Annotated in this window: 48 protein-coding genes and 1 pseudogene (1 of these 49 running past the window's edge); 30 read left to right on the plus strand and 19 right to left on the minus strand. The window is 72.7% G+C overall.

Features of this window, described 5'->3' with window-relative positions:
* Window positions 1-274: ATP-binding protein (locus IG94_RS43570; protein WP_031038336.1), on the plus strand; the 274-nt coding region annotated here is incomplete at its 5' end.
* Here the strand turns inward: IG94_RS43570 and IG94_RS0119775 are convergent.
* Window positions 171-2,804: a GmrSD restriction endonuclease domain-containing protein gene (locus IG94_RS0119775; RefSeq protein ID WP_078892359.1), complete on the minus strand. Its 2,634-nt coding sequence runs from the start codon at window positions 2,802-2,804 to the stop codon at window positions 171-173. The genes IG94_RS43570 and IG94_RS0119775 overlap by 104 nt on opposite strands.
* Window positions 2,805-3,063: 259 nt before the next feature.
* On the opposite strand from IG94_RS0119775, the gene panD reads away from it, so the two are divergent.
* Both panD and IG94_RS0119785 read left to right on the plus strand, forming a co-directional pair.
* Window positions 3,064-3,483 carry an aspartate 1-decarboxylase gene (gene panD / locus IG94_RS0119780; RefSeq protein ID WP_031038342.1) on the plus strand — a complete coding sequence of 140 codons (420 nt, stop codon included), beginning with the start codon at window positions 3,064-3,066 and terminating at the stop codon, window positions 3,481-3,483.
* Between the two features lie 32 nt (window positions 3,484-3,515).
* Window positions 3,516-3,860 (plus strand): GNAT family N-acetyltransferase, encoded by a 345-nt coding sequence (locus IG94_RS0119785; protein WP_031038345.1) that lies wholly within the window; start codon window positions 3,516-3,518, stop codon window positions 3,858-3,860.
* 531 nt (window positions 3,861-4,391) lie between these two features.
* On the opposite strand, the gene gndA is transcribed toward IG94_RS0119785, so the two are convergent.
* Window positions 4,392-5,831 carry an NADP-dependent phosphogluconate dehydrogenase gene (gndA, locus tag IG94_RS0119790; protein WP_031038348.1) on the minus strand — a complete coding sequence of 480 codons (1,440 nt, stop codon included), beginning with the start codon at window positions 5,829-5,831 and terminating at the stop codon, window positions 4,392-4,394.
* A gap of 284 nt (window positions 5,832-6,115) precedes the next feature.
* Window positions 6,116-6,754 carry a TetR/AcrR family transcriptional regulator gene (locus IG94_RS0119795; RefSeq protein ID WP_031038353.1) on the minus strand — a complete coding sequence of 213 codons (639 nt, stop codon included), beginning with the start codon at window positions 6,752-6,754 and terminating at the stop codon, window positions 6,116-6,118.
* A 151-nt stretch (window positions 6,755-6,905) separates the two neighbouring features.
* Between IG94_RS0119795 and IG94_RS0119800 the strand changes: the two genes are divergently transcribed.
* Together IG94_RS0119800 and IG94_RS0119805 are read left to right on the plus strand one after the other, a co-directional pair.
* Entirely contained in the window at window positions 6,906-7,664 is a 759-nt protein-coding gene (locus IG94_RS0119800) for an SDR family NAD(P)-dependent oxidoreductase (RefSeq protein WP_031038354.1), read from the plus strand.
* 105 nt (window positions 7,665-7,769) lie between these two features.
* Window positions 7,770-9,014 carry a transglycosylase family protein gene (locus IG94_RS0119805; protein ID WP_031038358.1) on the plus strand — a complete coding sequence of 415 codons (1,245 nt, stop codon included), beginning with the start codon at window positions 7,770-7,772 and terminating at the stop codon, window positions 9,012-9,014.
* On the opposite strand, the gene IG94_RS0119810 is transcribed toward IG94_RS0119805, so the two are convergent.
* A complete protein-coding gene (locus tag IG94_RS0119810; protein ID WP_031038361.1) occupies window positions 9,004-10,350 on the minus strand; it encodes a DMT family transporter in 1,347 nt (448 codons plus the stop codon). The genes IG94_RS0119805 and IG94_RS0119810 overlap by 11 nt on opposite strands.
* Window positions 10,351-10,642: 292 nt before the next feature.
* Here IG94_RS0119810 and IG94_RS0119815 point away from each other — a divergent pair, with 292 nt between their 5' ends.
* From IG94_RS0119815 to IG94_RS0119840, 6 genes are all read left to right on the plus strand, one after another.
* On the plus strand, window positions 10,643-11,380 hold the full coding sequence (locus tag IG94_RS0119815) for a (2Fe-2S)-binding protein (RefSeq protein ID WP_031038363.1): 738 nt from the start codon (window positions 10,643-10,645) through the stop codon (window positions 11,378-11,380).
* Between the two features lie 245 nt (window positions 11,381-11,625).
* Complete coding sequence (gene glgA / locus IG94_RS0119820) at window positions 11,626-12,819, plus strand: glycogen synthase (protein WP_031038366.1); 1,194 nt, start codon at window positions 11,626-11,628, stop codon at window positions 12,817-12,819.
* Between the two features lie 50 nt (window positions 12,820-12,869).
* Entirely contained in the window at window positions 12,870-14,090 is a 1,221-nt protein-coding gene (gene glgC, locus IG94_RS0119825) for a glucose-1-phosphate adenylyltransferase (RefSeq protein ID WP_031038370.1), read from the plus strand.
* Window positions 14,091-14,320: 230 nt separating this feature from the next.
* Window positions 14,321-16,639 carry a GH92 family glycosyl hydrolase gene (locus IG94_RS0119830; protein ID WP_031038373.1) on the plus strand — a complete coding sequence of 773 codons (2,319 nt, stop codon included), beginning with the start codon at window positions 14,321-14,323 and terminating at the stop codon, window positions 16,637-16,639.
* A gap of 165 nt (window positions 16,640-16,804) precedes the next feature.
* The gene (locus tag IG94_RS0119835; RefSeq protein WP_031038378.1) at window positions 16,805-18,148 is read left to right on the plus strand and encodes a wax ester/triacylglycerol synthase family O-acyltransferase; all 1,344 of its coding nucleotides are present in this window, start codon (window positions 16,805-16,807) and stop codon (window positions 18,146-18,148) included.
* A gap of 100 nt (window positions 18,149-18,248) precedes the next feature.
* Window positions 18,249-19,796, plus strand: coding sequence for an SDR family NAD(P)-dependent oxidoreductase (locus IG94_RS0119840; RefSeq protein WP_031038380.1), 1,548 nt, complete (start codon window positions 18,249-18,251; stop codon window positions 19,794-19,796).
* 24 nt (window positions 19,797-19,820) lie between these two features.
* Here the strand turns inward: IG94_RS0119840 and IG94_RS0119845 are convergent, their stop codons facing one another.
* Window positions 19,821-20,267, minus strand: coding sequence for a hypothetical protein (locus tag IG94_RS0119845; RefSeq protein WP_031038384.1), 447 nt, complete (start codon window positions 20,265-20,267; stop codon window positions 19,821-19,823).
* A gap of 472 nt (window positions 20,268-20,739) precedes the next feature.
* Here IG94_RS0119845 and IG94_RS41790 point away from each other — a divergent pair, with 472 nt between their 5' ends.
* Both IG94_RS41790 and IG94_RS38740 read left to right on the plus strand, forming a co-directional pair.
* Complete coding sequence (locus IG94_RS41790; protein WP_107060616.1) at window positions 20,740-20,916, plus strand: hypothetical protein; 177 nt, start codon at window positions 20,740-20,742, stop codon at window positions 20,914-20,916.
* Window positions 20,917-20,968: 52 nt separating this feature from the next.
* Window positions 20,969-21,450, plus strand: a pseudogene (locus IG94_RS38740) (GNAT family N-acetyltransferase).
* A gap of 7 nt (window positions 21,451-21,457) precedes the next feature.
* Here the strand turns inward: IG94_RS38740 and IG94_RS0119860 are convergent.
* Together IG94_RS0119860 and IG94_RS0119865 are read right to left on the minus strand one after the other, a co-directional pair.
* A complete protein-coding gene (locus IG94_RS0119860; protein WP_031038387.1) occupies window positions 21,458-22,801 on the minus strand; it encodes an amidase in 1,344 nt (447 codons plus the stop codon).
* A 198-nt stretch (window positions 22,802-22,999) separates the two neighbouring features.
* On the minus strand, window positions 23,000-24,046 hold the full coding sequence (locus tag IG94_RS0119865) for a LacI family DNA-binding transcriptional regulator (protein ID WP_031038389.1): 1,047 nt from the start codon (window positions 24,044-24,046) through the stop codon (window positions 23,000-23,002).
* A gap of 269 nt (window positions 24,047-24,315) precedes the next feature.
* Between IG94_RS0119865 and IG94_RS0119870 the strand changes: the two genes are divergently transcribed.
* From IG94_RS0119870 to IG94_RS0119890, 5 genes are all read left to right on the plus strand, one after another.
* Window positions 24,316-25,608, plus strand: a complete 1,293-nt coding sequence (locus IG94_RS0119870; RefSeq protein ID WP_031038391.1) for an ABC transporter substrate-binding protein — start codon at window positions 24,316-24,318, stop codon at window positions 25,606-25,608.
* A gap of 6 nt (window positions 25,609-25,614) precedes the next feature.
* Window positions 25,615-26,541: a carbohydrate ABC transporter permease gene (locus IG94_RS0119875; RefSeq protein WP_031038394.1), complete on the plus strand. Its 927-nt coding sequence runs from the start codon at window positions 25,615-25,617 to the stop codon at window positions 26,539-26,541.
* Window positions 26,538-27,449 (plus strand): carbohydrate ABC transporter permease, encoded by a 912-nt coding sequence (locus IG94_RS0119880; RefSeq protein WP_031038397.1) that lies wholly within the window; start codon window positions 26,538-26,540, stop codon window positions 27,447-27,449. Before IG94_RS0119875 ends, IG94_RS0119880 begins: the two co-directional genes overlap by 4 nt.
* A 31-nt stretch (window positions 27,450-27,480) precedes the next feature.
* Window positions 27,481-28,728, plus strand: a complete 1,248-nt coding sequence (locus tag IG94_RS0119885) for a glycoside hydrolase 5 family protein (protein ID WP_031038400.1) — start codon at window positions 27,481-27,483, stop codon at window positions 28,726-28,728.
* A 137-nt stretch (window positions 28,729-28,865) separates the two neighbouring features.
* Window positions 28,866-31,889, plus strand: coding sequence for an alpha-mannosidase (locus tag IG94_RS0119890; protein ID WP_031038403.1), 3,024 nt, complete (start codon window positions 28,866-28,868; stop codon window positions 31,887-31,889).
* A gap of 63 nt (window positions 31,890-31,952) precedes the next feature.
* Here the strand turns inward: IG94_RS0119890 and IG94_RS0119895 are convergent, their stop codons facing one another.
* Window positions 31,953-33,374 (minus strand): lipase maturation factor family protein, encoded by a 1,422-nt coding sequence (locus IG94_RS0119895; RefSeq protein WP_031038407.1) that lies wholly within the window; start codon window positions 33,372-33,374, stop codon window positions 31,953-31,955.
* Between the two features lie 151 nt (window positions 33,375-33,525).
* Between IG94_RS0119895 and IG94_RS0119905 the strand changes: the two genes are divergently transcribed.
* Together IG94_RS0119905 and IG94_RS0119910 are read left to right on the plus strand one after the other, a co-directional pair.
* The gene (locus IG94_RS0119905) at window positions 33,526-35,616 is read left to right on the plus strand and encodes a SpoIIE family protein phosphatase (protein WP_031038409.1); all 2,091 of its coding nucleotides are present in this window, start codon (window positions 33,526-33,528) and stop codon (window positions 35,614-35,616) included.
* Window positions 35,617-35,816: 200 nt separating this feature from the next.
* Window positions 35,817-36,680, plus strand: coding sequence for an Fpg/Nei family DNA glycosylase (locus IG94_RS0119910; protein WP_031038411.1), 864 nt, complete (start codon window positions 35,817-35,819; stop codon window positions 36,678-36,680).
* A gap of 36 nt (window positions 36,681-36,716) precedes the next feature.
* On the opposite strand, the gene IG94_RS0119915 is transcribed toward IG94_RS0119910, so the two are convergent.
* The 3 genes from IG94_RS0119915 to IG94_RS0119925 all read right to left on the minus strand — a co-directional run bounded on the left by IG94_RS0119915 (window position 36,717) and on the right by IG94_RS0119925 (window position 38,821).
* A complete protein-coding gene (locus IG94_RS0119915) occupies window positions 36,717-37,379 on the minus strand; it encodes a zf-HC2 domain-containing protein (protein ID WP_031038413.1) in 663 nt (220 codons plus the stop codon).
* Between the two features lie 218 nt (window positions 37,380-37,597).
* Window positions 37,598-38,113, minus strand: a complete 516-nt coding sequence (locus IG94_RS0119920) for a hypothetical protein (RefSeq protein WP_031038414.1) — start codon at window positions 38,111-38,113, stop codon at window positions 37,598-37,600.
* Window positions 38,114-38,254: 141 nt separating this feature from the next.
* Window positions 38,255-38,821, minus strand: coding sequence for a sigma-70 family RNA polymerase sigma factor (locus IG94_RS0119925; protein ID WP_031038416.1), 567 nt, complete (start codon window positions 38,819-38,821; stop codon window positions 38,255-38,257).
* A 267-nt stretch (window positions 38,822-39,088) separates the two neighbouring features.
* Between IG94_RS0119925 and IG94_RS0119930 the strand changes: the two genes are divergently transcribed.
* On the plus strand, window positions 39,089-40,246 hold the full coding sequence (locus tag IG94_RS0119930; protein WP_031038419.1) for a CapA family protein: 1,158 nt from the start codon (window positions 39,089-39,091) through the stop codon (window positions 40,244-40,246).
* A 24-nt stretch (window positions 40,247-40,270) separates the two neighbouring features.
* Here IG94_RS0119930 and IG94_RS0119935 read toward each other — a convergent pair whose 3' ends face one another.
* Complete coding sequence (locus IG94_RS0119935; RefSeq protein ID WP_031038423.1) at window positions 40,271-40,744, minus strand: MarR family winged helix-turn-helix transcriptional regulator; 474 nt, start codon at window positions 40,742-40,744, stop codon at window positions 40,271-40,273.
* A gap of 57 nt (window positions 40,745-40,801) precedes the next feature.
* Here IG94_RS0119935 and IG94_RS0119940 point away from each other — a divergent pair, with 57 nt between their 5' ends.
* On the plus strand, window positions 40,802-41,641 hold the full coding sequence (locus IG94_RS0119940) for an alpha/beta fold hydrolase (protein ID WP_031038424.1): 840 nt from the start codon (window positions 40,802-40,804) through the stop codon (window positions 41,639-41,641).
* A 40-nt stretch (window positions 41,642-41,681) separates the two neighbouring features.
* On the opposite strand, the gene IG94_RS0119945 is transcribed toward IG94_RS0119940, so the two are convergent.
* Window positions 41,682-43,088: an amino acid permease gene (locus IG94_RS0119945; protein WP_031038427.1), complete on the minus strand. Its 1,407-nt coding sequence runs from the start codon at window positions 43,086-43,088 to the stop codon at window positions 41,682-41,684.
* A gap of 214 nt (window positions 43,089-43,302) precedes the next feature.
* On the minus strand, window positions 43,303-43,764 hold the full coding sequence (locus IG94_RS0119950) for a universal stress protein (protein ID WP_031038430.1): 462 nt from the start codon (window positions 43,762-43,764) through the stop codon (window positions 43,303-43,305).
* A 111-nt stretch (window positions 43,765-43,875) separates the two neighbouring features.
* On the opposite strand from IG94_RS0119950, the gene IG94_RS0119955 reads away from it, so the two are divergent.
* Complete coding sequence (locus IG94_RS0119955) at window positions 43,876-44,709, plus strand: polysaccharide deacetylase family protein (RefSeq protein ID WP_031038433.1); 834 nt, start codon at window positions 43,876-43,878, stop codon at window positions 44,707-44,709.
* 31 nt (window positions 44,710-44,740) lie between these two features.
* Here IG94_RS0119955 and IG94_RS0119960 read toward each other — a convergent pair whose 3' ends face one another.
* Window positions 44,741-45,406 carry a class F sortase gene (locus tag IG94_RS0119960; RefSeq protein WP_031038436.1) on the minus strand — a complete coding sequence of 222 codons (666 nt, stop codon included), beginning with the start codon at window positions 45,404-45,406 and terminating at the stop codon, window positions 44,741-44,743.
* A gap of 330 nt (window positions 45,407-45,736) precedes the next feature.
* On the opposite strand from IG94_RS0119960, the gene IG94_RS0119965 reads away from it, so the two are divergent.
* A complete protein-coding gene (locus IG94_RS0119965; RefSeq protein ID WP_031038439.1) occupies window positions 45,737-46,231 on the plus strand; it encodes a membrane protein in 495 nt (164 codons plus the stop codon).
* A 161-nt stretch (window positions 46,232-46,392) separates the two neighbouring features.
* On the opposite strand, the gene IG94_RS0119970 is transcribed toward IG94_RS0119965, so the two are convergent.
* Both IG94_RS0119970 and IG94_RS0119975 read right to left on the minus strand, forming a co-directional pair.
* Window positions 46,393-46,911, minus strand: a complete 519-nt coding sequence (locus IG94_RS0119970) for a hypothetical protein (RefSeq protein ID WP_031038442.1) — start codon at window positions 46,909-46,911, stop codon at window positions 46,393-46,395.
* Window positions 46,912-47,124: 213 nt separating this feature from the next.
* Window positions 47,125-47,889: a bestrophin-like domain gene (locus IG94_RS0119975; RefSeq protein ID WP_107060617.1), complete on the minus strand. Its 765-nt coding sequence runs from the start codon at window positions 47,887-47,889 to the stop codon at window positions 47,125-47,127.
* 1,000 nt (window positions 47,890-48,889) lie between these two features.
* Between IG94_RS0119975 and IG94_RS0119985 the strand changes: the two genes are divergently transcribed.
* From IG94_RS0119985 to rmdA, 3 genes are all read left to right on the plus strand, one after another.
* Window positions 48,890-49,834: an SCO0930 family lipoprotein gene (locus IG94_RS0119985; RefSeq protein WP_031038448.1), complete on the plus strand. Its 945-nt coding sequence runs from the start codon at window positions 48,890-48,892 to the stop codon at window positions 49,832-49,834.
* A gap of 249 nt (window positions 49,835-50,083) precedes the next feature.
* Window positions 50,084-50,896: an SAM-dependent methyltransferase gene (locus IG94_RS0119990; protein ID WP_031038453.1), complete on the plus strand. Its 813-nt coding sequence runs from the start codon at window positions 50,084-50,086 to the stop codon at window positions 50,894-50,896.
* Complete coding sequence (gene rmdA, locus IG94_RS0119995; RefSeq protein ID WP_031038470.1) at window positions 50,893-53,037, plus strand: cyclic Di-GMP phosphodiesterase RmdA; 2,145 nt, start codon at window positions 50,893-50,895, stop codon at window positions 53,035-53,037. The genes IG94_RS0119990 and rmdA overlap by 4 nt, the downstream gene beginning before the upstream one ends.
* Window positions 53,038-53,168: 131 nt before the next feature.
* Here rmdA and IG94_RS0120000 read toward each other — a convergent pair whose 3' ends face one another.
* Window positions 53,169-54,005: a LysR family transcriptional regulator gene (locus IG94_RS0120000; RefSeq protein WP_031038474.1), complete on the minus strand. Its 837-nt coding sequence runs from the start codon at window positions 54,003-54,005 to the stop codon at window positions 53,169-53,171.
* A gap of 184 nt (window positions 54,006-54,189) precedes the next feature.
* Between IG94_RS0120000 and IG94_RS0120005 the strand changes: the two genes are divergently transcribed.
* A complete protein-coding gene (locus IG94_RS0120005; protein ID WP_031038476.1) occupies window positions 54,190-55,089 on the plus strand; it encodes an NAD(P)H-binding protein in 900 nt (299 codons plus the stop codon).
* Window positions 55,090-55,102: 13 nt separating this feature from the next.
* Here IG94_RS0120005 and IG94_RS0120010 read toward each other — a convergent pair whose 3' ends face one another.
* The gene (locus IG94_RS0120010; protein ID WP_031038478.1) at window positions 55,103-55,987 is read right to left on the minus strand and encodes a LysR family transcriptional regulator; all 885 of its coding nucleotides are present in this window, start codon (window positions 55,985-55,987) and stop codon (window positions 55,103-55,105) included.
* A gap of 131 nt (window positions 55,988-56,118) precedes the next feature.
* Here IG94_RS0120010 and IG94_RS0120015 point away from each other — a divergent pair, with 131 nt between their 5' ends.
* On the plus strand, window positions 56,119-56,790 hold the full coding sequence (locus tag IG94_RS0120015; RefSeq protein ID WP_031038480.1) for a succinate dehydrogenase: 672 nt from the start codon (window positions 56,119-56,121) through the stop codon (window positions 56,788-56,790).
* 1 nt (window position 56,791) lies between these two features.
* Window positions 56,792-57,671: the beginning of a fumarate reductase/succinate dehydrogenase flavoprotein subunit gene (locus tag IG94_RS0120020; RefSeq protein ID WP_031038483.1), read on the plus strand. The gene runs 1,070 nt beyond the window's last position; 880 of the gene's 1,950 nt are visible here — the first part of the coding sequence; its start codon is at window positions 56,792-56,794; the stop codon falls past the right edge of the window.

Below are 57,671 nucleotides of genomic sequence, written 5' to 3' on the forward strand. Positions count from 1 at the left end.
CGCCGCCCTGCACGGCCGTGTCCGGGGCAGGAACGCACGGCTGGTCCTGACCCTGACCTCGGCGACCCTGCGGATCGAGGTCACCGACGCCCGGGGCGAACGCCTCCCCGCGCCGCCCCAGGACGCCGAGGCTTCCGACGACGGCGAATCCGGCCGCGGCCTGCTCCTCGTCACCTCGCTCGCGGACGCCTGGGGCTGCGAGCCGTACCCGCCGGGAGGCAAGACGGTGTGGGCGGAGTGCAGCGGTCCCGGAACCACGTCAGTGTCTCGGTGAGCAGCTCCCGGTTGCGGTCCTTCTCCAGCAGGGACAGCCGGATGTTGGGTCGCAACTCCAGCTTGCCCTCCGGGATGTCGACGTCGTCCAGAGCGTTGAGACGCGCGAGGAACTCGGCGCGCAGCGCGCGGTCGGTGAACGGCTCCCGCGCCGCGAGGTATTGGAACACCACCTCCGCCACGCCGCCGCGCCCGGTCCCGGGGTAGAGCGTCATCGGCCAGATGCCGCGGCCGGGGCCGCCCGTCTCGCCGAGCATGAGGTAGGCGCTGGTGATGACGTGCCCCGCGCCGTGGCCGGTCCAGCCGCCGAGTCCTTCCCAGTGGGCGAAGAGCGCGCGCACCGCTTCGACCGTATCGGGGGAGTCGTCCGCGGTGAGCTGGCGGAAGAACCGTTCGGCGCGGGTCTCCTCGCCCGGTGTTTCCGCGGTCGCCTCCTGAGCGGTGTCCTCACCTTCGGCCCGATCGTCGTCGGTACCGGCGAGCAGCGCGGCGAGGTCGTCGGCGGTGAGCCGCTGGGCCGGGTCGGCGGACCCGGTGGCCGTGAAGCGGACGCCGTCGGCGGTCAGCAGGGCGCGGGCGTCGTCGCTTCCGGTGTCCTGGGGCGCCGCCCAGCGGAAGCCGTCGGAGACCTTGCCCTCGGAGGTGAGAACCCGGTAGGCGTGGGCCACACCCGGGGTGTTGGCCAGATGGTTTCCCACGGCCTGGGCACCGGAACCGAGGAAGGCGGCCAGGTCGCCGTACGCGGTCCAGGTGCCGTGGGGGAGGGCGGCGAGGACCTGGTGGGCAAGCTGCCAGTCACGGCCGCGTTCCGCACGGCCCACCCCGCGCAGCGGGGCCGGCCACAGGGCGATCGCGTGGTCGGCGAGTTCGTCGGCGCGGGCCAGGATCTCGCGTGTGCCCCAGCGCTCGGTGGCGGCGATGCGACGGTTCATTTCCAGATGGCTGCCGTGCAGCAGATCCTGTTTGCGCTCGAAGGGGTGATTGGACAGCTCCGAGTTGACCGCGGTGAGTGTCAGGTTGCCCAGGGTGTGCTGGAACCGGGCGTGCAGTTCCTCCGCGGTCTCGTCGTCGCCCACCTCCTCTCCCAGCGCGCGCAGCCACGCGTCGCCGGGTGACTGCGGCATCACGTGCTCGACGGTGAGCTGAGCGGCGGCGAAGTCGACCGGTTCGGGATGCCCATAACTCTCCTCCAGCCGTTGCAGTACCAGCTTGCGCTGCTGCGGCCGACCGTACTGGTAGAACGGGGCCTTCCTGATCTTGTCGCGCAGTTCGGCGTCGTCGGGCCAGAAGCGGTTCTCGGAGGAGAGGAGCCGGTGCAGGCCCTCGGTGACGGGTACGTCGAGCGGAAGCTGACCGGGCACGGCCTGGAAGATGCGGTTGAGGTTGTTGGTCGGGACCCGGCAGATCATCCGGCGAACGAGGAAGCTCTCGATGTACGCCATGGCCCGGGCGGTCTCGGAGGAGTCCAGCTCCCCGCGCTCGCGCCGGTCGAGCAGCAGCATCAGGGCGGGGTACGTGACGGCCGCCTGCCATGCGTCAAGGCGGCGGAGCGCGGCCCGGACCTCGGAATCGGGTTCCTCATCGGGGTGCAGCAGCCGGCGGAAGAGGGCGCTGTGGCGGTGCAGTTCCCTGATGTACGCCTCGATCTCCGCCTCGCCCGTCTTCGGGCCTTCGAAGCGCTTCTGCTGGGCGGCGTACAGGTCCTGGCGGCGGACCCGGTCGTCCCCGTCGAGTACGAGGTGCAGCCACATGAGCTGTTCCAGCTCGTCGTTGCTCAGACTGTCCTGCAGGGGGAGCCAGTAGGTCTCGTAGACGTGCTCCCCGCGCGTGTTCAGCCGCATGAAAAGGTAGTTGCGCAGCAGGTCGGCCTGGCTCAGCTTGAGGCCGGTGTTGTTGAGCGACTCGAAGATGCGGTGCACGTTGTCGCCGCGCTCGGCGGTCACCGCCACCAGCGTGAGCCGTGAGGTGATCGCCTGCTCGATGCGGAACACGTCCTGCGGGGCCGCCGGGTCGTCCGCTTCGACGAGCTTCTTGCGGAAGAAGGTGTAGGCGGTGGCGACACCGCTCCCGGCGGCCTGCTCGGCGAGGGGGCCGCGGACGTGGGCGGCGAACTGCGGCCGGTCCGCCTGGGTCGGCAGCAGGCGGAGGCGATCGTGTCCGCTCTTCCGCTTGTTGATCAGGTATTCCTCGTCGATGCGCTCTGCCTCGTCCGGCTCGGCGTCCGCGACGTGATCGCGGATGGCAGCCAGTGCCAGGGAGAGCGTGGTCAGCCGTTGCTGGCCGTCGACGACGAGCCAGCGGGGGAAGGTCGCCTCGTTCTGTGGCGAGGGTGCGAGCACGACGGAACCGAGGAAGTGCGTGCTGGCTTTCTCCTCCTCGGAGTCAAGCAGATCGGCTTGCTCAAGGATATCGACCCACAGCTGCTTGAGGTGTTTCTCGGTCCAGGAATACGTCCGTTGGTAGAGAGGCACTTGGAACTGCTGGGCCCGGCCCTGCACGAGATCGGCGAACAACGTCTCCTTGGCCTGCATACGGCCCCCCTCGGTCCTCGGTCGTCGGTCGCCGATTACATCAGGCCGGACCGGCTCGTGTACGGGAAAGCCGCATGGCGTGCGGAATCACCGGTAATCCGGTCAGTGAGGTGCTGACGTGCCTTGCTCCGCCGCGCGGCCGGGCGGGCAGCACGGACACCTGGCGGCAGATGACCGCGCATGTGAATGGTTGTACGCTGCGACGGACGCCCTTGACCTGCAAGAGCAGGCAGGGAGCAGACAAATCGGGAGTCTCGCCATGCTGCGCACCATGTTCAAGTCCAAGATCCACCGCGCCACCGTCACCCAGGCCGACCTCCACTACGTCGGCTCGGTGACCATCGACGCCGATCTGCTGGACGCCGCCGATCTGCTGCCCGGTGAGCTGGTGCACATCGTGGACATCACCAACGGGGCCCGGCTGGAGACGTATGTCATCGAGGGGGAGCGGGGGTCCGGCGTCATCGGGATCAACGGGGCCGCGGCTCACCTCGTGCACCCCGGCGATCTCGTGATCCTCATCAGCTACGCGCAGGTCACCGACGCCGAGGCGCGGTCGCTGGTGCCGCGGGTCGTGCACGTGGACGGCGACAACCGTATCGTCGCCCTGGGCGCCGACGCGTCCGAGCCGGTACCCGGGTCGGACCAGGAGCGGAGCCCTCGGGCCGTGGCTGTCTGACGTACTGATGATCCGGGGCGAGGAGTGTGGCCGTGAGTGACATCGAGATCCGTGACGACCGGGCGGCGGGCCTGCTCCAGGCCGTGGCCGGCGGCGAGGGCGTCGGGCGCATCGAGTACTTCGTACTGGACGCCCCCGAGCGCGCCCTCGTCCCCGTGCACACCGTCGTCGAGCCCGCCCACGAGGGCAAGGGCATCGCCGGTTCGCTGGCGCGTGAGCTGTACGGCACGGCCCGGCGCGAGGGCGTCTCCGTCGCCCCGCTGTGCTCGTACGTCGTCAAGTGGGCCGAGCGGCACCCGGACGAGGCGCCCGCGGCCGACCCCGAGCTGCTGCGCGCCGCCAGGGAGTGGCTCGTGGCGCACCCCGGGCGGTTCTGAGCAGCCGGGGAGCCGGGGGAGGAAAGGGGCCTCGTTCCTGCCCGCGCCCCGAGGTCATCCGGGGGCGACTGGGGAGGCGGGTGCCGGGTAGGCGGGGGGCAAGTCCAGACCCGACGTCGACCGACTGGCCGGAGGGCAGCGCCATGACGAACCCGAACCCGGACCCCGTTCCGCCAGGACCCACGCCGGGGCCGGCTCCCGGACCGGACCCGGAGCCCCCGCAGCCGCGTCCGGACCCGGCGACACCCCCGGTGCCCGGGCCGGAACCGACTCCGCCACCGCCGGGACCCGGCCCGCAGCCGACGCCCCAGCCCCCGGGGCCCGGCCCGCAGCCCACGCCGCCGCCTCCCGGCCCGCCCGAGCCCTCGCCGATTCCGCCGGGGCCCGAGCCGGTACCCAGCCCGGAACCGGGGCCGCCGCTCACCTGAGCAAGGGCAAGAAGCGCGCCATGGCGCAGACGGGGTCGGCGGGCGGGCCGCACACGTGCCGCCCGTCCGCCGACCCGCCGTCTCCGTTTACGCCGTTACGCCGTTACGCCGTGACCTCGGACCTGTCCCCGCCCCACAGCGTGTGGAACGTGCCGTCGCGGTCCGTCCTGCGGTACGTGTGCGCGCCGAAGTAGTCCCGCTGCCCCTGCGTCAGCGCGGCCGGGAGCCGCTCGGCGCGCAGGGCGTCGTAGTAGGCCAGGGCGGCGGCGAAGCCCGGCGTCGGTACGCCCTGCCTGGTCGCGGCGATCAGGACCTCGCGCCAGTCGTCCTGCGCGGCGGCGATCTCCTGCGCGAACGTCTCGTCCGACAGCAGGCTCGGCAGGTCCGGCCGCGCGTCGTACGCGGCGCGGATGCGGTCCAGGAAGGCCGCCCGGATGATGCAGCCGCCGCGCCAGATGGCCGAGACCGCGCCGAGGTCGATGTCCCAGCCGTACTCCTCGCTGCCGGCCGCGACCTCGTGGAAGCCCTGCGTGTACGACACGATCTTCGACGCGTACAGCGCCTGCTCGACGCGGTCGGCGAAGGCGGCCGCCTCCGACTCGCCGAGCGGCGACGCCGTCGGGCCCACCAGGCCGCGCGAGGCGTCACGCAGCGCCGCGTGACCGGACAGGGAGCGCGCGAAGACCGCCTCCGCGATGCCCGACACCGGTACGCCGAGGTCCAGCGCGATCTGCACCGTCCAGCGACCGGTGCCCTTCTGCTCCGCCTGGTCGACCACCACGTCGACGAACGGCTTGCCCGTCTCCGCGTCGACGTGGGACAGCACCTCCGCCGTGATCTCGATCAGGTACGAGTCCAGGCGGCCGGTGTTCCACGTGCGGAAGATGTCCGCGATCTGCGCGGGCGTGTACCCGGCGACGTCGCGCAGCAGCTGGTACGCCTCGCCGATCAGCTGCATGTCGGCGTACTCGATGCCGTTGTGCACCATCTTCACGAAGTGCCCCGCGCCGTCGGCGCCCACGTGCGTCACGCAGGGCGCCCCGTCCGCCGCCTTCGCCGAGATCTTCTCCAGCATCGGGCCGAGCGACGCGTACGACTCCTTCGAGCCGCCCGGCATGATGCTCGGGCCGTTCAGCGCGCCCTCCTCGCCGCCCGAGATGCCGGTGCCCACGAAATGGATGCCCTGCTCGCGCAGTTCGCGCTCCCGGCGCCGGGTGTCCGCGAAGTGCGCGTTGCCACCGTCGATGATCATGTCGCCCGGCTCCAGGAGCGGGGCGAACTCCCGGATCACCGCGTCGGTCGGGTCGCCGGCCTTCACCATGATCACCAGGCGCCGCGGCCGCTCCAGCGCCGCCACGAACTCCTTGGCGGTCTCGGTCGCGACGAAGTCGCCCTCGCCGCCGAACTCCTCCACCAGCGCGTGGGTACGCGACGCCGTCCTGTTGTGCACCGCGACCGTGTAGCCGTTGCGGGCGAAGTTCCGGGCGAGGTTGCGGCCCATGACCGCGAGACCCGTGACGCCGATCTGCGCTGTAGTGCTCATTGCGTTGGCTCCCAGTGAACTTGTGATGTCGTTGCGTTGTGATGCCGTGACGTTGCGATCTTGGTGGCTTGGTGTCTTGGTGCGGTCGTTCCTGCCCAGTATCGCCGGTTCCGCCCCGTGACCATCCTGACGTGTCGGTACGCCGGTCGCACTTCGCCGCGGCACGTACGGAAGTACGCGGGGGAGGGGGCCGGTGCCTCAGTGTTCCGGCGCCGTGTTCGGCCAACGGTCAACCCGCCCGGGTCACTTGGCGCGCTCGGAGGGCCGCGTGCTCCTTGGTGTGCCTACGGCTCCCGGTGGCCGGTGCCGTACCGGGCGAGCATCGTCTCCACGGCCTCGTCGACGGCGTAACCCGTCTGCTGTGCGGCGGGGTTCCAGTCGGTGAGCAGCATCCGGGGCCACAGGACGAAGTTGGCGATCATGCCGAGGAACTGGTTGGCGGCACTCTCCGCATCGGGTACGCGGGCGGTGCCGGCCTCGTGCTCGGCCTCCAGATAGAGCCGCACGGAGTCGAAGTAAGGCAGCTTGCCCAGCCGGAACTGCACCCTGCCCAGCTCGGGCAGGCGCGGCAGCTCGGCGATCACGATCCTGAACAGGGCCGTCATGCCGGGCCGGCCCATCAGCTCGGCATACTGGCGGCCGATGGCCACCAGCCCCGCACGCAGGTCGCCCGCCGGGGGCCGGGCCGGCGCCTGGCCGGACCTCTGCTGCCAGGACTCGGTCACGATCGCCTCGAAGAGAGCCGCCTTGGTCGGGAACTGCTTGAACAGCGTCGACTTCGACACCCCGGCCGCCTCTGCGATCCGGGCCAGTGACGTCCCGCTGTACCCGCGCTCCAGGAACAGCGCGGTGGCGGACGAGGTGATCGCTTCCCGCTTCTGCTGAGCCAGCCGCCGGTGGTGGTCGGAGAGTCCTTCTGCCATGGGGCCAGTATGCCTCCACGGCGAGGCGAGTCACTTGACTCGCCTCTAGGGCGGCCCTACGGTGAAGGAGGCGAGTCGGTCGACTCGCATCCTGCGTCGTGGCAATGGGCCCGGCGGTCTCTTCCCCTTTTCTCGCCCGAGGAGCAGTTCCATGGACAGCAAGAAGATCGCGCTGGTGACCGGTGCCAACCGGGGGCTGGGCCGCAGTACGGCGGTGGCGCTGGCGCAGCGCGGGGCCAGAGTGATCGTCACCCACCGGAGCGACGAGGCGGGGGCGCAGGAGACGGTTGAGGCGGTGCGGGCGGCCGGGTCCGCCGCTCTCGCGCTGCGTCTGGACATCAGCGACGTCGGTTCGTTCCTCCCCTTCGCGGCAGAGCTGGGCGAGCATCTGCGGCTCTGGGACGCCACGCGGCTCGACGTCCTGGTCAACAACGCCGGGGTGGGGATCTTCAGCCCCCTGGAGCAGGTCGGCGTCGCGGACTTCGACGCGATGATGGATACCAACGTGCGCGGGACGTTCTTCCTCATCCAGGCCCTGCTGCCACTGCTCGCCGACCCCGCCGGCGTCATCAACGTCTCCAGTTCCCTGACCCGCCACACCAGCCCCGCCACCGCCGTCTACTCGGCGTCCAAGGCCGCCGTCGAGGCACTCAGCCGCACCCTTGCCCTGGAGCTGGGTCCGCGCGGCATCCGGGTCAACTCCGTCGCCCCGGGGCCGACCGCCACCGACTTCAACGGCGGCGCCATGCGCGACGACGCCGGCATGCGGGCGGGGCTGGCGGCGCAGACCGCGCTGGGCCGCGTCGGCGAACCCGCCGAGATAGGCGACGCCATCGCCACCCTCGCCTCCGACAGCCTGCGGTGGGTCACCGCCCAGCGCCTCGAAGTCTCCGGCGGCGCCCTGCTCTAGTGGGGCAGGGGCAATTCCCCGGCCTTCGGCCGGATGCCCTCTTGTCGGGGCCTGTTCGCGGCCCTTATTTTTGCTCCTCCTGACGCAATGTCGAGGGGGACCTCCATGGCCGTACGCGGCCGGCACCGCCGGTACCAGCCGAACAGGATCAACCGCGCCTCACTGACCGTCACCGCCGGCGGCGCGGGACTGGCCCTCCCACTCGTCGGCACCGGCACGGCCCACGCGGCCGACGTGGAGACCTGGGACAAGGTCGCTGCCTGCGAGTCGACCAACGACTGGGACATCAACACCGGCAACGGCTACTACGGCGGGTTGCAGTTCACCCAGTCCACCTGGGAGGCGTTCGGCGGCACCCGGTACGCGCCGCGCGCCGACCTCGCCACCAAGGACCAGCAGATCGCCGTCGCCGAGAAGGTGCTCGACGGACAGGGCCCGGGCGCCTGGCCCGCCTGCTCGCAGCGGGCCGGACTGACCCGGGGCGGCGACACGCCGGACCTCCGGCCGGCCGGGGGAGCGGAGTCCCCGACGTCGGCGAAGTCCGAGGGCAAGACCGTGAAGAAGCCCGCCGCCAAGACGGAGTCCGTCAAGGACGTCCAGCCCCAGACCACGCCGCAGTCCCGGGCCGGCAAGGCGCGGATGTACACGGTGGTCACCGGCGACACCCTCTCCGGCATCGCCGACACCCACCAGGTCGGCGGCGGCTGGCAGCGCCTGTACGAGGCCAACCGCGGCGCGATCGGCGCCGACCCCGACCTGATACTGCCGGGACAGCGACTGGCACTGCGGGGCGAGGGCAGGACCACGACGTCCGGCGCCAAGCCGCAGCCCGAGCAGAAGAAGCAGCAGGAGAAGAAGCCGGAGAAGAAACAGCAGAAGAAACAGCAGAAGCAGCAGGAGACCAAGGAGAAGGCGCCGAAGAAGTCCTCGGAGGAGAAGGCCACCATCGGGGTCGTCGCCCCCGTCAGCGGCTCCATCGGCACGCCGTACCACCAGTCGGGGTCGTCCTGGTCGAAGGGCTACCACACCGGCGTCGACTTCCCCGTGCCCACCGGCACCTCGGTGAAGTCGGTCGCGGCCGGGCGGGTCGTCAGCGCGGGCTGGGGCGGTTCGTACGGGTACCAGGTGGTCGTCCGGCACGGCGACGGCCGGTACTCGCAGTACGCGCACCTCTCGGCGATCTCCGTCAAGGACGGCCAGTCCGTGGGCGTCGGCCAGCGCATCGGCCGCTCCGGCTCCACCGGCAACGTCACGGGCCCGCATCTGCACTTCGAGGTGCGGACGGGGCCCGGCTTCGGCTCGGACGTCGACCCGCTGGCGTACCTGCGGGCGGGCGGCGTCAAGATCTGATGCGGACCCCGCGTCGGCCGAACGCCGGCGGCGGTACGAACGGGCCGCTGTAGAAGGGACCGAAGGAGGGCGGCGGGTAATCTCCCTCCGCCGGTCCCGGTCCCGGTGCCGGTACCAGGGCGTCGAACGTCTCCTCCGCCGCGGGGGCGTCCGCGGCGGAGGCGGGCACGAGGACCTTCCCGGTCAGCCGCGCCGACTGCTCGTCGCGCCGCTCACGCTCCTCGTCCGCGGCCCGCTTCCGGGACCGGGCCTGTGCGGCGGGCGCCGGGACCGTGCCGCTGCCCGCCACCGCGGGGACTGTGCCGCTGCCCGCCACAGCCGGGACCGTCCCGCTCCCCGCCGCCGCCGAAACCAGCGCCGCCCTCTCGACCTCGACACGGGCCGCGGCGGCAGCCACGGCGACCGGTGCTCCACCCGCCGGTACTTCCTTCACCGGAGCCGGGTCCGCCGGGTCCGCCGGGGCGCCGTCGGCGGGCGTGGCGTCGGACGCCGCCTCGCCCGCCGACTCCCGCGCGATCCGCTCCGTCGTCAGCAGGATCAGGCCGCCCGCCGCCACCACACCGCAGCTGAGCGCGAGCGCCGTGCCGGTCGTGCCGTAGCGGAAGGTCTCGCCGAACATCGTGATGCCGACCACCGCGGCCACCACCGGGTTCACGACCGTCAGTGTGGCCAGCGGGGCCGCGAGACCGGCGCCGCGGTAGGAGGCCTGCGACAGCACCATGCCGGCCGTGGCCAGCACGCCGATCACCGCCAGGGACGGCAGATCGGTGGCGGACACCCCGCCCGTCCAGTCGACCGCGACCGTCTTGGTGAAGACGGAGGACATGCCGAAGGCGATGCCGGACGCGGTCGCCAGCAGGATGCTGCGGACCGCGGGGTGCCGGTGCGCCGCCCGGCCCGCGATCATCAGCGCGACGACCACTCCGCCGGTGACGAGCGCGGCCCCGACCCGCTGCGCCGTGTTCAGGGACTGCGCGTCGGACGCGCCGACCAGGGACAGCAGGCCGGCGAGACCGACCGTCGCCATCAACGCGCCCCGCCAGGCCGTCGCACCGGCCCGGCGGCCGACGAACAGCGCCGCCATGGGCAGCGCGAAGACGATGGTGAGCGCTCCCAGCGGCTGCACCAGGCTCAGCGGTCCGAGAGCGAGGGCGACGACGTGCAGCAGGCCGCCGAGGCCGTTGAGCGCGACCGCCGCCCACCAGGCGGGGCGGCGCAGCGGAGCGTACTGGGCGACCGGGGACGAGACCGCGACCTGCTCCTGCACGATCGCTCCGCCCGCGTACGCCACGGCGGAGACCAGCGACAGCAGCACGGACAACGCGAGGGCGCTCATCGGCTGCTCCTCTGCGTGAGGCGGGGGCACTGGGCCCGGCGCGGCGAACGGTCGTCATCCATGGACAACACGATGCCGCCTCAGGGTCTTCCCGTCGTCGTCCCTGAGCATTCATTGGGTCCTACTACCGATGGAGTACGAAGGTGCCGCAGTCCTCCCCAGGGTGGGCGACTTGCGGCCACACTCCCCGGCCAACCTTCGGACCCGGCCCCCTACGGGCCCTGACCATCCCGGTCCTCTACGCGCCCTGATCACCCCGGTCCCCCTACCGGCCCTGATAGTACTGCTGCCCGTGGACCTCGACCCCGCCCTCGCCGCCCTCCGCCCGCTCGGCGCCTTCTCCGTCCTGCACGTCTCGCGGCCCGCACCTGCACGGCCGACCGCCGCCCCTCTCGCGCACGCCTACACGCCGGTGTACGAGGACCCGGCCCCCGACGTTCACCCCGACCCGCTCGGCTTCCGCGTCCGCAAGGTCGCCACGGCGCTCGGGACCACCGAGCACCGGGTCGCCGCCTCCGTGGCCCACCAGGGACTCGCGGCCCGCCTCTGGTCGGTGGCCCTGGCCTGCGCCGTCCTCTACGGGCACATCCCCGACCTGGATCCGGGTCGGCTGCACTGGGACCCCGACGCGACCGCCCCGGACGACCTGTGGCTCACCGGGGTCCACGCCCGGCCGTCGGACGCCGGCACGCTCGCGGACGCCGTGCTCACCACCCACCTCGCCCCCCTCACCGACGCCGTGCACGCCCGATGGGGTGTGGCGGACGGGTTGCTGCGGGGCAACGCGGCCTCCGCCCTGGCCGGTGCCGGCCGGGAACTGGGCCGCTGGGCCCGCCGCCACGGCCGTACCGGGACCGCCGACCGCGCCCGGTCGCTCACCGCGGCCCTGCTCGCCCACCCCCTGCTCGCCGGGACCGGAACGCTCACCGGCACGTCCTTCCGGCGCCGCAGCTGCTGCCTGTACTACCGGGTGCCGGGCGGCGGTGTCTGCGGCGACTGCTGCTTCCGACGCCCACCGGGACAGAACTGACCCGGCGGATCTCCGTCCTAGCCCGGATCGGACCGGTCTCGTGCTCGCCGGATCGAACCGGTCTCCGTGCTCGCCTGCATCGGACCGGTTTCGTGCTCCGGATCGAACCGGCCGGGAGCGTCCCAGCCCGCCACAATTGGACCGAACTCCCCGCCCCTCCCGCCCTCCACGCCCCCCGCGCTCTTCCCCAGGCGCCCCGTGTGGGTGACCATGAGGGGACCGGCCGCGAAGACGGGAGGTTCCGGGTGCGTGTGGGACTGCTGACCCGGGAGTACCCGCCCGACGTCTACGGCGGCGCCGGGGTCCACGTCGAGTTCCTCGCCCGCGAACTCGCCCGCCTCGTCCACCTGGACGTGCACTCCTGGGGCGAGGGACGCAGCGGGGGCGTGCTGCGCCACCGGCCCTGGTCCGCGCTGGACGGCGCCAACGACGCGCTGCGCACCCTCTCCGTGGACCTCGCCATGACCGCCGCCCTCGAAGGCCGCGAGCTGGTCCACTCCCACACCTGGTACGCCAACCTCGGCGGCCACCTCGCCAAGCTCCTGTACGGCGTCCCGCACGTGATGACCGCCCACTCCCTGGAGCCCCTGCGCCCCTGGAAGGCCGAGCAACTCGGCGGCGGCTACGCGCTGTCGAGCTGGGCCGAGCGCACCGCCGCGGAGTCCGCCGACGCGGTGATCGCCGTGTCCGGCGCCATGCGCGAGGACATCCTCGGCTGCTACCCGGCCCTCGACCCCGCCAGGGTGCACGTCGTGCACAACGGCATCGACACGGCCCTGTACCGGCCCGACCCGGGCACCGACGCGCTGGACCGGATCGGCCTGGACCGCTCCCGCCCCTACGTCCTGTTCGTCGGGCGCATCACCCGGCAGAAGGGCGTGCCCCACCTGCTGCGCGCGGCGCGGGGCATCGACCCGGCCGCGCAGGTCGTCCTCTGCGCGGGCGCCCCGGACACCCCCGCCGTCGACGGGGAGTTCCGCGAGCTCTACGCGGAGCTGAGCCGGGCCCGGGAGGGCGTGCACTGGATACCCCGCATGCTCCCGCGCTCCGAGGTGATCCAACTGCTGACCCATGCCGCCGTGTTCGTCTGCCCCTCCGTGTACGAGCCCCTCGGCATCGTCAACCTGGAGGCGATGGCCTGCGGTACCCCGGTCGTGGCCTCCCGGGTGGGCGGCATCCCCGAGGTCGTGACGGACGGCGAGACGGGGCTGCTCGTCACCAGGACCGGCGGTGCGGACGGGGAAGCCGGGACCGACGGCACCCGGGACGAGGACTTCGAGGCCGGGCTGGCGCGCGCTCTGGACGCCGTACTCGGCGACCCGCCGGCCGCCCGGCGGATGGGCGAGGCGGGGCGCGTGCGCGCGGTGGAGGAGTTCGGCTGGGACGCCGTCGCCCGCCGCACGGTCCGGCTCTACGAGGAGATCCTCAAGCAGGCGTAGGCCGCCCGCTCCGGGGCAGTCGAGAGTGAACCAGGGTGAGGGGAGCGGCCATGCGTCGTGGAGGTCCTTCGGTACTCGGCATCGTGCTGGCGGGTGGAGAGGGCAAGCGCCTGATGCCCCTGACCGCGGACCGCGCCAAACCCGCGGTCACCTTCGGCGGTACCTACCGCCTGGTCGACTTCGTCCTGTCCAACCTGGTCAACGGCGACATCCTGCGGATCTGCGTGCTGACCCAGTACAAGTCGCACTCCCTGGACCGGCACATCACCACCACGTGGCGGATGTCGAGCCTGCTCGGCAACTACGTCACCCCGGTCCCCGCCCAACAGCGCCTCGGCCCGCGCTGGTTCCTGGGCAGCGCCGACGCGATCCTGCAGTCCCTCAACCTCGTCCACGACGAACAGCCCGAGTACGTCGCGGTCTTCGGCGCCGACCACGTGTACCGGATGGACCCGCGGCAGATGCTCACCCAGCACATCGAGTCCGGCGCGGGCGTGACCGTGGCCGGGATACGCGTCCCGCGCGCCGAGTCCCCGTCGTTCGGCGTGATCACGCCGGGTTCCGACGGGCAGAGCGTCAGCCGCTTCCTGGAGAAGCCCGCCGACCCACCCGGCCTCGCCGACGACCCCGCATGCGTCTTCGCCTCGATGGGCAACTACGTCTTCACCACCAAGGCCCTGATCGAGGCCCTGCAGCGGGACGCCGAGGACGAGAACTCCGTGCACGACATGGGCGGTTCGATCCTGCCCCAGCTCACCGAGCGGGGCGAGGCCGCGCTGTACGACTTCAGCGACAACCACGTGCCGGGGGAGACGACGCGGGACCAGGGCTACTGGCGGGACGTGGGCACGCTCGACGCCTACTACGACGCCCACATGGACCTGATCGCCGAGCGGCCCGCCTTCAACCTCTACAACCGCGACTGGCCGGTCTACACCCACTCGACCCAGCTCTCGCCGGCCCGGTTCAACGCGGGCGGCATCGCCAGCGAGTCCATCGTCAGCGCGGGCTGCCTGATCCGGGGCCAGGTCACGCGGTCGGTACTCTCGCCGGGCGTGCGGGTGGACCCGGGCGCGGTGGTGCAGGGCTCGGTGCTGCACGACAACGTGCGCGTCGGCCGGGGCGCCGTGGTGCGCGGGGCGGTGCTGGACAAGAACGTGGAGGTGCCGCCCGGCGCGACGATCGGCGTCAACCCGGAGCGGGACGCCGAGTTGTGCACCGTCTCCAAGGGCGGCGTGATCGCGCTGGGCAAGGGACAGCGGGTTCCGTAGGGCGCAGCGTGCCGTAGCGGACATCGGGTGCCGTAGGGGACAGCGGGTGCCGCAGGCGCGGAGCGGGGGCCGCCGCCGGCGTGCGACGTCCGCGGTCCCCTCATGTCGCCTTGTCATGTCCCTGGACGCCGTGCCGGGTTCCGTGCTGTCATTCCTCTGCGCGTCCGCCGGCATGTCGGAATTCGGTGGAGACAACGTTGTCAGCGTCCAGCTTCCGGAGGTCACCGCACATGAGAGCCCCCCGGCGTCTGCGGCTGTGCGTGGCCGGGGTGGTGGCAGCGTCCGCGCTGCTCACCGCCCCGGCGGCGCAGGCCGTCCCGACGACCGACCAGCACCTGACCGACCTCGTGAACCCCTTCATCGGGACGGAGAACGAGGGCAACACCTACCCCGGCGCCGCCGTGCCCTTCGGCATGGTGCAGTTCTCGCCGGACACCGGGCACAGCACCGGCTACGACCACTCCGACACCCACATCCGCGGCTTCTCCCTGGTCCACCTCTCCGGCGTCGGCTGCGGACTCGGCGGCGACCTGCCGGTCCTGCCCACCACCGGCGACGTCACCGAGACCGACTACACCAAGTACGCCGCCCCCTTCAGCCACGACGACGAGGAGGCGAGCCCCGGCTACTACCGGGTGGGCCTCGGCTCGGGCGTCGACGCGGAACTGACCGCCACCGAACGCACCGGGGTGCAGCGCTACACGTTCCCGTCCACCGACAAGGCCAACGTCCTGCTCAACGCCGGCCAGTCGCTGCACAAGAACGTCTCGACGAAGGTGGAGGTGCTGGACAGCCGCACCGTGCGCACCGCGATCACCGGCAGCGGCTTCTGCCAGGACACGAAGCCGTACACCGTCTACACGGTCACCCGCTTCGACCGCCCCTTCGCCTCCTACGGCACCTGGGACGACGGCACGGTCACCGCCGGCGCGAAGAGCGGCGGCGACGGCGCCTACGTCCGCTTCGACACCACCGAGGACCGCACCGTCGAGGCCACCACCGCCCTGTCTTACGTGGACGCGCACGGCGCCGCGCGCAACCTCCGCGCGGAGGGCGGGCACTCCTTCGACTCCGTACGGCGCGGTGCCGAGCGCACCTGGGAGAAGCGGCTGGACGACGTCAAGGTCCGGGGCGGCGACGACACCCTGCGCCGCACCTTCTACTCGTCCCTGTACCGGTCCTTCCTCGCGCCCAACGTCGGCAGCGACGTCGACGGCCGCTACACCGGCTGGGACCAGAAGGTGCACCGGGCCAAGGGCTTCACGTACTACCAGAACTGGTCCCTGTGGGACACCTACCGCACCCAGTCCCAGCTCCTCGCCCTGCTCGCGCCCCGCGAGGCCCGGGACATGGCCGTCTCCGTCATCAAGATCGACGAGGAGAGCGGCTGGCTGCCCAAGTGGGGCTACGGCACCGTCGAGACCAACATCATGACGGGCGACCCGGTGACCCCCTTCCTCACCAACGCCTACCAGCAGGGCCTGCTGCACGGCTGGGAGGAGCGGGCCTACCGGGCCCTGAAGAAGAACGCCGACGGCGTCCCGCCCACCGACTCGCCGGCCGTCGGCCGGGAGGCCAACCGGGAGTACCTCGCCGACGGCTTCGCGCCGTACGTCAAGGGCCGCCCGCACGCCAAGCCCGGCGACTCCGACTACGACCACGGCGCCTCCGCCACCCTGGAGTACGCCCTGTCCGACGCCATGCTCTCCCGCATGGCCCGCGACCTCGGCCACGACCGGGACGCGAAGCGCTACGCCGAGCGCGCCCAGAGCTACCGCAACGTCTTCGACGCCTCGACCGGCTTCTTCCGCGCCCGCGACGCCGAGGGCGCCTTCACCGGGCCGGCCGACCCGGCGCAGAGCGAGGGCTTCCACGAGGGCACGTCCTGGCAGTACCAGTGGATGGTGCCGCAGGACCTGCCCGGCATGATCGACCTCATCGGCGGTACCGACGCGGCGAACGAGCGGCTCGACTCCTTCTTCGCCTACGACCAACTCCTCGCGGACCCGGCGAAGACCGCCCGCGAGGTGTGGGTGAACGGGCCGTACGACTACTACAACGCCGACAAGTACAACCCGCAGAACGAGCCCGACCTCATCGCGCCGTACACCTACCTGTCGACCGGGCAGCCCTGGAAGACGACCGACGTGGTGCACGCGGCGCTCACCCTGTTCACGGACACGCCGACCGGCATGACCGGCAACGACGACCTCGGGACCATGTCCGCCTGGAACGTGCTGTCCTCGATCGGGATCTTCCCGATCCAGCCCGGCTACGACACCTGGGGCCTGTCCACCCCGGTCTTCGACCGCGTCGACCTCGCCCTCGACCGCCGCTACTACCCGCGCGGCGCCCTGACGATCACCGCGCCCGGCACCTCGGACACCGACCGGTACGTCCAGTCGGCCCGCACCGACGGTGCGGAGTACGCCAGGACCTGGCTGACGACGGACGCCCTGCGCTCCGTGCGGTCGCTCGCGTTCACGGTCGGCCCGCAGCCGTCCGGGTGGGGAACCTCGGCGGAGGCGGTGCCGCCGCCGCTGACATGAGCTGATGTGAACACAGACGGCCCATGAGGCACGGCAGTCCCGCCCCTGTCCGCAGGGACGGGACTTTTACCTTATGTTAACTGTGCGTAGCGAGATCGTCCTTGACCGTAATTGTCGGAGGGCGTTTGACTGCTGGTCCATCCGTCGTCCAAGCGAGGCAGCACCTTGACTCCTCCCGATCCGCTCGCTCCCCTCGATCTGGCGTTCTGGAACATCGAGTCCCCCGACCACCCCATGCACCTCGGCGCCCTCGGCGTCTTCGAGGCCGCCTCGGCCACCGCGGGCGCCCACGCCGCGGACCTGCTCGCGGCCCGCGCCCCCGCGGTGCCGGGGCTGCGGATGCGGATCCGGGACACCTGGCAGCCGGGGCCGGGGCTGTGGGGCCCTCTGTCGTTCGGCGGCGCGACCCGCGAGCCCGCCCCCCGCTTCGATCCGCTGGACCATGTGCGGCTGCACGCCCCGGCCGCGGACTTCCACGCCCGCGCCGGGCGCCTCATGGAACGTCCGCTGGAGCGCGACCGGCCGCCGTGGGAGGCGCATGTGCTGCCGGGCGCGGACGACGGCCGTTTCGCGGTGCTGTTCAAGTTCCACCACGCCCTGGCCGACGGACTGCGCGCCCTGACCCTCGCCGCCGGAATCCTCGACCCGCTGGACCTCCCCGCACCCCGGCCCCGCCCCGCCGAGCCCGCGCGCCGGCTCCTGCCCGATGTGCGCACGCTGCCCGGCAGGCTGCGCGACACGCTGTCGGACGTGGGCCGGGCCCTGGACATCGGCGCCGCCGCGGCCCTGTCCACCCTCGACGTGCGCTCCTCGCCCGCGCTGACCGCCGAGTCCTCCGGCACCCGCCGGATCGCGGGCGTCGCCGTCGACCTCGACGACGTGCACCACGTCCGCAAGACCACCGGCGGCACCGTCAACGACGTACTGATCGCGGTCGTCGCGGGCGCCCTGCGCCGCTGGCTGGACGAGCGCGGCGACGGCAGCGAGGGCGTCGCGCCCCGCGCGCTGATTCCCGTGTCCACACGCCGCCCGCGCACCGCCACCCCCCGGGGCAACCGGCTCTCCGGGTACCTGACGCAGTTGCCGGTCGGCGATCCCGACCCGCTGTCCCGCCTCGGCACGGTCCGCGCCGCCATGGACCGCAACAAGGACGCCGGTCCCGGCCGCGGCGCCGGAGCCGTCGCCCTGCTCGCCGACCACGTCCCGGCGCTCGGCCACCGGCTCGGCGGCCCGCTGGTCTCGGGAGCCGCCCGGCTCTGGTTCGACCTCCTCGTCACCAGCGTGCCCCTGCCCAGCCTCGGACTGCGGCTCGGCGGGCATCCGCTCACCGAGGTCTACCCGCTCGCGCCGCTGGCCCGCGGCCACTCGCTGGCGGTCGCCGTCTCGACGTACCGCGGACAGGTCCACTACGGCCTGGTCGCCGACGCGCAGGCGGTGCCGGACCTCGATCTCCTCGCCCGGGCGCTGGCCGCGGAGGTGGAGACCTTGCTCACGGCCTGCCGTCCCTGACCCCGGCGGGTTTGGATCCGCGCGCCGCGCTGAATAAAATCCGCTGTTCGACAGCGGTCGCCCCCGGAGCGCCGCACGGCGACCAGGGAACGGCAGCGCGATGACGGTGACACAGGACGACGCGGCGACCACGGACGAGGCGTCCGGGCGCGGCGCGCCCGCGGGCGAGGTGCCGACGGACGAGGCGTCCGCCTCCGCGGACGGGCCCGGCATCGACCCGGAACGGCTCGCCGTCTGCCTGAGCGTCCTGGAGGAACTCGACGGACTCGACGTCGACCACCCCGACGCCGTCCGCGTCCGCCGGGCCACCTCGCACATCTACCGCATGGTCAAGCAGCGCCGCCGCCAGGAGCGCCGGGCCGCCAAGACCGCCCACGACAAGGCCGTCACCGAGGCCACCGCCACCGGGTCGGCCGAGCGCATCGACGACGAGACCGAGGGCCTGCTGCCGTCCTCCCGCACCGAGGAGGGCACGATCGCGGGGATACTCCAGCGCCCCCGCTCCTGCTACATCTGCAAGCAGCGCTACGTCGACGTCGACTACTTCTACCACCAGCTCTGCCAGGACTGCGCCGCCGAGAACCGGGCCCGCCGCGAGGCCCGCGCGGACCTCGGCGGCAAGCGCGCGCTGCTCACCGGCGGCCGCGCCAAGATCGGCATGTACATCGCGCTCCGGCTGCTGCGCGACGGCGCCCACACCACGGTCACCACCCGTTTCCCCAAGGACGCCATCCGCCGCTTCAAGGCGATGGACGACTCCGCGGACTGGCTCCACCGGCTGGAGGTGGTCGGCATCGACCTGCGCGACCCGGCCCAGGCCGTGGCGCTGGCCGACCGCGTCACCGAGCAGGGACCGCTCGACATCCTGATCAACAACGCCACCCAGACCGTGCGCCGCCTGCCCTCCGCGTACGCCGCGCTCGTCGACGGCGAGGGCGCCCCGCTGCCCGCCGGGGAACTGCCCGCCCACGACGTCATCGGCGCCTTCAACTCCGGCGCGGTGGACGGTCTGGCCGCGCTGCCGCTCGGTGCCTCGGGGCTCGACGCGCAGCAGGTGGCCGACCTGGCGCTGGTCGCCGGGAACGCCAGCGTGGTCCGGCACCGGGAGGGCACCGCCATCGACGCCGGCGGGCTGGTCCCCGACGTCGTCGACTCCAACACCTGGGTCCAGACCATCGAGCAGATCTCGCCGGTGGAGCTGCTGGAGACCCAGCTGTGCAACTACACGTCGCCGTTCATCCTCATCAGCAAGCTCCGGCCCGCGATGGCCGAGGCGGCGCGGCGGGCGTCCGCCGGGCGCGCCTACGTCGTCAACGTCTCCGCGATGGAGGGCGTGTTCGCCCGCGGCTACAAGGGCGCGGGCCACCCGAACACCAATGCCGCCAAGGCCGCCATGAACATGGTGACCCGGACCAGCGGCCAGGAGATGTTCGACACCGACCGCATCCTGATGACCTCCGTCGACACCGGCTGGATCACCGACGAGCGCCCCCACTACGACAAGCTCCGCCTGGCCGACGCCGGTTTCCACGCCCCGCTCGACCTGATCGACGGCGCCGCTCGCGTCTACGACCCGATCGTGCGCGGCGAGGCGGGCGAGGACCTGTACGGCGTCTTCCTGAAGGACTACGCACCCGGCAGGTGGTGACACCGCGGGGCGGCCGGCGCCACCTCAGTCGACCGCGCCCAGGCGCGCGTTCCGCGCCGCCGTCAGCTCCAGCACCGAGCGCCAGTCCTCCAGTATCCCGGCGTCGAAGACGGCGGTGCGGGCCTCGTCGTCCGCCTGGCGCAGGCTGACCACGTCGTCGTCGTGGGCCCAGGCCTCGGCGCGGGCGTGCCGGCGCAGCAGGCGGGCGACGCGCGCGCCGAGCAGCGGCCGTACCGCGTCGGCCGTCCGGCCGGCCGGGTTGCCCGGCCAGAGCAGCCGGCCCACGGGCGACACCAGCCCCGCCACCTGGAGCTCCTTGTCGGCGGGGCGGCGCCGGCGCAGCAGCGCAGCCGTCCGCAGCGCGTGTCCGTGCAGGTCCACGGGGCCCCCGCCGCCGTGGTCCGGGCCGGACCGCTCGCCCCGGCAGGCGTACAGCAGGTCCATCAGCTCCTCGACGCTGCGCAGTTCCATGTCCCGGTCCTCCCGCGAGACAGCCGTTGCCGACCGGCAGCAGACCATGCCCAGCTTGCGCCACGACCAACGGCGACTTAACTGCGCGGCCCGTCGCCGCCGCCGTTCGAAGACACGAGCGACCGCGTGGGCCGAACGGGTGACCCGTATGCCGTGCGAAAGGGGCGGAATCGGAGCACGCTGGGGTCAACTGCGCACGGTTCGGAGGGTAATGGTTGTCCCATGTTTCGAGCCCCATAGAGCGCACCCCCGCTCATTTGGTTAGTCTGGAGCGGATGGACGGCAACACGGGGCACCACCCTCAGCCAAGGTCCGTCAGGGGACGGGCCGGTTCACCACGGTCCGCCCGCAACGAGTTGCCGGCGCCACCGCGTCCGAACTGCATTCGACTCAGACCCGAGCGGGCGCCGGGTGCCGGCCGGGACACCGGCCGACGGGCCCCGAGGGTGATCCGACATAGAAGGAGTGCGCGGTGACACCGGAGACGACGACGAACCCAGAGCATCGGACCGAGGAGCGCGCCGGGCGTGCGCGCCGCAGGCCCGGAGAGATCGGCAGCCTCGACGTGTGGGCGCGCTCCGCCCCCATCCGCCTCGCGGGCTACGAGGAGGACCTCGCCGAGCCGCACATCCTGCCCAGCGTGGACTGACCCGTACCCCCGCGAAGGTCGCCGGGCGCATGGGCGTGCCAGACTCACGCCCATGCTGATCAGGGAAGCCACGGCCGGTGACTGGCCGCGCATCTGGCCCTTCTGGCACCGCATCGTCGCGGCCGGCGAGACCTACGCCTGGGACCCGGACACCTCCGAGGCGGACGCCCGGTCCCTGTGGATGAACCCGCCAAACGCGTCTACGTCGCCGAGGACGGAGACGGCACCGTCGTCGCCTCCGCCTACCTCACCCCCAACTACGGCGGCCCCGCCGCCCGCATCGCGAACGCCGGCTTCATGGTCGACCCCGGCCGGGCCGGACGCGGGACCGGCCGGGCCCTCGCCGAGTACGTCCTCGGGGCCGCGAGGGCCGACGGGTACCGGGGCATGGTGTTCAACGCCGTCGTCGAGACCAACCCGGCCGTCGGGCTGTGGACCTCCCTCGGCTTCACGGTCCTGGGCACGGTGCCGGACGCCTTCGACCACCCGCGCCACGGACGGGTCGGCCTGCACATCATGCACCGGACGCTCTGACGCCCCCTCAGACCGCGGACGCGGTACGCCGCCAGGGCCGCAGCTCCTCGATCCGCCCCGCCAGTTCGAGGAGCGTCGCCTCCGCACCCGGCAGTCCCACCAGCTGCACGGCGCAGGGGGCGCCCGAGGGGAGCGTGCCGAAGGGCACCACCAGCGCCGGCCAGCCCGTCATGTTCCACGGCGGAGTGAACGGGGTGTACGACGAGTTGACGACGACGTTGCGCAGCCAGCCCCGCTCGTGCCAGGGGCCCGCCTCGGGGGAGCGGCGGGCCAGCGCCGGAGTGAGCAGGACGTCGTACGCGTCGAAGAACGGCTCCAGGCGAGCGCGCACCCGCTCCCGCGCCGCACCGGTCCGCACGCGCGACACGAAGGGCCGCCCGAGTGCCGCGTGCACGCGGGTGCGCCGGGCGAGCAACCGCCGGTCCAGGCCCCGCGCGTCCACCGACGTACCGGCCGCCCAGTGGACCAGGGCGCTCGTGCTCAGCGACGCGGGGTAGGGCGGGTCGGCCCTGCGCACCTGGTGGCCGGCCCGCATCAGCACCCCGGCCGCCTCGCGCACGGCGCCCGCGTACGGGCGGGAGGCGCCGACCCCGGCCAGCGGGCTGCGCAGCGAGGCGGCTATCCGCAGGGAGCCGGGGGCCTCGCGGGTCGGCAGTGCGGCGTCCGCGAGGACCGTCAGCATCAGGCGGGCGTCCTCGACCGTCGTGGCCAGCGGCCCGTTCTCCGCCAGGCCGAACCAGTCGCCCTCGCCGATCCCGGCCGGTACCACCCCGTGGCCCGGCTTGACGGTGACGAGGCCGCAGTTGGCGGCCGGTATGCGCAGCGAGCCCATCCCGTCGTTGCCGAGCGCGAGCGGCACCATCCCGGCGGCGACCGCGGCCGCGCTGCCGCCCGAGGAACCGCCCGCCGAACGGGCCGGGTCCCACGGGTTGCGGGCGGTTCCGTGCACGCCCTCCGTGGTGCCGAACACACACAGCTCGGGGACGTTCGTCAGCCCCACCACCACGGCGCCGGCCGCCCGCAGCCGGGCCACGGTGACGTGGTCCGCCCCGGCGGGCGTGTCCGGCGTCGCCGCCGACCCGACCCGCACGGACTCGCCGCGCACCGCGAGGTTGTCCTTGACCGCGACCGGTACGCCGGCCAGCGGCAGCCCGGTCAGGTCGCTCCGCGCGCCCACCTCGTCGGCCTCCGCGAGCGCCGCCTCGGCCCGCACCCGGCGGAAGGCGCCGATCCGGCCGTCGAGCCGGGCGATCCGGTCCAGGTGCGCCTGCGCCACCTCGCGCGGCGTGGCCCGCCTCTCGCGTACGGCGGCGGCGATCTCGGCGGCGGTCCGGCCGGCCCAGTCGGTCACGGAGGGCTCCTCGGGGTTGCGGTGACGGGGTACGTGTCCCTGGTGGGACGCGGGCCTACTGGTGAGTACGCCGGACAGCACTCTGCCGGTCCGCAGCCCGCACGTCGAGACCCGGGGCCGCACCCGCGGCCCCCCCCGCCCCGCTCGGCCGCTCCCGGGGATGCGGCTCGGGCACGTCGGGCCGCCGCCCCGCGCCGTTCAGCCCGTCCGGACCGCCCCCGTGCTGTCCCGCTCGATCAGGCGCGGCACCGGCACCCGGACCGTGCGGGCCGGGCCGCCGTCGAGCAGGGCGGTCAGTTCCGTCGCCGCGGTGCGGCCGAACTCCACGCTGTCCCGGGACAGGGCCGACAGCCACGGCTTGACCATGCGGCACAGCGCGGAGTCCTCCCAGGCCACCACGGACACGTCGGCCGGCACCGAGAAGCCGAGTTCGGCCGCGACGGCCACCCCGGCGACGGCCATCACGTCGTTGTCGTAGACCAGGGCGGTCGCCGGAGCGGTCGCCCGGAGGACCCGGCGGGTGACGGCGGCGCCCTCCGCGTCGGAGTAGTCGGTGGTCACCGACTGGACCTCGGTGAGGCCGCGCCGCTCCGCCTCGGCCCGCAGCGCGCGGATACGGCGCTCGGTGTGGGCGAAGCCGGGCAGACCGGCGATGTGCACGATCCGCCGGTGGCCGAGCGCGTGCAGCGCGTCCACCAGCGAGGCCATCGCACCCGCGTCGTCCGCCCACACCGTCGACAGTCCCGGATGGCGTTCGTCCGGCGCGCCGCCGATCACCACGGCGGGCAGCCCGAGCTCGTCCAGCAGGTCCTGGCGCGGATCGTCGGTACGCGGGTCGACCACCAGGACGCCGTCCACCCGGTGCTCGGCCCACCAGCGCCGGTAGACCGCGCACTCGTCGTCGACGTTCCGCGCGACCTGGAACAGCAGACCCAGGTGGCGCCGCGCCAGCACCTCCTGGATGCCCGAGACCAATTGCAGGAAGAAGGAGTCCACGCCGAGGGTGTGCGCCGGCCGCGCCAGCACGAAGCCGACCGTGGCCGCGCCCTCGCCGGACAGCGCGCGCGCCGCCGTACTGGGCCGCCAGCCGAGCTGCTCGGCGACCCGGCGCACCCGGTCCCGGGTCACCTCGGAGACGCCCGGCCGGTCGTTCAGCGCGAACGAGACCGCGCTCTCGGAAACCCCGGCCCGCCGGGCGATGTCCTTCATCGTCGGCCGACGCGCGGCGGGCCGCTTGGCCGGCATGCACGCTCCTTTCCCCTGTGCCCGGTAGTCCTCGTGTCCGGAAGTCCGTGTGCTCCAAAGCGCCTGCCACCCGGGAGCTAAAGCGCTTGAGTCGAATGATCCTAAAGCGCATTAGTGGACCATGGCAAGTATCGATCGAGGCGCCCCTGAGCTGCACTAATGTCGTCGAACCTTCTTTAGTTGGCGTGAATCCATTGACTTTCCGAGGAAACGCCGTGCATGGTCACTGCCATCCCACCGCCCGATGCCCTCCAGGGAGACGTGTCACCGTGCCCACCTCGCGCAGAACATTCGCCGCCGCAGCCGTCGCCGCTCTCCTCCTGCCGCTCAGCGCCTGCGGCTCCGGGGACGACGGCGGCGACTCGACCGACGCCTCGGGCAAGGTCGAGGGCGACATCACCTTCCAGACCTGGAACCTGCGGGCCAACTTCAAGGACTACTTCGAAGACCTGATCGCCGACTTCGAGAAGAAGTACCCCGGCACCCACGTGAAGTGGGTCGACCAGCCCGGCGAGGGCTACGCCGACAAGATCAGCGCCGACGCCGCCGGCGGCACCCTGCCCGACGTCGTCAACGTCTCCCCGGACCTCGTGGCACCGCTCGCCGGGGCCGGGCTCGCCCTCGACCTGGACAAGGCCGCCGGGCAGTACGAGAAGGAGTACCTGGAGGGCGCCTGGGCGAGCCACCGGATACCGGGCACGGACGGCACGTACGCCTTCCCCTGGTACCTCAACACCGGCCCGCTCTTCTACAACAAGTCGCTCTTCGAGAAGGGCGGCCTCGACCCCGAGCAGCCGCCCAGGACGTACGACGAGGTCTTCGACGCCGCTCTGAAGATCGCCGACCGGACCGGCGGCGACGTCGCCACGCTCGCCAACGTGCCCACCATCGAGGACTTCGGCCGCTACGGCGCACCCCTCATGGACAAGGAGGGCACCGCCTTCGCGTTCAACGACGCCAAGGGCGTCGAACTCCTCACCCGCTACAAGGAGCTGTACGACGCCAAGGCCCTCGACCCGCAGGCGCTGACGGCGACCCCCGAGTCCACCGGGAAGAAGTTCCTCACCGGCGCCGTCGCCATGAACCCGGGCAGCGCGCTCGACCTCGCCAACTTCAAGAAGCAGGCGCCGGGCCTGTACAAGAACATCGGCATCACCGACCAGATCACCAGCACCGGGCACGTCAACATGTACGTGATGGGCCTGATGGTGAACTCCCAAAGCGAGCGCAAGCCCGCCGCGGTCGCCTTCGCGCACTACGTCACCGACGCGGCGCACCAGATGTCGTTCGCCAAGCAGGTCGCCGTCTTCCCGAGTACCGCCGGTTCGCTGGAGGACCCGTACTTCACCAAGGAGGACGGCACCGACGAGACCCGGGTCCGGGTCGCCTCCGCCAAGTCGCTGGCGGACGCCGTCAACTACACGCCCGTCCTGTTCAGCGAGCAGATGAAGACCGAGCTGCGCAACGAGGTCGCCAAGGCACTCCAGGGCAAGCAGAGCCCGAAGGAGGCCCTGGACAACGCCGTCAAGGCGTGCGACCGGCTCCTCCAGCAGCAGGGCTGAGACACCATGGCGAGTCCCACCCTCACCGGCACCCCCGGCACCCGGAAGAGCGGCACCCGGCGTGTGCGGCGCCAACTGCCCGCCAGCCCCTGGCTGTTCGCCGCGCCCGGTCTGCTGATCACCGGCGCGTTCATCCTCTATCCGTTCGTCTCCACCCTTGTCAACTCCTTCACCGACCGCCGCACGCTGGTCCCGGGCGAGTTCGTGGGCCTCGCCAACTTCCGCGAGCTGCTCCACGACGACATGTTCTGGACCGGCCTGCGCAACAGCACGCTGTACGTGCTCGGCGTGGTCCCCGCGCTGGTCCTGCTGCCGCTGCTGCTCGCGCTGCTGGTGCAGAAGCACATCCCCGGCATCACCTTCTTCCGCTCGGCCTTCTACACCCCGGTCGTCGCCTCCATCGTCGTCGTGGGACTGATCTGGGTCTGGCTCCTCGACGAGCGCGGCCTCGTCAACTCCCTGCTGGAGACGCTCGGTGCCAGTCCGGTCGGCTTCCTCAGCGACCAGTGGCTGATCCTGCTGAGCGCGATGGGCGTCACGGTCTGGAAGGGCCTCGGCTACTACATGATCATTTACTTGGCGGCGCTGGCCAACGTGCCCCGTGAGCTGCACGAGGCCGCCGCCGTGGACGGCGCGGGCGCGGTCCGCCGCTTCCTCAGCGTCACGGTGCCCGCCGTCCGCTCCACCATGGTCCTGGTCGCGGCCCTCTCCTCGGTCGCCGCCTTCAAGGTCTTCTCCGAGGTCTACCTGATGGCCGGCCCGAACGGCGGCCCGGCCGGGGAGGACACCACCCTCGTCATGCTCGTCCAGCGCACCGGCACCGGACTGACCGGCCGCGTCGGCTACGCCTCGGCCATCTCGGTCGTCGTCTTCGTGGTCACCGTCGCCCTGATGCTGCTGGTGCTGCGCGCGGACCGGAAGGAGGAGTCGTGAGCGCCGTCGACACGTCGCGGCCCGCCGAGAAGGCGCCGGCCGCGCCCGCCCGCGAACCCCGCGTCACCGACGAGCACGGCCGCCGCGTACGCGTCTGGGAACTGGCCCTGCGCTACCTGCTCCTGCTCGGTGTCCTCGCCCTGACCATCGGCCCGTTCCTGTGGCAGCTGTCGACCTCCCTGAAGGGGCCGACGGAGGACATCTTCAGCTCGCCGCCGAGGTTCCTGCCCTCCGACCCGACCCTGGACAACTACGAGCGGGTCGCCGAGACCATCCCCGTGTGGGACTACGCCCTCAACTCGCTGAAGGTCGCCGCCGCCAACGTCGTCACCAACTGCGTCGGCGCCGCCCTCGCCGGCTACGCCCTGGCCCGGCTGCGCTACCGCGGCCGGCGCGTCGCCACCCTGGTCTTCATCCTGGCCATGCTCGTGCCGGTGGAGGGCATCATCATCGCCCAGTTCACCACCATGCGGGAGCTGGGCCTCAACAACACCCTGGTCGGTGTGGTGCTGCCCGGCTGCGTCAGCGCCCTCAACGTGCTTCTCATGCGCAACGCCTTCCTCCATCTCCCCTACGAGATCGAGGAGGCCGCCTTCGTCGACGGCGCCAACGTCTGGCAGCGCTTCTACCGGATCGCGCTGCCCGCGGTGAAGGGCACCCTCGCCGTCGTCGCCATCTTCGCCTTCATGGGGGCCTGGGACGACTTCCTGTGGCCGCTGATCGTGCTGAGCGACCCCTCCAAATTCACCCTGACCATCGGCCTGAACTACCTGCACGGCACCTTCGCCAACGACGAACGCCTCGTCGCCGCCGGCACCGTCATCGCCGTCGCGCCGCTGATCGTCCTCTTCGCCTGCCTCCAGCGGTACTTCTTCCGCGGGGTCGGCGAGGGCGCCGTCAAGGGCTGATCCACGCACTTCCTCCCCGCAAGGACACCGCATGCTTCCTGCCGTGCGCTTCGGCGTCAACTACACCCCCAGCGAAGGGTGGTTCCACCACTGGCTCGACTTCGACCCCGACTCCGTGCGCGCCGACCTGGACTCGATCGCCGCGCTCGGCCTGGACCACGTCCGGGTGTTCCCGCTGTGGCCCTACTTCCAGCCCAACCGCGCCCTGATCCGGGAGAGCGCCGTCGAGCACCTGGTCACCCTGGTCGACGCGGCCGGTGAACGCGGCCTCGACGTCAACGTGGACGGTCTCCAGGGGCATCTGAGCAGCTTCGACTTCCTGCCGGCCTGGACCCGCACCTGGCACCGCCGCAACCTGTTCACCGACCCCGACGTGGTCGAGGGACAGGCCGCCTACCTGCGCACCCTCGCCGCCGCCCTGGCGGACCGGCCCAACTTCCTCGGCATGACACTCGGCAACGAGGTCAACCAGTTCTCCGCCGGGCCCCACCCCGACCCGGACCGCGCGACCAGCGAGCAGATCGACGCCTGGCTGGAGCGGATGCTGGCCGCCTGCGAGGAGGGCGCCCCGGGCCGCATGCACCTGCACGCCGAGTACGACGCCACCTGGTACCAGGACGACCAGCCCTTCACCCCGGCCCAGGCCGCCCGGCACGGCGCCGTCACGGCCGTGCACTCCTGGGTCTTCAACGGCACCGCCCAGCGGCACGGCCGCACCTCCGTGCCCAGCGAGCACCACGCCGCCTACCTGGTCGAGCTGAGCAAGGCCTGGGCCGGCGCCCCGCACCGCCCGGTCTGGCTCCAGGAGGTCGGCGCCCCCGCGCCCCTCGTCCCCGCCGAGCACGCCGCCGCCTTCACCGAGGCGACCGTCGCGAACGCCCTGGACTGCCCCGACCTGTGGGGCGTCACCTGGTGGTGCTCGCACGACGTGTCCCGGAAGCTGGCCGACTTCCCCGAGCTGGAGTACGGGCTCGGCCTGCTCACCAACGACCGCCGCCCCAAGGACGCGGCCCGCGTCCTGGCCCGCGCCGCCCTCGCGGCCCGCGAGGGAACCCACCCCGCCCCCGCCCCGCGCACCACCGCCCTGGCCGTCCCGGCCGACCCGGCCGCGCGCTCGGCCTGCGCACCCGGCGGCGCCGTCTTCGACGCCTTCTTCCGGCTGGTCGCCGACGGCGCGCGCCCCACCACCGTCCTCGACACACACGCCGCCGACCCCGGGCACCTGGCGGCCCGGGGCATCACCGAGGTCGTCACTCCCGCCCAGGTCCGTGCCGGGTGACCCGCGTGTCGCGCGGCGGAACGCGGACGCCGCACGATTCGAAGCCCGTGCCGCTGGGGAGCAGTACCTGACGTCGGCCCCCGTCACCGTGACCCACCCCCGAACAGCCACCCGCCCCCCAACTCCGGAGCACCCGCATGCATGACGACCGCAACCTGGTCGAAGCCCGCCTCAAGCGCGTCCTCGACGAGCGCGTCCGCCCCGCCCTGTACCCCGAGTCCGTGCCGCTGGACGTGGCGGTCTGGAACGCGCCCGGCGAGCCCGTACCGGTCGAGGAGGGACTCGCGGCCGAACCCGAGCCGATCGAGGTCGGCGCCCGCTGGGGCGCGCCCTGGGGCACCAGCTGGTTCCGCGTCACCGGCACCGTGCCCGAGGAGTGGGCCGGGAAGACGGTCGAGGCGGTCCTCGACCTCGGCTTCGACGAGAACATGCCCGGCTTCCAGTGCGAGGGCCTCGTCTACCGGCCCGACGGCACCCCGGTGAAGGGCCTCAACCCGCGCAACCAGTGGGTGCGGATCGGCGCCCCCGTCGCGGGCGGCGAGCAGGTGCGCCTGCACGTCGAGGCCGCCTCCAACCCCGTGATCCTCGACTACCACCCCTTCCTGCCCACGCAACTCGGCGACAAGGACACCGCGGGCAGCGAACCGCAGTACACGCTGGCCCGGATGGACCTCGCCGTCCTGGACGAGACGGTGTGGAACCTCGTGCTCGACCTGGAGGTCCTCGGCGAGCTGATGGCCGAGCTGCCCCTGGAGTCGGGGCGCCGCTGGGAGATCCTGCGCGCCGTCGACCGGGCGCTGGACGCCATCGACCTCCAGGACGTCAACGGCTCCGCACAGGCCGCCCGTTCCCGTCTCACCGAGGTGCTCTCCGTCCCCGCCGTCCCCTCCGCGCACCGCATCAGCGCCGTCGGCCACGCGCACATCGACTCGGCGTGGCTGTGGCCGCTGCGCGAGACCGTGCGCAAGGTGGCCCGCACCACCTCCAACATGACCGCGCTCCTGGAGGACGAGCCGGACTTCGTCTTCGCCATGTCCCAGGCCCAGCAGTGGGCGTGGGTGCGCGACCACCGGCCCGAGGTGTGGGCGCGGGTCAAGAAGGCCGTGGCCGACGGGCGGTTCGTGCCGGCCGGCGGCATGTGGGTGGAGTCGGACACCAACATGCCCGGCTCGGAGGCCATGGCCCGGCAGTTCGTGCACGGCAAGCGGTTCTTCCTCGACGAGTTCGGCGTCGAGAACGACGAGGCGTGGCTGCCCGACACGTTCGGCTTCGCCGCCGGACTGCCGCAGATCATCAAGGCGGCCGGAGCCAAGTACCTGCTCACGCAGAAGATCTCCTGGTCGCAGACGAACAAGTTCCCGCACCACACCTTCCGCTGGGAGGGCATCGACGGCACCCGGATCTTCACGCACTTCCCGCCCGTCGACACCTACAACTGCTCGATGAAGGGCAGCGAGATCGCCCACGCGGCGAAGAACTTCAAGGACAAGGGCGTCGCCCGGCACTCCCTCGCCCCCACCGGCTGGGGCGACGGAGGCGGCGGCACCACCCGCGAGATGGTCGCCAAGGCGGCCCGGCTGCGCGACCTCGAAGGCTCGGCGACCGTCGAGTGGGAGACCCCGGCGGCCTTCTTCGAGAAGGCCGAGGCCGAGAACCCCGAGCCGCCGGTCTGGGTCGGCGAGCTCTACCTCGAACTGCACCGCGCCACCCTGACCAGCCAGGCCAGGACCAAGCAGGGCAACCGGCGCAGCGAGCACCTGCTGCGGGAGGCCGAGCTGTGGGCGGCCACGGCGGCCGTGCGGGCCGGGTTCCCCTACCCGTACGACGACCTGGACCGCATCTGGAAGACGGTCCTGCTGCACCAGTTCCACGACATCCTGCCCGGCTCCTCCATCGCCTGGGTGCACCGCGAGGCCCGCGCGACCTACGACCGCGTCGCCGGGGAACTGGACGCGATCATCGACGCCGCCCAGCGCGCCCTGGCCGGCGAGGGCGACACCCCGCTGGTCTTCAACTCCGCCCCGCACGCGCGGGCCGGGATCGGGGCGGGCGCCGCCGCGGCCCCCGCCGCCGGCACCGGCACCGAGCGCACCGACAGGCCCGGCGGCGGACACGTCCTGGACAACGGCCTGCTGCGGGTCGAGATCGACGCACGCGGCCTGGTCGTCTCGGCGTACGACATCGCGGCCGACCGCGAGACCGTCGCGCCGGGCGGGGCGGGCAACCTGCTGCAGCTGCACCCCGACTTCCCGAACATGTGGGACGCCTGGGACGTCGACGAGTTCTACCGCAACACCGTCACCGACCTCACCGACGCCGACGAGGTCGCCCCCGGCGACGACGGCGCCTCGGTGCGCGTCGTGCGCTCCTTCGGTTCCTCCCGGGTCACCCAGCTGCTGACGCTGGTGCCGGGGGAGCGGAGGCTGGAGGTGGACACCGAGGTCGACTGGCACGAGACGGAGAAGTTCCTCAAGCTCGCCTTCCCCGTCGACGTGCACGCCGAACGGTACGCGTCCGAGACCCAGTTCGGGCACTTCCACCGGCCCACCCACACCAACACCAGCTGGGAGGCCGCCAAGTTCGAGGCCTGCAACCACCGCTTCGTCCACCTGGAGGAACCCGGCTGGGGCGTCGCCGTGGTCAACGACTCCACGTACGGCCACGACGTCACCCGCACCGTCCGCACCGACGGCGACCAGGGCACGACGACCACCGTGCGGGTCTCCCTGCTGCGCGCCCCGCGCTTCCCCGACCCCGAGACCGACCAGGGCGTGCACCGCTTCCGGCACGCGCTGCTGCCCGGCGCGGGCATCGGCGACGCCGTGCGCGAGGGCTGGCGGATCAACCTGCCCGAGCGGCACGTCAGCGGCGCCGGCGAGGTCGCGCCGCTCGTCTCCGTGGACCGGGACGCGGTCGTCGTCACCGCCGTCAAGCTCGCCGACGACGGCAGCGGCGACGTCGTGGTCCGCTTCCACGAGGCCCACGGCGGCCGGGCAGGCGCCACTCTCACGGCCGGCTTCCCGGTCGCGGGCGTCGCGGTCACCGACCTGCTGGAACGCCCGCTCACCGGCCAGGAGAACGCCGTGGAGGCCGACGGCGGGCGGATCGCCGTACGGCTGCGGCCGTTCCAGCTGATGACCCTGCGGTTCACGCGCGCGTAGCGCCCCACGCCCGGCCCCGGGGCCCCGGCTCGCGCGAAGACGCCGAGCCGGGCCCCCGCGCGGCTACGAGCGATCCGGCGCCCCGGTCAGCCGGGTCGGCGGCAGGTACTCCCGCACGTACGTCCGCTCCCAGCACGCCCCCGTCTCCCGCAGCTCCCGCCACGTCGTGTACCGGTACCGGAACAGCCGGGCGCGCACGAACCGCGGCGGGGCGCCGGGCGGGAAGGGCGAGCGGCGCAGCAGCCGCAGGGTGGCGCGGTCGTCCTCCAGGAGCCGTTCCGCGAAGGTGGCGAACCACGGTCCCGCGTACGCGGGCGACAGCGCGGCGAACCACATCATCCAGTCGAGCCGCAGGTGGTACGGCGCGAACTGGCGCGGCCAGCGCCGCGGATCACCGGGTTTCCCCCTGAACTCGTACTCCCGCCAGTCCCCGTCCTCGCGGGGCGCCTCGTCGGCCGTGCCCTCGACCACCACCTCGTGGCGGACCCGGCTGACGGAGCCGAAGGCACCGTAGGTGTTGACCAGGTGCAGCGAGTCGAAGGAGCGGTTCATCACCTGGCGGCGGGAGACCATGTTGCGCACCGGCCGGTGGCTGAGGAACAGCAGCAGCGCCGCCACCGCCAGGACCACGACCTCGTACCAGAGCGGCGCGGCGGCCGCGGACGGCGGATCGGCCGGGTACCGCACCACCGACAGTGCCAGCACGACGGTGATCCAGTTCAGCCAGGAGAAGTTGCCCGACAGCACCAGCCACAGCTGCGTCGCGATCATCAGCGCGGCGGCGACCGTCGCCACGGGCTGCGGGGTGAACAGCAGGAACGGCACGACGAGCTGCGTGACGTGGTTCGCGGCCACCTCGACCCGGTGCAGGGGGCGGGGGAGGTGATGGAAGAACCAGCTCAGCGGGCCCGGCATCGGCTGCGTCTCGTGGTGGTGGTCCAGACAGGTCAGCTTCCGCCAGCACGCGTCGCCGCGCATCTTGATCAGCCCCGCCCCGAACTCCACCCGGAACAGCAGCCAGCGCAGCAGGAACAGGACCACGACCGGCGGCGCCACCTCGTCGTTGCCGAGGAAGACGGCGACGAACCCCGTCTCGAGGAGCAGCGACTCCCAGCCGAACGAGTACCAGGTCTGTCCGACATTGACGATCGACAGGTACAGCGCCCACGGCACCAGCCACAGCAGCATCGCGCCCCACAGGGGCAGCAGCGAGTCGAGACCCGCGACCAGCGCCGCCGACACCGCGCAGCCCGCCCAGGCGCAGCCGGCGAAGAGCCGGTCGGAGTAGCGCCACTGGAACAGGCTCGGCGCCCGCCGGAACGGCACCCGCTCCACGAAGCGGGGCACGGGTGTCAGGCCCCGCTCGCCCAGCAGCGCCCGGAACTGCAGGGCCGCCGTCAGGAACGCGACCAGGTACACGACGGCGAGGGCCCGCTGGAAGACCAGCCGGGCCAGCCAGTAGTCGGGTGCGGTGAACCACTCCACGGACGGGCTCCTCTCGTACCCGCTCCGTGTACCCGCCCCGGCGGCGAGGCCCTCCTCCGGCCGTCCGGCGGGCCGGGAGCCGAGGACGCGGACGGCCGGTCCGGCGGACCAGGAGTCGAAGATTCCGACAAATCCTGGCAAGGTGGGGTTCATGTCTGATCGGGCAGCGAGTGCCCTGTCACTCCCGGACGACTGGCCCGCCCACCCGGACCCGATCCTGGCGCTCAACCGCATGGGCAGCTTCGACTGGGACCTGGACGCCGGGCTGTTCCACATGGACGCGCAGGCCCACGAGGTGTTCGACCTGAGCCCGGAGGAGTACGACGGGCGCGTGGAGTCGCTGTCGGCGCGCGTCCCCACGGCGGAGAGCCGCCGCATGGACGTCATCGTGGCCCAGGCGCTGAAGGACGGCAGCGAGAACTACGGCACCTACTTCCGCCTGCGCCGCCGCGACGGCACCCTGCGCTGGGCCCGCACCCAGGGCTACATCCGGCGCGACGAGACCGGCCGGCCGCGCAGGATCATCGGCATCGTCCGCGACGCGACCCAGGAGATCGACGACATCGCGGCAGGGCGCGAGCAGGCCGCCCAGGACGAGGCCGGCCGGCGGCTCACCAACGTCGTCCAGCTCGCCACCGCCGCCCTCGCGCACGCCCGCACGGTGGACGACGTCATCGACGTCCTGCGGGACACCCACGGCCTTCCCCGGCTGGGCGCCACGAGCCTGGTCATGGGCCTGGTCGAGGCCGGCCGCATCCGGCTGGTCGCCGACGGGCCCGAGAACAGCTTCGTCCCCGGCACCCGGATCACCAGGATCGACGAGCCCTACCCGATGAGCGAGGCCGTACGGACCCTCAGCCCCCGGTTCATCGAGTCGCCGCAGGAGTTCGCCGAGCGCTACCCCGGGCTGTGGAAGGACATCACCCACCTCGACATCACCGCCGCCGCCTACCTGCCCCTGATCGCCCAGGCGCGGCCGATCGGCGCCGTCGGGCTGCTCTACAGCGACCGGCACGGATTCTCCGCCGAGGACCGCAACGTCCTGGTCGCGCTCGGCAGCGGCATCGCGCAGAGCCTGCAGCGGGCCATGCTCTACGAACAGGAACTGGACCTCGCCGAGGGCCTCCAGCAGGCCATGCTGCCGCGCACCATCCCCAGCGTGCCCGGCTGCGACGTCGCCGTCCGCTACCGCGCCGCCTCGATCTCCGGCGCCGTGGGGCGGGACATCGGCGGCGACTGGTACGACGTGATCCCGCTGCCCGGCGGGCGCGTCGGCGCCGTCATCGGCGACGTCCAGGGACACGACACGCACGCCGCCGCCGTGATGGGGCAGCTGCGGATCGTGCTGCGCGCCTACGCGGCCGAGGGGCATCCGCCGGCCACCGTGATGGCGCGGGCCTCCGTCTTCCTGCACGAGCTGGACACCGACCGCTTCGCGACCTGCCTGTACGCCGAGGCGGACCTGGGCACAGGGGTGCTCCAGGTGGTCCGCGCCGGGCACATCGACCCCCTGCTGCGCTCCGGCGACGGCACCTGCCGCCACGTCCGCGTCGAGGGCGGGCTGCCGCTCGGCCTGTCCGCCGAGTTCGGGCGCCTCGCCTATCCCGTCGCCACCCTGGAACTGGACCCGGGCAACACCCTGCTCCTGTGCACCGACGGCCTGGTCGAGCAGCCCGGCGCCGACCTCGACGAGGGGATGCAGGTCCTCACGGCGCTGATCACCTCCGGGCCGCAGGACGTCCGGGACCTGGCCGACCGGCTCATCGACGTGGCCGACGAGCGGCGCGGCGACGACGACGTGGCCCTGCTCCTGCTGCGCCGGCACGGGCTGGGCGCCCCCCGGACCTTCGGCCGGGTCCAGCAGCACGTGCGCCCGGGCGACCCGGAGGCCCTCACCGAGGCCCGGCACATGATCCGCGCCGCCGTCCGGTCCTGGGGCGCGGCCGGCCAGAGCGACGAGATCGAACTGGTCGCCGACGAGCTGATGACCAATGCCCTCATGCACACCGAGGGCTCGGCGATCGTCACCCTGCGGCTGCTGACCGGCACCGACCGGCGGCTGCGGGCCGAGGTCGAGGACCTCTCCAGCGCCCTGCCGCGCCGCCGGGAGGCCGGGGACGACGGGGTCTCCGGGCGGGGCCTGCTGCTGGTCGAGACGCTCGCCGACGTGTGGGGCGTGGAGGCGCGCGGCGGCGGCAAGGTGGTGTGGGCGGAGTTCGTGGTGGGCCACGGCGAGGGCTGAGGCGCCGGAGCGGCGGCACGGGCGGAGGGCCCGGTGCGGCCCGGGACGGTGGGTGCGGGTCCCGGTGCGGTGCACGACGGGCGGGTACTGGGCCGGGTCCGGTGCACGACGGGCGGGTACTGGGCCGGGTCCGGTGCACGACGGGCGGGTGCGGGGCCCGGTCCGGTGGCGTTGTCGGTGGCCGGTGGCACCCTGGACGTATGCCAGAACTGCCCGAGGTCGAGGCGCTCCGCGACTTCCTGACCGAGCACCTCGCCGGGCGCGAGGTCGTCCGCGTCCTGCCCGTGGCGATCAGCGTCCTGAAGACGTACGACCCTCCGCTCACCGCGCTGGAGGGCCGGCGCGTGGCCGCCGTGCGCCGGCACGGCAAGTTCCTCGACGTCGAGACGGCCGGGGGCCCGCACCTGGTGACCCACCTGGCCCGGGCCGGCTGGCTGCACTGGAAGGACAGCCTGCCCAGCGGCCTGCCCAAGCCCGGCAAGGGCCCCCTGGCGCTGCGCGTCGCCCTGGAGAACGGCGCGGGCTTCGACCTCACGGAGGCGGGCACGCAGAAGCGGCTCGCGGTGTACGTCGTGACCGACCCGGGGCAGGTGCCGGGCGTCGCCCGGCTGGGACCCGACCCGCTCGCGGACGACTTCGACGAGGCGCGCTTCGCCGCCCTCCTGGCGGGCGAGCGGCGGCAGCTCAAGGGCGCCCTGCGGGACCAGAGCCTGATCGCGGGCGTGGGCAACGCCTACAGCGACGAGATCCTGCACGCGGCGAGGATGTCGCCGTTCAGACTCGCCTCCTCGCTCACCGGTGAGGAGACCGCGCGGCTGTACGCGGCCCTGCGCGACACGCTCACCGGAGCCGTCGAGCGCTCCCGGGGCATCGCCGCCGGGCGGCTGAAGGCCGAGAAGAAGAGCGGGCTGCGGGTCCACGGCCGTACCGGTGAGCCCTGCCCGGTCTGCGGCGACACGGTCCGCGAGGTCTCCTTCAGCGACTCCTCGCTCCAGTACTGCCCGACCTGCCAGACCGGCGGGAAGCCGCTGGCCGACCGGAGGCTGTCCCGGCTGCTGAAGTGACGGCGGGCTCCGGTGCGGCGCCCGCCGCACCGCCGGTCATCCGGTCGGCAGCGTCACCAGGTGATCGCCCTGAGCCGTCCGCACCTCGTAGTGGTCGATCTGGTCCGGATGGAGGGCGGCGCCGCCCCGCATGGTGTTCGACCCCTCGTCCTGCCCGGGCACGGTCCAGCTGGTGACCGTCGTCTCCGTGCCGTCCCGGCCCACGGCGACCAGCCGGCACGAGCGCGGACCCGCTCCGTCCCGGACCTCGACCCGCACATCGGTGCCCCAGTCCTCGTCCGCGGCCGTGAGCCGCGCCCACACCCCGGACCGCTCGTCGGTCGCGGTCGTGGTCGCGGTGACCGGCGCCTCCGGGCCGCCCTGGCCCGCCCAGAGCACGGCACCCGGTCCGGCCACCGCGCAGACGACCGCGGCGGCCACGGCGTACAGCAGCCGCCTGCGTCCGGTCCGCCCGCGTGCCGCCACCTCGGACAGCATGCGGTCGAGCAGGCGGGGCCCGGCCTTGGCCACGGGGTGCACGAGACGCGGGGTCGCGCTGCGGTACAGCATCAACTGGCGGGCGGCAGGGCCGAATTCGGTCACCTGGACGGCGCAGCTGGGGCATTCCATGAGGTGGTCCTCGAAACGGAAGGCCTCCGCCTCGTCCAGCACGCCGAGCGCGTAGGCGCCGACGTCACGATGCCTTTCCAGGGACCTCATGCCGAATCCTCGTGCCTTTGGGTGCGGGTGGGGTTACTCCTTGCTCCCACCCGTACGCGCCCGACAGTCGAATCACTCAAGCCGCGACCGAATCGCAACCAAGGTGTCCGGAGCGGCGGAAACCGCGGATCGGCCGGCCCCCGGAGAAGTCGCCGAGGACGTGGTCGAGGACGTTCGCGCGCCGGGTCCCGGGGACGTCTCCGTACCGGTCCGGACGGTCAGAACAGATGGATGGCGAGATGCCCCAGCGGCAGCCCCAGCTGCCACGCGGGCGTCCAGACCTTCGGCCCCTCGTCCTCCCCGCCCGCGGCGGCGCCGCCGGGCACCGCGTTCAGGTCCGGGGCGAGCAGCTCGGTCTCCTGGAGCCAGCGCCAGGCCGCCCCGGCCAGATCCAGGTCCGGCGAGTGCCGGCCGGCGGCGACCGCGTCGGCCGTGACCTCGGCCAGCCGACCGCGCACCCACTCCTGCCAGGGCTGGTCGTAGGCCGTCAGCGACAGCCAGGTCTCCAGGTGGGTGACGACCCGGACGCCGCCCAGCTCGTTCTCGGTGTCGGACAGGAAGACGGTCAGCGCCAGCGCGTCGCGTCCGGCGCGGAACTCGAAGGACGTCGGCGGCATCAGGTCGCCGGTCCGCAGCAACTCGTCGGCGATGTACTCGGCGTAGAACCACGCCATCGGAACGGCCGGCTCGCCCCCGCCCGTACCGTCCGTGCTCTCGTGCCCTCTGTGCAGCATCCCTTCCTGCCTTCCTCCGGTGCGCGCGCGTCGCCCGACCCGGGTCATGGGCCCCCGTCCGGAACACGGATGAGGACAGCCGATTACCCAACCGGGGTCCCGGGCAAGGCACTTTGCGGAGGCTTGACCAAAGGGTCGGTTTCACCGCAGGTCGGCGGCGTATCCCGGTAGCACCCTGCGCAGGGCGCGCAGCGCGTAGTAAGCGCGGGACTTCACGGTACCGGGCGGGATGCCGAGGGCCGACGCTGCTTCCGCCACACTCGCCCCCTGGAAGTACACGAGCACCAGGACTTCACGGTGCTCGGGAGTGAGTGTCTTCACAGCCTCGCGCACATCGAGGGCGGCGGCGGCCCGTTCGGCGTGATCCGCGCACACGCGCGCGTTCTCCAGTACGGCGTCGCCGACCTCCGGCGGGCGGGCCTGCCGCGCCCGGCGCGCGTCGATCGCCAGACGCCGGGCCACGGTGAGCAGCCACGGCCGTACGGACTGGAAGTCGTCGGCGCGCAGGGCCTCCGGATGCTGCCAGGCCCGTACCAGGGTCTCCTGCACCAGGTCCTCGGCGCGCTGCCGGTCGCCGTCGCTGAGCCGCAGCAGCAGCGCGAAGAGCGGCCGGCCGTGCTCGCGCTGCAGTGCGGCGAGCTCGTGCTCGGCGGTCGTCCCGTTCGTCCCGTCCGTGAGGCTGTCCGTGAGGGTGATTCCGGCCGTCATGGCCGTATGGCACCGCAGTGCGCCGTCGGGGGACAGGGCGCGTACGCGGGTGTGCGGCGGACGGTCGATCGCGTCGACGAACGGTTCGACGAACGGTCGGCACCCCGTCCGCGCCCGGTCCGCGCACCCCTTTCGCGCACGCCGGACGGGCTAATGAGCGTGTCGGAGCCGCCTGTGACCCGTCATGCCTTCTTACCTGTTTATAAGTAAATGTGATTTTTCATCATGGCTTTCCATCGGTGTGAGCGACCTCAGCGGAGTGCACGGATGATCACACGCAGTCGGCAGGTGGCCCTGGCCCTGACCGCCCTACTCACCGCGGGCGCGGCCTGCCAGGCCCGCGACCACGAACCGCCGAAGCGCCCGGCGCAGGCCCCGCCCGCCGCCGCCGACGACGGAGCCTTCACGCTGGTCGCCTCCGGCGACGTACTGCCGCACGACTCGGTCATCGAGCGGGCCCGCTTCGACGCCGGGGGGAACGGCTACGACTTCCGCCCCATGCTCGCCGGCGCCCGGCCCGTCGTCTCGCGCGCCGATCTCGCCCTGTGCCACATGGAGACCGTGTACGGCGCGAACGGCGACTACAGCGGCTACCCCCTCTTCAAGTCGCCGCCGGAAGTGGCGAAGGCGCTGGCCGCCACCGGGTACGACGGCTGCTCCACGGCCTCCAACCACAGCGCCGACGACGGCGCCGAGGGCATCCGCCGCACCCTGGACGCCCTCGACCGCGCCGGCGTGCGGCACGCCGGGACGGCGCGCACACAGGGTGAGGCGGACACTGCGACCGTGCTGCGCGCCGGGCGGGCAGAGGTGGCCCACCTCGCCTACACCCTGCACACCAACGGCCGTCCCCTTCCCGCCGGACAGCCGTGGGCGGTCGGTCTCCTCGACGAGGAGCGGATCGTCGCCGACGCCCGGGCCGCCCGCGAGGCGGGCGCGGACGTCGTCGTGGTGTCGACGCACTGGGGCACCGAATGGCAGGACGAGCCCGACCAGGACCAGTTGGCCCTGGCCCGGAGCCTGACCGCGGCGCGCACCGGCGACCGCCCCGACATCGACCTGGTCCTCGGCACCCACGCCCACGTCCCGCAGGCCTACGAGAAGGTCAACGGCACCTGGGTCGTCTACGGGATGGGCGACCAGATCGCGGGCGAGATGGTCAACGCCGACGGCGCCCGCGACCCGCGCGGCAACCAGTCGACCATCGGCCGCTTCACCTTCGCCCCGCCCGCCCGGCCCGGCGAACGCTGGAAGGTGACCAGGGCCGAGTTCGTCCCGCAGCTGTTCGACGTCGACGCCGGCCGCGTCGTCAACCTCAACCGGGCCCTGGGCGAGGGTGCCGACGTACGCGCCGTGCGCGACCGCATCCGGGACGTCGTCCTCGGCCGGGGTGCGGCCGAGGACGGGCTGGTGATGGGGGAGTAGGCCAGTCCCGTTCGACGTGGCCCGTCAGCCCTCGTCCACGTGGTCCAGGGCCGTCAGCATGGCGCCGAGCACGCGCAGGCACACCGTGACGTCGGCGTCCGTGAGGTCCGAGCCGACCTCGCGCAGCAGCCGGTGCTCCCGGCCGAGGACGTCGTCGATCGCGTCCCGGCCCCCGGCGGTCAGCCGGATCAGTGAGGACCGGCGGTGCGCCGGGTTCGGGATGCTCTCCACGAGGCCCAGCGCCGCGGCGTCGTTGACCATCCGCTGCACGAACTGACGGCTGATCGCCTGGGCCCGGCCCATCTGCGGCACGGTCATCGGCCCGCTGCGCCGCAGCATCGTCAGTACGGCGCGGACCCCCACGGAGAGGCCGTCCGCGGTCAGACCCTGCTCGACGCCGCGCTGCGCGCGCCGGTAGAGGGGGCCGACCAGGTCGTACACCTCGGTGAGGCGCCGCGCGAGCTCGTCCGGCGGGAGAGGGGCGTCGGTGTCGTTCACCCGGCCATCATGACACCTTGGTTGCCGAAACAGGGGTTACATGACACCTTGGTTGTCATGACTGCTGCTTCGAATCCTCCTGTCGACGTCGCTTCGGAACTCCGCCGCTTCGCCTCTGCCGACGGTGACCTCGCCTACCGCGACACGGGTGCCGGCGACCCGGTCGTCCTGCTGCACTCGGGCTTCGCCGACCACCGCGTGTTCGACGCCCAGATCCCCGTCCTGGCCCGCGGGTACCGCGTGATCGCCCCCGACGTCCGCGGACACGGCGCCTCCGCCAACGCGACCCGGCCGTTCCGGTGGGCGGACGACCTCGCCGCCCTGCTGCGCCACCTCGACACCGGCCCCGCGGTGCTCGTCGGCGTGTCCATGGGCGGGGCCATCGCCACCGACACCGTGCTCGAACACCCGGAACTGGTCCGTGCGGTGGTCGCCTGCGGGGCTGCCACCAGCGAGTTCGAGTACACGGACCCCTGGGCGCGGGGTGTGCAGTCGGAGCAGGCCGCCGCACTGGGTGCCGGGGACGCCGAGGGCTGGCTCACGGCGTTCCTCCGCTTCGTGCCCGGCCGGTACCGCACCCTCGACGACGTCGACCCGGACGTGCTGCGCCGGGTGCGCGAGATGGCCCTGGGCACCCTCGCCAAGCACACCCCGGACGAGGAGAACCATCACGTGCCCCTGACCGGCACCTGGGCCCGCGTTCCGGAGATCGGCGTCCCGGTCCTCACCGTCAACGGCGCCCTGGACGCGCCCGAGCTGATCGCGGCGGCCGAACGGCTCGCCCGTACGGTCCGGGACGGCCGCTCCACCACCGTCGAAGGCGTCGGCCACTACCCGAACATGGAACGGCCCGGGGCCTTCACGGACATCGTCACCGACTTCCTGCGCACCCTCTGACCGCAGCCGGCAGAGGCCGGCGAGCGCCGGCCGGTGCCGCCTAACGCCGTGCCAGTTCCGACTTCCGGTACGAGTAGGCGAAGTAGACGACCAGGCCGACCAGGAACCACACGGCGAACCGCACCCAGGTCTGCCACTGCAGGAACGTGATCAGCCAGATCGAGAACACGATGCCCAGCGCCGGCACGAACGGCATCAACGGCGTACGGAAGGTGCGCGGCAGGTCGGGCTGCCGGTAGCGCAGCACGATCACCGCCGCGCAGACCACCACGAACGCCAGCAGGATGCCGATGTTGGTCAGCTCCGCCGCCTCGCCGATCGGCAGGAACCCGGCGATCGCGGCGGAGGCGACGCCCACGATCCAGGTCACCCGGGTCGGCACGTGCCGGGTCGGGTGGGTCTTGGCGAACCACTTGGGCAGCAGCCCGTCGCGCGACATGGAGAACCACACCCGCGTGACACCCAGCATGAACGTGAACATCACGGTGAGGATGCCGATGATGGCGCCCACCGCGATCACGTCGGCCAGGGAACCGAGCCCCACCGACTTGAACGCCGTCGAGAACCCGCTCTCCGGGTCGATGCCCTTGTAGTTCTGCATGCCGGTCAGCACCAGGCACGCCCCCACGTACAGCACCATCGAGATGATCAGCGAGTAGATGATCGCCTTCGGCATGTGCCGCTGGGCGTCCTTCGACTCCTCCGCGGCCGTCGACATGGCGTCGTAGCCGAAGACCGCGAAGAACACCGTCGCCGCCCCGGTGAACGCACCGCCGACCCCGTAGGGGAAGAACGGGTTGTAGTTCGCGGTGTCGATGTGGAAGACGCCGACCGCGATCACCAGCAGCACCACCAGCACCTTCAGCACGACCACGACCATCTCGAAGCGGGCCGCGTTGCGGATGCCGAGCGTCAGCAGGTACGCGATCAGCAGGCACAGCACCGCCGCGAACAGGTCGACCCGGTGGCCGTCCCCGGTGCCGGGCGCGCCCAGCATCCAGGTCGGCAGGTCGGCGCCCATCTCGCCGACCAGGAAGCTGAAGTAGCCGGAGATGCCGATCGCGACCACCGCCACGATCGCCGTGTACTCCAGGAGCAGGTCCCAGCCGATGAACCACCCCACCAGCTCGCCGAGGACCGCGTAGCCGTAGGTGTAGGCGGAGCCCGCCTTCGGGATCAGTCCGGCGAACTCGGCGTACGACAGGGCCGCCGCCGCGCTCGCGACGCCCGCGATCAGGAAGGAGACGAGGACCGCGGGCCCCGCTGTGCCGTTGGCGACCGTGCCGGCCAGCGTGAAGATGCCCGCACCGATGATGCCGCCCACGCCGATCGCGGTCAGCTGCCACAGCCCCAGGGAACGCTGCAGGCCCCCGCCGCTCTCCGTCTCCTCGATCTGCTCGATGGGTTTGCGCCGGAGAACACCCTCACCCATACGGAACCGGGCCATGCGCCTCACCTTTTCGTGATCGGCAAACGGCTGACGGTGGATCATGATGACGCAGACCCGCCCGCTACGGAAGGCACGACGCACATCCGTCCGCCGTGGAGGGCCCGTCGCACACCTGCCGACTGCGAAGGCACGACGCACCCCCGCCGGCAGCGAAGGCACGACGCACACCCGCCGGCCGTGGGGGCGCGACGAGTACCGGACCCCGCGGGTGCTACGGCACCACGGTCACCGGCCAGCGGCCCGCCTTCACCAGCCGTACGGCGACGGAGCCGACGAACCGGTGGCCGGCCTGCTCGGAGGCGCCCACCACCACCGCGTCCGCCTTCAGCCGGTCGGCCGTCTGCACCAGGCCGCCGTACGGATCACCGCGGAAGGTGTGGAACTCCCAGCGGACGTCGAATATCCCCCGGACGCGCTCCGCCGCCTCGCGGATGTGGACCACCAGTTCCTCGGCGATCTCGTCGGTGGTCTCCGCCACCGGCGCCCCCAGCACCGCGCCGCCCGCCAGCACCGGCTGCACGTACACCACGGCGAGCAGGGCCCCCTGCCGCCGGGCCTGCCCGCCGGCGTAGGCCGCGGCCCGCAGCGAGGAGTCGGAGCCGTCGACGCCGACGACGATGACCTTGGGTCCGTCCGTGCCACGTTCGAACTGGTGGTGGTGCTGTTCCGTCACGCGGCGAAGGGTATCGGAGTCGTCCGCGATCTTGGTCCGGGCGGGTGGTTCCGTGCCGCCGCGACGGTGTTGCTCAGGTGCGGCGCGCCGCCGGCGGGCGACTGATGGGTCATGAAGAAGGATCAGTTGCTCTCCCGCCGCGCCCTGCTCACCGCTGCCGCGGCCGCCGGTGCGGCCGGTACCGCCGGCGCCCTCGCGGCCGGCCTGGGGAACGGCCCCGCCCGGCCGCCCGCCCCCGCCCCGGGTCCCCCGCAGGGCAGCCCGCTCAAGCCCTCCGCCTACCGTCTCCAGCCCCTCACCGGATACGGCGCGCCCCGTGCCGCACCCCGCCGGCCCCCGGTGCGCAGCGAACCGATCCTGCGCATGACGGGCCCCGGCCGCACCATGCTGCTCACCTTCGACGACGGGCCCCACCCCGAGTACACGCCCCAGGTCCTGGACACCCTCGCGAAGCACGACGTGCGCGCCACGTTCTTCGTCTGCGGCGAGATGGCCGACTACAACCGGGACCTGCTCTCCCGGATGGCCGACGAGGGGCACGTGGTCGGCAACCACACCTGGTCCCACCCGCAGCTGACACGGCTCACCCGGCGCCGTATCCGCTCCGAGATGGAGCGCACCAGCGAGGTCGTCGAGCAGGCCTACGGGGACCCGCCCCGCTGGTTCCGGGCCCCCTACGGGGCGTGGAACCGGGCCACCTTCGAACTCGGCTCCGAGCTCGGCATGGAACCGCTAGCCTGGACCGTGGACACCCTCGACTGGACCACGCCCGGCACCGGCACCATCGTCGACCGGGTCGAGGACGGCGCCGCCCCCGGCGTCGTGGTGCTCTCCCACGACGCCGGGGGCAACCGCTCGCAGAGCGTCCGCGCCCTGCGGCGCTACCTGCCCGAACTGCTCGACTCCGGCTACCACCTCACCACTCCCCGGCGCAGCCGCGTCTGACCCCGGCCCGGCCCGCCCGGCCGGGGTGCGTTCAGCGGACCTCGACCAGGCGGGCGAAGGTGACGACGTTCCCGTCGTAGCCGTTCTGCTTCGAGAAACCGCCGCCGCAGGTGATGACCCGCAATTCGGGGCCGCCCTTCGAGGCGTAGACCCGGTCGCCCGGGAAATTGTTCTTCTCGAACACCTCGATGCCGTAGATCTCGAACACCGCCGTCTTCCCGTCCTGGCGGTGCACCTCCACCTTGTTTCCCTTTTTGAGCGCCCCGAGCCCGTAGAAGACGGCGGGTCCCTGCTGATTGTCGACATGGCCGACGACGACCGCCGTGCCCTTCTCCCCGGGAGAGACCGCGCCGGTGAACCAGCCGGCCAGGTTGGGGTCCTCGGGCGGCGGTGCGTCCACCCAGCCGTCGGCGTCCAGACCGACCCCCATGACCGGCGCGTCAACTTGGATGGCGGGGACGGAGACCCGGTCGGGCACCGAGTACGCGAGCGGCGCCACGCCCTTGGCGCCGCCGTCACCGGCTGCCGTGCGGGTGTCCGAGGCGGCGGCCGAGGCCGGTTGCGGCGGGCCCACGTCGAATTCCCCGGAACCGTTGCGGATGAGCGCGAGACCGGTCAGCAGAACAAGCGCTATCACGCCCCAGGGAGCGCGCTTCCTCCGCCGCTCCTCCTCTTCGGCCAACTCGGAGTCGTACATTCGCATCCCCTCTCGACCCGGCCGTCGCCGGGTCATCCGCGCGTACGAGCACGCTAAGCGCCACGCGTGGGCCCGGCGACGGGGCGGCGGCGAACGGGTTATGCGCGCGGCTGCCCGTGAGCCATCCGGGACGCGCCCGGCGAAGATTTTCTGACGGTGCGTGACCTGCGGCGATATCCACTCGCGCGGTATCCGCCCGGTACGCCGCTCACCAGGACGGACCATTCCCGAAATGCGCCTTCGTGACCGGCAACTGAGGGTCTTTCTGGGAGGCGCTTTCTCGCCGATCGACCGGGGACGGGACCCGGGGCGTCTTCCGCGGAGGATCACATGCGCAGTACCCGTGCCCTCGCGGCAGCCGGCGCCGCGGTCGCTGTCCTCGGTCTGGCCGCCCCCGCGGCCACCGCAGGCGGCGACCACAACCAGCCGAGCAACATCGTCGCGCTGCCCAGCGTCATCGCCCGCGGCGGCCAGATGACCGTCACGGTCGACGGCTGCCCCCAGGGCGGCACCATGACCTCGGACGCGTTCCGCACCACGCACCTGACCCCGGTCAAGGGAGCCAACGAGACGTCCAGGGGCACCGCCACCATCAAGGAGGACGCCCGGCCCGGCTCGTACGACATCACCGTCAACTGCTCGGGCCGGCGGCTGACCCGCCCGGCGGCCTTCACGGTGATCGGCGGCGTCCGCGGCGGCCTCGGCGGCAGCAGTTCCAGCGGGGCCACCTCGACCGACATCGCGATCGGCGGCGGGCTGGTCGCCGCGGCCGCCGCGGGTGGCGGCCTGTTCTGGATGCGCCGCCGGGCCGAGCGGCGCTACTGATCCGTCCGTCCGTGCGCCGTACGGGCCCCGCCCTCGGGAGCGGGCCCGGCCGTCGCACGCGTCGCACGCCGAACGGGCTTCGCCCCGGACCGCTTCGGGGGTCCGGGGCGAAGCCCGTTCGGTGCGGGCGCCGATCCGGTCGGGCGTCTCGTCCGGTACGGTCAGGCACCGCGTTCGCCGGAGCGGCGGCGCGAGAGGTGGTGAGCGGTGCCCACCGAACCGGCGACGAGCAACGCGCCGAGCCCGATCTGCTTCAGGTCGAACCCCGCGATGCTGCCGCCCTCCCCGGCGTGCACGCCCTTGGAGTGGTGGGGCTCGGGGGTCGGACGGTGCGAGCCGCCGCCGGCGATGGTCAGGTCCACGGTGCCGGACCTCTCCTTGCAGGCGAACGCCACCCGGTAGACCGCCCCGGGCCGGGCGTCCCGGTCGACCCGGGCCGTCGCCGACGACTCGTGCCGGGGGATCGTGACGGTGTCGAACACGGGCGAGGTGACCGTGACACGCCCCCGGCAGCCGGCGGCGCCGCGGCCCACCCCCAGCGTCACCTCGCCGCCCGGCGCCACGGTGGCGGGGCGGACGGTGAAGCCGAAGGTGTCCGAGCCCGCGGCCCCGGCCGGTGCACAGGCGGAGAGGACGGCGACGCCGAGCAGAGCGACCGAGGCGACGGGTATCGCGCGCATGGTGAATCCTCCGGGTCTCCGAGGAGCGGCGGGCGGACCTGTTCCGCACGCGCGGGAAATGCACCTCGATGCCCGAAACGCTAGGAACCCGGGCGTGTCGACGCGATCGCTGTCGGGCGAATGGGGCACGCGTGTGGGCCGCTCAGGGGACGCGGCGGCGTGTCGACGGCACGTCGGGCGTGCCCTCCGGGCGTCCCCCGAGCACGGCCCGTATCAGTCCCCGGCCCCCGGGAAGAGGCTCAGGAAGGGTTCGGTCGACGCCGCGACGCCCCGGCTGAAGGGTGCGTCGAAGTCCCAGATCAGGAAGAGCAGGAAGGCGATCAGCGCGGAGAACAGCCCGGCGAGGACCAGTTCGCGCGGCGTGCGCCGGATCTGCAGTGCGAAGACCATGCCGATCGTGATGACGGCCCCGGCGATGAGGCCGAACCACACCACCCCCGGCATGGTCGCGCCGGTCGACTGCGCACGGGCGGTGCGCGCCTGGTCGGCGATGGTCACCTGGTCGAGCAGCGGCTGGTAGGCCTGGGCCTCGAAGTCCGACTTCGGCTCGTAGTCGGTGACGTCGGCGCGGACGCGGTCGAGGAGTTCGGTGCCGCGGTCGGTCAGGTCGTCGTGGTCGGCCATCGCCTTCCACTCCGTGGTGACGACGTGTCCGACATAGGCGTTGACATCCTCCCGGATGCGGTCACGGACGTCGGGCGGATAGGCCCGGACGCGTTCGGAGATCTCGTGCAGTGCCACGGCCTCCGTCTGCACGTTGTCCTGGGCGGCGCTGCGCGCCTCCCAGACACCGGCGATGGCCAGGCCCAGGACGATGGCGTACACCACGCCGATCCACATCGTCATGTACTCGATGACGTCCGGCGTCTCGGTGGTGTCCTCGTCGTCGGAGGCCGTGCGGTGCCGCAGGAGGGTGACGATGACCACCACGACGCAGGCGGCCAGCATCGCGAGGGTGAGAACAAGCCATTCCGGCAAGACGGGCTCCAGGGTTCAGCGCGCACGGAGCGCGGCGACGGCGACCACCGCGGGCACGGTGATGAGCAGGACGAAGACGAGCGGCGAGGTGGTCCCGCGCGAGGATCGCCGCGGGGGCCGGGCTGTACGGTGCCGCGGGTAGTGCACCGGGGTCATCGACGGCCGGGGCGTGGGGGTGGCCGACGGGGCGGTCGCGGGCGGGGACGGCCGTTCCCGCGCGGGCGCCCGGGTGGGGCCGGGCGTCCGCGCGGGGGCCGGTTCGGGCGCCGCGGGCCGGGCGGGGGCCGGCCGCGGCGGTGCCGGCGGTGGCGGTTCGGGCTTCGGCGCCGGAGGCGTGGAGGGTGGCTCCGGCGCGGGCGGCGGGGGAGAGGGCTTCGGCGGGGGTGGTGTGGGCGGCGGCGGTGTCGGAGTGGGTGGCGGTGGCGGTTTCGGAGAGGGCTTGCCGCAGGGTGGGAAGGTCGGCCAGGAGTGGCTCCCGGCGACCGCCACCGCGTCGGTACCGCCCGGTCCGGTCGAGGCGTACGCGCAGGCGTCGGCCCGCGCGTCGCCGACCGGTGTGCCGACGAGCGTGAACGTCAGCGTCACCAGGGCCAACACCCGTCCGGCTACGGCGGATCGGGTCGGTTCGGGTCCATGCACGACGCAGATCATGAGGCCTGGCGCACCCGGCCACGCCCGAGTGACCGGCGATTGCCCCGAAGGAGGGAAACGGGCCGCCCGGCGGTTTGACCTCCGCCGATCCGCCCGCCGCGGACCCCGCACGTCTGAGCGAGGCACGCGGGACGGTCGTTCGCGCGTCCTGCGCCGGCCGGTGACCCGACGGCCCGTGCCGGGCCCTCCGCCGGGACCGGCCCGCGGGCCGGGCGTCCGGAAAGAGTCCCGTGCGTCCGAAAAGAATCCCGTGCCGTGTTGAACACAACCGGCACCCCCGTGCGTACCCAGTGTCGTGCGGCGACCGGCAGGGGCGCCCCAACACCTTCGCGATGATCGGGGAATGACGATGAAGACCTCCTGGCGGAGCGCCTCACTGGTGGCGAGCGCTGCGGCGGTGCTGGCGCTGACGACGGGGTGCGGCGGCCAGGACGGCGGCGCCGCGGCCGGCAGCCAGAACGTGGGGGCCACGGCCTCGCCCGGCGACGTCGGCGAGATCGGCACCGGCGCGGACGACGGACTCGGCGCGAACGGCGCCCAGGCGTCGGCGAGCGCCCCCGAACCCGCGGGCAAACTGTCGGTCACCGCGAACGCCGAGATCGGCGAGCTGGTGACCGACGGAGCGGGCCGCACCCTCTACCGGTTCGACGCGGACACCGCCAAGCCGCCCAAGACGACCTGCGAGAACGACTGCGCCACCGCCTGGCCCCCGGTGGCCGCGGACGACGCCCTCGCCGGGGAGGGTGTCGACAAGGCGCTGCTCGGCGAGGTCACCCGCCCCGACGGCACCAAGCAGCTGACCATCGGCGGCTGGCCCGCGTACCGCTACGCCAAGGACACCGCCGCCGGCGACGTCAAGGGGCAGGGCGTGGGCAAGAAGTGGTACGCCCTGGCCGCCGACGGCAAGAAGGCCGAGGCCGAGCCGGCCGCCGGGCTGTCCACCCGCGAGGACCCGAAGCTCGGCGAGATCGTCGTCGACAAGAACGGCATGACCGTCTACCGGTTCATGAAGGACGAGGCCTGGCCGAAGCCGGTGTCTGCCTGCACCGGTGCCTGCCTGGACAAGTGGCCCGTCGTGGCCCCCGTCGAGACCAACGACACCGAGGGCGTCGAGAAGAAGGGCCTGATGAGCTTCACCCGGCCCGACGGCGCCGCCCAGCAGACCATCGACTGCTGGCCGATCTACACCTTCGCCGGTGACAAGGCGGCGGGCGACACCAAGGGGCAGGGCGTGGGCGGCACGTGGTACGCGGTCGCGCCCGACGGAAAGCCGGTCGGCGCGCCGAAGAAGTAGCCACTCCCGCCGGCCGTTCCTCGCCGCGCGCGACCAGGTGGACCGTCCTCTCCGTAACCGTACGGAGGGGGCGGTCCCGTTCGTGCGTGTTCGGGGTACATGGGGATGCTCTGGGCCGCCCCGATTCCCGGCATGTGCCCTTGGCAGTGACCGGGAACGGACGGTCAATTTCCGTTTGGACTCGCCCGTTTGGCGGACGATCAGTAGCCTCAGCTCGAACACCAGACCGCCTACGCCTTGGAGAGCCAGATGGAGCGTCCCGCCTGGGTCCCGCGCAGCATCGACATCTCGGTGCCCAGCGTGTCCCGGATCTACGACTTCTACCTGGGCGGTTCGCACAACTTCGAGGTGGACCGCGAAGCGGCCCGCAGGGCCATGGAGTTCATGCCGGGGCTGCCCAAGATCATGCAGGCCAACCGGGCGTTCATGCGCCGGGCCGTGCGCTTCGCCACCGAGGAGGGCATCGACCAGTTCCTCGACATCGGTTCGGGCATCCCCACCTTCGGCAACGTCCACGAGGTGGCCGCGCGCGCCCGTCCCGGCGCCCGTGTCGTCTACGTCGACCACGACCCGGTCGCGGTCGCGCACAGCGAGGCCGTCCTGGCGGACCTCGACGACGCGGACGTCGTCGTCGCCGACCTGCGGGGGCCGCGGGAGATCCTCGCCGCCCCGCAGGTGGAACGGCTGATCGACCTGAATCGACCGGTGGCCCTGCTGCTGGTTGCCATACTGCACTTCGTGGAAGACGCGGACGACCCGTACGCGGCGGTCGCCGAGCTGAGCGACGCGCTCGCGCCCGGCAGCCTGCTGGTGCTCACCCACGCCTCCTACGAGCACGTCCCGCTGCCCGCCGAGCAGGCCGGCGGAGCGGTGGACGTGTACAAGGACATCCGAAATCCGCTGATCATGCGTTCGCGCGACGACATCGCACGGTTCTTCAAGGGGTACGACATGGTGGAGCCCGGACTGGTTCCGATGCCGCGCTGGCGGTCCGAGCAGGCGCCGGAGGACGAGGACCCGTACGCGTTCTCGGGTTACGCCGGCGTGGGACGCAAGGCGTGAGGGCGGAGCCGGACGGGCCGGAGGACCGGCTGCGCCGGTTCGCGACGATCTGGAGCCGGGCCGTCTTCCCGGCGACCTCCACGTCCTCCACCCGGATCGAGTTCGAGGAGCAACTGCTGCCGCTGGCCCGCCGGCTGAGCGAGGTGCTGCGCGCACGGACCTTCGACGCACCGGAGGCCAGGGCGGTCGGCGGCGCGCTGGTCGACGCCCACTGCACCGACCCCGAAGCCCTCTCCCGGACGCTGGACTGCGTCGACGCGTACCTGGTGCTCTACTGCGGCGACGACGGCGACCCCGAGGACCTGCGGGCCCGTTCGGCGCGGCTCCAGCATGCCATGGCCGCCGGGTTCGCCGGGGCGCTGCGGGCCAGGACCCTCGCCGAGCAGGAGGCCATCGCGCAGGCCGCCCTGAAGGCCCAGGGCGTGGTGGCCGAGGCGCTGCACGCCAGTGAGGCGCGCTTCCGCGCGGTCTTCGAGGGCGCGGCGATAGGCATCGGCATCGCCGACCTGGACGGCAACGTCCTCCAGGTCAACGAGGCGCTGATGCGCATGTTCGGCGTCGCCGACCCGATGCTGGGCGGACGCCGGGCCACCGAGTGGACGCACCCCGAGGACGCGCCGCAGACCTGGCGCCTCTACGACGAACTGGTGCGCGGCGAGCGCGAGCACTACCACGTGGAGAAGGCCTTCTACCGGCCCGACGGCACGGTCCTGTGGACCAACCTGACCGTCTCCCTGCTGCGCGACGCCGACGGCGTCCCGCAGTACCAGCTGGCGCTGATGGAGGACACGACGGAGCGGCGGCTGCTCAACCTGCGCCTGCGCTACGAGGCCACGCACGACGCGCTCACCGGTCTGCCCAACCGCAGCTTCTTCTTCGAACGCCTGGAGAAGGCCCTGGGCGCCGGTCCCGAGCAGCGCTTCGGCCTGTGCTACCTCGACCTGGACGGCTTCAAGGCCGTCAACGACAGCCTCGGCCACGCGGCCGGCGACCGGCTGCTCGTCGAGGTCGCCGACCGGCTGCAGGCCTGCGCCACCGCACCCGGCGAGATGGTGGCCCGGCTCGGCGGTGACGAGTTCGTGGCGCTGACCACCGGCCGGGACACCCGGCGCGAGGTCGACGAGCTGGCCGGACGGATCATGAACGCGCTGCTCGCCCCGGTCAGCGTCGAGGGCCGTGAGCTGACCGTGCGCGGCAGCATCGGCATCGTGGAGGGGGCGGCCGGCGAACGCAGCCCCGCGGAGGTGCTGCGCAGCGCCGACATCACCATGTACCGGGCCAAGTCGGCCGGCGGCAACCGCTTCGAGCTGGCCGACCCGGAGGCCGACGCGCGCGTCATCACCCGGCACGGGCTGACCACCGCGCTGCCCGCCGCCCTGGACCGGGGCGAGTTCTTCATCGAGTACCAGCCGCTGGTCCACCTCGGCGACGGCACCGTGAGCGGGGCCGAGGCGCTGGTGCGCTGGCTGCACCCGCAGCACGGCGTGCTCGGCCCCGACCGCTTCATCCCGCTCGCCGAACACACCGGCCTGATCGTCCCGTTGGGCCGCTGGGTCCTGGAGCAGTCCGTGCGCCAGGCGCGCCTGTGGCGGGAGCGGTACGGCGAGTCGACCGCCGCGGGTCCGATGCGGATCAACGTCAACCTCTCGCCCTGCCAGCTCACGCACCCCGGGCTGGTCCAGGACACCGTCGACATCCTGGAACGGACCGGCGTCGCGCCCGACGCGCTGTGCCTGGAGGTCACGGAGTCGGCGCTGATCGGCGCGGACGACGACCTGCTGAAGCCGCTGCGCCGGCTGGCCGAGATGGGCGTCGACATAGCCCTGGACGACTTCGGCACCGGCTACTCCAACCTCGCCAACCTGCGCCGGCTGCCGGTGAGCGTCCTCAAGCTCGACCGGTCCTTCACCCAGAGCATGCAGCAGTACCCGGCGGACCCGGTCGATCTGAAGATCGTCGAGGGGATCGTCGCCCTGGCCCACAGCCTGGACCTCACGGTCACCGTGGAGGGCGTGGAGACCGGCGCCCAGGCCGAGCAACTGCGCGTGCTCGGCTGCGACACGGCCCAGGGCTGGTACTACGCCCGCCCGGGCCCGCCGGACCGGCTGCACGAACTGGCCCTGGTCGACGCCACGGGCTGAGCGGCGCCCGGCCCTGGACTGGGGCAGGCCTACGACTGGGCCCGGCCCACGACTTGGGCCGACCCGCGGCTGGGGGGCGACCCACCGCTGGGGCCGGCCCGCGGCTGGGGCCGGCGATGTCGGCGGCGGCCCTACGCTCCGGCGCGGGCGGCCTCGGCCACCTCCGTCGCCGCGCGCACCAGGGCCGCGACCGCCGTCGAGCGGGACTGCCCGGGCCAGGCGAGGGCGAGCACGACCGGCGGGGCGTCGGTCACCGGACGGTAGGCGACGCCGGGACGCGGATAGCGCACGGCGACCGAGGCGGGCAGCAGCGTGACGACCTGTCCGAGGGAGACGGCCGTGAGTACCTGGGCCAGATCGCCGTGGCCGCGCAGGGCCTCGTCGATGTGCCGCTCCACGGAGCCGGCGTCCAGCCCGAGGTCGGCCAGCTCCAGCCGGTCCCGGGCGGCCAGCGGGTGGTCCGAGGCGAGGACGGCTACGCGCGGTTCGACGGCCAGCGTCTCGGTGTCCAGACCGGCGCCGTCGAACGGCTCGTGGATCAGGGCCACGTCCGCCTCGCCGGCGCGCATCAGCCCCGGCTGCTGCCGCCAGCCGCACAGCCGGACGGCCACCGGCACGGCCCCGGGGTCGGCCGCGTAGCGCGCGAGGATCGGTTCGAGCAGTCCCGCGTCCCCGTCGGCCTTCATCGCCAGGACCAGCTTCGGTTCCTGTGCCGCGCGCCGGGTCCGCCGACCGGCGGCCTCCAGGGCGTCGAGCGCGACGCGGGCCTCGGTGAGCAGCACGTCCCCCGCCGGGGTCAGCGTCACACGATGGGTGGTCCGCTCGAACAGGGTGACACCCAGCTCGGCCTCCAGGCGGCGGATCGCCCGGGACAGGGGCGGCGGGGAGATGCCCAGCCGCTCGGCGGCCCGGGCGAAGTTGAGCTCCTCGGCGACCGCCACGAAGTAGCGCAGAGAGCGTGACTCCACGATCCGCCTCCCCTCGGTGTTGCCCTCAGGGTAACAACCGGGACCCGATCGGTCCTTCAGTTCCAGGGGCCCCGCGCCCAGGATGGAAGAGCGCCGGGGACGCGTGCGGAACACCTTCCCGCTCCGGCGCGAACCCCTCGTCACCTGTGTGTACTTCCTCTCTCCTGAACCGGAGCCGTGCCTCGTGATCGTCATCACCACCCCGACCGGCGGAATCGGCCGCCAGGTCCTCGACAACGTCCTGGACGCCCTCGACACCCGCGGGGACGGGACCGCGGTCCGCGTGATCGCCCGGGATCCCGGCCGCCTCACCGCCAGGGCCCGCGAGCGGGCGGAGGTCATCAAGGGCTCGCACGCGGACGCCGACGTCCTGGGCGCCGCCTGCGACGGTGCCGACCAGGTGTTCTGGCTGGTCCCGCCGGACGCCCGCGCCCACAGCGTCGAGGACCACTTCCACGCCTTCTCGCTGCCGCTGTGCGAGGCGATCGCGCGGCACGGCGTCGCCCGCGTCGTCGCCGTCTCCACCCTGGGCCGCGGCGTCGCCGAGAACGCCGGGCAGGTCTCCGCCTCGCTCGCCGTGGACGAGCGGATCGCCGCCACCGGCGTCCACTACCGCGCGCTGTGCCCGCCCTTCCTGATGGAGAACCTGCTCGGCCAGGCGAAGTCCCTGCGCGCCACGGGGGAGCTCCGCATGGCCTACCCCGCCGACCGGATCCTGCGCACCTGCGCCACCGGCGACATCGCCAGGACGGCGGCCCGGCTGCTGCTCGACGACTCCTGGACCGGCCGCGCCGACGTCCCCTTCGTGGCCCCCGACGACCTGACCCCCGAGGGCATGGCGGAGGTCCTGTCCGGCGTGCTGGGCCGGCCGGTGCGCGTGCGGGAGTCCACCCCCGAGGAGTACCGGGCCTCCGTCCGCGGCCTCGGGGCGAGCGAGGACGTCGCCCGGAACTACGCCGACATGGCCTCGGCGATGAGTACCCAGGGCTTCTACGGCGCGGCCGAGCCCGGCACCCCCGACACCGCGCCCACCGGATTCCGCCGCTGGTGCGAGGAGGTACTCCGGCCGGCCGCGCTCGCCTGACCCGCGGGCCCCGTCACCGCTCCAGCAGCATCCGCTGCAGCTCCCGCGCGGCCCGCGGCGGGGCCACGTCGCTGCGGTGGGCCAGCGCGATGGTGCGGTGCAGGCCGGGCCGGGCCAACGGGGTCACCCGCAGCCCGCGGCCCGAGCGGGCCGCCACCATCCGGGGGACGACCGCCATGCCCAGGCCCGCCCGGACGAAGCCCAGCACGGCGTCCATCTCCCCGCCCTCCACCGCGAAGTCCGGCTCGAACCCGGCCGAGCGGCACGCGGCCACCGTCAGCTCCCGCAGGTCGTAACCGTGCCGGAACATCACCAGGCGCTCGCCCTCCAGGTCCGCGACGCGTACGGCGCGGCGCCCGCCGCCCGGCCGGGGCGACTCCGGGGACGACACCACCACCAGGTCCTCACGCAGCAGCTCCACCGTGGTCAGCGACGGCGACGCGGTGGGCAGCGGCAGGACCACCAGGGCGAGGTCGAGCGCGCCGCGCGCCAGCTCCCGCACCAGATCGTGCGAGCCGCCCTCCTCGATCAGCAGCCGGATGCCGGGATAGCGGTCGTGGAAGGCGCGCAGCACGTCGGGCAGCAGGCCGGTGCACAGGCTCGGGGTGGCACCCAGCCGGACCCGGCCGCGCCGCAGCTGCACCAGTTCGAGGACCTCGTGCCGGGCGGTGTCGGCGTCGGCGAGGATGCGCCGGGCCAGCGGCAGCAGCGCCTCGCCGGCGTCGGTGAGCGCGATGTTGCCGCGCGCCCGCAGGAACAGATCCGCGCCCAGCTCCCGCTCCAGCGCCTTGATCTGCTGCGACAGCGACGGCTGCGCCACGTGGACCACCTCGGCGGCCCGGGTGAAGTGCCGGGTCTCGGCCACGGCCACGAAGTACTGGAGCTGCTGCAACTGCATGACGCAAGCATAGACAGCCGATAGCCTCAGCCTATGGAAACGAGGCGGACCATGTCTTGGACCGATGACCCTCCCGCCCCGTAGCGTCCTGTGACATGGCTCTGGCAACGCGGACGGACCGACGGCCGTCCATGGCGCGCACCGTGTGGGACTCGACCGTCGGCAAGAAGACAGTGATGGCGGTCAGCGGTCTCGTCATGCTCCTCTACCTGGTCGCCCACATGATCGGGAACCTGAAGATCTTCTTCGGGACCGAGGAGTTCAACCACTACGCCCACTGGCTGCGCACGGTCGGTGAGCCGTTCATGCACTACGAGTGGACGCTCTGGCTGATCCGCGTGGTGCTGGTCGTCGCCGTCGTCGCCCACGCCGTCTCCGCGTACCAGCTCAGCCGCCGCGACATCAGGGCGCGGCCCAGCAAGTACGTGCACAGGAAGAAGCGGGCCGACTACGCCACCCGCACCATGCGCTGGGGCGGCGTCATTCTCGGCCTGTTCATCGTCTGGCACATCCTCGACCTGACCACCGGCACCGTGCACCCCGGCGGCTTCGAGTCCGGCAAGCCCTACCAGAACGTCGTGGACACCTTCTCCACCTGGTACGGCAACGCCGTCTACATCGCCGCGGTGCTCGCCCTCGGCCTGCACATCCGGCACGGCTTCTGGAGCGCCGCCCAGACCCTCGGCGCGGGCAGCCGTACCCGTGACCGCGCCCTGAAGACGACCGCGAACGTCCTCGCGCTGCTGCTCACGATCGGCTTCGTCGCCGTGCCCGTGGGCGTCATGACCGGAGTGGTGAGCTGACATGACAACCTACGCCGACTACACGACCGGAGAGCCGGTCGCCGACACCAAGGCCCCCGCCGGACCCGTCAACGAGCGCTGGGACACGCGCCGTTTCGAGGCGAAGCTGGTCAACCCCGCCAACCGGCGCCGGAAGACCGTCATCGTCGTCGGCACCGGCCTCGCGGGCGGCGCCGCCGGCGCGACGCTGGCCGAACAGGGCTACCACGTCGTCCAGTTCTGCTACCAGGACTCCCCGCGCCGCGCCCACTCCATCGCCGCGCAGGGCGGCATCAACGCCGCGAAGAACTACCGCAACGACGGCGACTCGATCCACCGTCTCTTCTACGACACCGTCAAGGGCGGCGACTTCCGCTCCCGCGAGTCCAACGTGCACCGGCTCGCGCAGATCTCCGTCGAGATCATCGACCAGTGCGTGGCACAGGGCGTGCCCTTCGCCCGCGAGTACGGCGGCCTGCTCGACACCCGCTCCTTCGGCGGCGTCCAGGTCTCCCGCACCTTCTACGCCCGCGGCCAGACGGGGCAGCAACTGCTGCTCGGCGCCTACCAGGCACTCAGCCGCCAGATCGCGGCCGGCACCGTCGAGATGCACCCGCGCACCGAGATGCTCGACCTGGTCGTCGTGGACGGCCGGGCCCGCGGGATCGTCGCCCGGGACCTGATCACCGGGAAGATCGACACGTACTACGCGGACGCCGTGGTCCTGGCGAGCGGCGGCTACGGCAACGTCTTCTACCTCTCCACCAACGCCATGAACTCCAACGCGACCGCGATCTGGCGGGCGCACCGGCGCGGCGCGTACTTCGCCAACCCCTGCTTCACGCAGATCCACCCGACCTGCATCCCGCGCACCGGCGACCACCAGTCGAAGCTGACGCTGA

Origin of the sequence: Streptomyces olivaceus (genome assembly GCF_000721235.1) — a bacterium.
Lineage (GTDB): Bacteria > Actinomycetota > Actinomycetes > Streptomycetales > Streptomycetaceae > Streptomyces > Streptomyces olivaceus.

Bases quoted from the DNA above. Each gene is read 5' to 3' on its own strand.
- IG94_RS0119930 (WP_031038419.1), top strand. From the start codon at position 39,089: ATGATCACACGCAGTCGGCAGGTGGCCCTGGCCCTGACCGCCCTACTC.
- IG94_RS0119915 (WP_031038413.1), bottom strand. From the start codon at position 37,379: ATGAGGTCCCTGGAAAGGCATCGTGACGTCGGCGCCTACGCGCTCGGC.
- gndA (WP_031038348.1), bottom strand. From the start codon at position 5,831: ATGAGCACTACAGCGCAGATCGGCGTCACGGGTCTCGCGGTCATGGGC.
- IG94_RS0119885 (WP_031038400.1), top strand. From the start codon at position 27,481: ATGCTTCCTGCCGTGCGCTTCGGCGTCAACTACACCCCCAGCGAAGGG.
- IG94_RS0119840 (WP_031038380.1), top strand. From the start codon at position 18,249: ATGACGGTGACACAGGACGACGCGGCGACCACGGACGAGGCGTCCGGG.
- glgC (WP_031038370.1), top strand. From the start codon at position 12,870: ATGCGTCGTGGAGGTCCTTCGGTACTCGGCATCGTGCTGGCGGGTGGA.
- IG94_RS0119960 (WP_031038436.1), bottom strand. From the start codon at position 45,406: ATGTACGACTCCGAGTTGGCCGAAGAGGAGGAGCGGCGGAGGAAGCGC.
- IG94_RS0119845 (WP_031038384.1), bottom strand. From the start codon at position 20,267: ATGGAACTGCGCAGCGTCGAGGAGCTGATGGACCTGCTGTACGCCTGC.
- IG94_RS0119970 (WP_031038442.1), bottom strand. From the start codon at position 46,911: ATGCGCGCGATACCCGTCGCCTCGGTCGCTCTGCTCGGCGTCGCCGTC.
- IG94_RS0119965 (WP_031038439.1), top strand. From the start codon at position 45,737: ATGCGCAGTACCCGTGCCCTCGCGGCAGCCGGCGCCGCGGTCGCTGTC.
- IG94_RS0119805 (WP_031038358.1), top strand. From the start codon at position 7,770: ATGGCCGTACGCGGCCGGCACCGCCGGTACCAGCCGAACAGGATCAAC.
- IG94_RS0119920 (WP_031038414.1), bottom strand. From the start codon at position 38,113: ATGCTGCACAGAGGGCACGAGAGCACGGACGGTACGGGCGGGGGCGAG.
- IG94_RS0119925 (WP_031038416.1), bottom strand. From the start codon at position 38,821: ATGACGGCCGGAATCACCCTCACGGACAGCCTCACGGACGGGACGAAC.
- IG94_RS0119945 (WP_031038427.1), bottom strand. From the start codon at position 43,088: ATGGCCCGGTTCCGTATGGGTGAGGGTGTTCTCCGGCGCAAACCCATC.
- IG94_RS0120010 (WP_031038478.1), bottom strand. From the start codon at position 55,987: ATGCAGTTGCAGCAGCTCCAGTACTTCGTGGCCGTGGCCGAGACCCGG.
- IG94_RS0119905 (WP_031038409.1), top strand. From the start codon at position 33,526: ATGTCTGATCGGGCAGCGAGTGCCCTGTCACTCCCGGACGACTGGCCC.
- IG94_RS0119800 (WP_031038354.1), top strand. From the start codon at position 6,906: ATGGACAGCAAGAAGATCGCGCTGGTGACCGGTGCCAACCGGGGGCTG.
- IG94_RS0119890 (WP_031038403.1), top strand. From the start codon at position 28,866: ATGCATGACGACCGCAACCTGGTCGAAGCCCGCCTCAAGCGCGTCCTC.
- IG94_RS0119875 (WP_031038394.1), top strand. From the start codon at position 25,615: ATGGCGAGTCCCACCCTCACCGGCACCCCCGGCACCCGGAAGAGCGGC.
- IG94_RS0119985 (WP_031038448.1), top strand. From the start codon at position 48,890: ATGAAGACCTCCTGGCGGAGCGCCTCACTGGTGGCGAGCGCTGCGGCG.
- IG94_RS0120015 (WP_031038480.1), top strand. From the start codon at position 56,119: ATGGCGCGCACCGTGTGGGACTCGACCGTCGGCAAGAAGACAGTGATG.
- IG94_RS0119990 (WP_031038453.1), top strand. From the start codon at position 50,084: ATGGAGCGTCCCGCCTGGGTCCCGCGCAGCATCGACATCTCGGTGCCC.
- IG94_RS0119795 (WP_031038353.1), bottom strand. From the start codon at position 6,754: ATGGCAGAAGGACTCTCCGACCACCACCGGCGGCTGGCTCAGCAGAAG.
- IG94_RS0119940 (WP_031038424.1), top strand. From the start codon at position 40,802: ATGACTGCTGCTTCGAATCCTCCTGTCGACGTCGCTTCGGAACTCCGC.
- panD (WP_031038342.1), top strand. From the start codon at position 3,064: ATGCTGCGCACCATGTTCAAGTCCAAGATCCACCGCGCCACCGTCACC.
- IG94_RS0119910 (WP_031038411.1), top strand. From the start codon at position 35,817: ATGCCAGAACTGCCCGAGGTCGAGGCGCTCCGCGACTTCCTGACCGAG.
- IG94_RS0119955 (WP_031038433.1), top strand. From the start codon at position 43,876: ATGAAGAAGGATCAGTTGCTCTCCCGCCGCGCCCTGCTCACCGCTGCC.
- IG94_RS0119810 (WP_031038361.1), bottom strand. From the start codon at position 10,350: ATGAGCGCCCTCGCGTTGTCCGTGCTGCTGTCGCTGGTCTCCGCCGTG.
- IG94_RS0119865 (WP_031038389.1), bottom strand. From the start codon at position 24,046: ATGCCGGCCAAGCGGCCCGCCGCGCGTCGGCCGACGATGAAGGACATC.
- IG94_RS0119830 (WP_031038373.1), top strand. From the start codon at position 14,321: ATGAGAGCCCCCCGGCGTCTGCGGCTGTGCGTGGCCGGGGTGGTGGCA.
- IG94_RS0119775 (WP_078892359.1), bottom strand. From the start codon at position 2,804: ATGCAGGCCAAGGAGACGTTGTTCGCCGATCTCGTGCAGGGCCGGGCC.